Below are 43,861 nucleotides of genomic sequence, written 5' to 3' on the forward strand. Positions count from 1 at the left end.
CCAAAGTTCGCGCCCATCCCTGACAAGCATCGACAACGAGGCGGAGCGCATCGGCCGCCACGCCGCCCGTTTCTTGATGGACGCCATCGACGGCAACCCGCACCATGGCGCCGAGTTCATTCCCTGCAAACTCGTACAGCGCGAGTCCACGCTACCGCTCGACTAGGTGCGGCTGGTTGGCGGCCAACCGTATGCGGCCATGGCGATATTTCCCAAGGCGTACGTGCAAGTTCGCGCGGCGACTTACACTCGAGGGCGGAACCTGTTGGCCAATCGTCAAGGAGTACCTATGGCATACGAAGTACGCATCAAGCGCATTTATGAGGCGCCTTCACCGGATGACGGCTACCGCGTGCTGGTGGACCGCCTGTGGCCGCGCGGCGTGAGCAAAGTCCGTGCCGCGCTTGACGCGTGGGACAAGACGCAGGTGCCGCCCTCCACGCAGTTGCGCGAATGGTTCGGCCACGATCCCGCCAAGTTCGACGCGTTCCGCGCCCAATATCTCGACGAACTGGACGAGCGTCCCGAGGCGCACGAGTTCGTGCGGCAGGTGGCGGATCTGCTGCAGCATGAGAATGTGACGCTGCTGTACGCGGCCAAAGATCCGGCATGCAACCATGCTGTCATTCTCGAGTCGTGGATCAAGGAGCAACTGGCGAAGCAGCCCCGGTAAAGCCCGGGTTGCCGTCCGCCAACACTTCGACCAGCGCGTTGTTGTGCGACAGGTCAAGGCCGCGCAGTTCGTTGTGCCGCACGAACAGATACTCCAGATCCGCGTTATGGGAAAGATCCAGCGATCGCAGCTGGTTGCCGCTGACATTGAGCTCCACAAGCTTCCCGTTGTGTGACACGTCGCAAGCGCATAGCCGGTTGTCACGCAGGCTCAGGCTGATCAATTCCCCGTTGCGCGACACATCGCACGAGCCGATACGATTGCCACCTGCCCACAATTCGGTAAGTTTCGTGTTGCGCGACACATCGAGGGAATCCAGACGGTTGTTGTCCGCATGCATGTAGACGAGTTCGGGATTACAGGAAAGATCCAGTGATCCCAGGCAGTTACCGCTGACATCGAGTTCGGTCAGCTGCCTATTGCGCGACAGGTCCAGCGTGGACAGGCGATTGCCGCGCACATTCAGATCCGTCAGCTCGCAGTTTTCTGACAGGTCGCAGCGGACCAGGGCATTGTCGGGAACCTCCAATTTGACGAGTTGCGGATTACGGGAAGTGTCCAGCGACCGCAGCCTGTTGCCTCCCGCATACAGGTACGCAAGATCGGGATTGTCCGACGTGTCGAGTCGCGCCAAATCGTTGCCGTCCACATACAGTCCGACAATTCGCGGATTGTGCGATACGTCCAGCGAGCCGAGACCGCAGTCGGTTGCGCACAAATATTCCAGACGGGCGTTGTGCGAGACGTCGAGTGATTCGAGCGGAGTATGGCGGACCGTAAGTTCCCTAAGATATGGCGCATATTCAATCCCTTGAACAGAACGCAGCGGATCGTCATAATTGTCGCCGTCGAACAGGAATTGCGTGACGCGCCGGCGCTCGCCCTCCGACAATACGCCGTCGCGGTCCGTATCCCAGGATTCGCGCACGATTACGCGCATAAGAGGATCAGGGAAGGTGGATTCATCAATGGCAACGGTGCCGTACCTATCAATAGTCATCATCGACTCGCTTGAATATGAGTGAAGGCCGGTCTACGGCCGGCCTTCATGTTCGTATGACAGAATTGCTGTCCGCAATCCTTACTCGCGCACCAGGGCGATATGTTCGACGTCCTTGCGCAGGGAACGGCGGAACAGCACAAAACGGTTGCCGATCACCTGGATGACTTCGGCATGCAGCGCCTCGGCAAGCTTCTCGCTCGCTTCGCGGGCCGTAAGCATGGAGCCGTCCTGAACCGTGAACTTGACGAGCTCGCGCTTTTCGATCGTCTCGTCGGCCTGGTCGATCAGCGTTTCCGTAATGTCGTTCTTGCCGATGGCGATCAACGGATTGATGCGCTGGCCCATGCCGCGCAACTGCTTGACCTGCTTTTTGGTCAGTGCCATATGTGTAACTCCTCAATACAACAATATTCGTGCGTAACAGCGAAATGTTGTGAACAACGCAAGTTTACGCGCCGCCCCAGCCAAATACGGCGGAGGGGACTCCCATGGCCACCACAATCTGTATGCACACGATCGCCAGAAACATCCAGTCGCGCCCCCGCATGCGCAACGCCCGCCATTGCGTGCGCGGTATGCCATCTTCGTAACAGCGCGCGTCAAGCGCCAGGCTCAACGTGTCGGCGTGGCGCAGGGACGCGGTGAATACGGGGATCATGATGGCGCACAACGCGCGTACACGTTTGAACGGGGAACCGTGGGCGAAGGACGCGCCGCGGCAAATCTGCGCCTCGAGAATGTCGTGTGCCTCCTGCGTGAGCGTGGGGAGGAAACGCAACGCCAGACTGAACACGAGCGCGATATCCTGCGTATGTACGCCAAACACGCGCAACGGTTTGAGTATCGCGCCAAACGCGTCGGTCATGGCAGTGGGTGTGGTGGTGGCCAACAATATGGCGGCCAGCACCATGACCAGCGAGAACCGCACGGCATACAGCACGGCCGTGCCCACGCCGCCCGTGGTGACGATGAACGCGCCCCATTGAACAAGCGTACTTCCCGTATGCACCACGAATATGTTCAACGCTCCGATAATCGCGAACAACACGAGGAACCCGCGCATCTGGCGCAAGATGTGGCGCAATGGCACGCGGCTCAACGCGATAATGGCGCCCACCACCACGAGCGAGGCCGCCAACTGCGCCAAAGAGCGCAGCGCGAACGCGCTGAACATGAGCACAAGGAACCCGAGCATTTTGCAACGTGGATCCAAACGGCCGATCCATGAATCCAACGGCGCCTGCGCACGTTCGTGTTGCGGGCGCGGCGCGAATTCGACAATGCGGTCCGCCACGATTTCGGCCTCGTGCCGCTCGTGCGTCACCATCACGATCGTCATGCCCTGTTCGCGCAGCGCGCGAACAATGCGCAGCAGCCGCTCGCGGGCCGCTTCGTCAAGTCCGGCCGTCGGCTCGTCCATGACCAGTATGCGCGGTTCGCAAGCCAGCACTCCCGCGATGGCCACAAGCCGCTGCTGGCCCATGGACAGTTCCATCGGATTGCGGTCCAACAAATGCTCAATATGCAGCTGTTCGGCGGCATGGAGTACGAGGCGGTCCGTTTCTTGGGTATCGCGGCCCTGGGCGTGCGGCCCGTACGCGATGTCCTCTCGCACGGTGGGGGCGAACAGCTGGCGCTCGGCATGCTGCATCACAAATCCGAGCGTGCGGTGCAAGCGGTCCAATTGCGCTCCGGACGCCTCTTTCACGTGGCGGCCGTGCGGTGTGGCCACGGGAATGCCGGCCACTTCCACTCGTCCGGAAGTCGGCTGCTGCAATGCGCATATGAGCCGGGCGCACGTGGTTTTGCCCGACCCGTTGGGGCCCATAAGCGCCACGCATTCGCCATTGCGGACCGTCAGCGAAAAGTCGCGCAGCACATCATCGGGGGCGTCCGGGTAGCGGAATGAGACATTGCGCAACTCAATGGCGGCCGGTGTGGAACGGGAAGAGGGTACCGGGACGGCAATTCTTGTACCGTCCTGTGCGGATTGGCCAGGATGCGGTGGTATCGGCTGGGTCTGCGTCTCATGAGCCGTTTCCACCTCATGCAATGCGCCGTTTTCCAGACGCCAAACATGGTCCGCGCCCGCCAACTCGTCCTCATGGTGCGTAATCAGCACGACCGCCGTACCACGGCGCTGAATATGGCGCAACGTGTCCATCACCTCGGCGCGGGAACGTTCGTCAAGCATGGCCGTCGGCTCGTCGAGCACAAGCAGGCGGCTGTGCATGGCGAGCATGCCCGCAATGGCCACACGCTGCTGCTGACCGCCCGACATGCGCATGGGGTCGGCCTGGCGTTGGTCGAGCAGCCGCACCTGTTGCAAGGCGTGTGTGACGCGCTCGCCGATATGCTCGCGCGACACGTTGAGGTTTTCAGGGCCGAACGCCACGTCGTCTTCCACACGCGTGGTGACCATCTGGTCCGCCGGATTCTGGAACACGGCGCCCAATGAACGGCGCGCAGCACGGTAGGCCGCCGGATCCGCCCCGCGGCTGGAGTTGAATACATGCTGGCCCATGAGCGTGACGTCGCCTTCGTCGGGCGCCACGAGTCCGGCGATCACTCGTCCGAGCGTGGACTTTCCCGAGCCGTTGCCTCCCGTAAGGCAGATGCGTTCGCCGGCATGGATGCGCAAGGAAATGTTACGGAAAACCCATGCCGCGTCGCCGTAACGGAAGCCGACATCGTGCAAGTCGGCGAGTACGGCGCGCGATTCGTTCGTCCCGCCCATCAGTGGTGGCCGATCGCCGTGGAAATCGGCTTGTAAATAAGGAATGTCACCACGGCGTTGATGCACAGTTTGATGAGGTTGAACGGCAGCAGGATCGGCAGGATCATAAGTGCCACCTGTGGCATGCTCATATGCGCGTACAGCGGCGTGACCAGGAGGTTGCCGACCAGGGCCACGGCCAGTGCGGCCAGCGAGCCGACGACCAGCGCGAGCGCCGCGCGCGTGCGCGTGGGCTTCTTGCGGTAGATCAACGCGGCCGGAACGCTGCAGGCGAGCGCCACGGCCATCGCCATAAGCGAGCCCCACGGGTTGATGAACAGGTGGGGGAGGAAACCGAGAATGCTCACGATCACGGCCGCGGACGGTCCGAACGCGAATCCGGCGATCAGGCATACGATGCCCGACGGGTCGTATTTGAGCCAGGGTGCGGCGGGCATGAGCGGGATTTCGAGGAAGCTTGCGGCCATGGCCAGCGCCGTGCACAGCGCGTACAGCGCGATGCGGCGTGTGGACCAGCGTCCGTGGTCGCCGACTCCTGTGGAATGGTCGGTGTCGGGACGCGTGCGGTCGAGCGGCGAAACCGGGTTGGAACCGCCCTGCTGGCGCGGCGGACGTGACTGGTGTGTGGAATGTCCCATAGGAAATACTCGTTTCTTTCATCCGGACTATACCGTTGGCTCGCGGAATCTCACCGGATCGACCCTTCGGGCTCGCGGGCTAAGGCGACGTGTGTGCGCCCATTACCGCCAGTAAGGAATTGCACCTTCCCTGAAACTGATATGTGCGGTTCCATAGTACGGCATGGATGGGCGCCGTGGGGTCACTATGCCCATGAAATCGATTGCAAACGTATTTTGTGGACGAATTGTGAGATTATTTATGCCGACACCTATATTTTGGTCGAAAATGATGCATTCGCGTACAGGACGCGTTATGATTGGGCACAGTTGCAGGCGGCTGTCGCGAGGGCGACGGATCCAAGCCGCAGCTATGATGCAAACGTTTTCTTGTGAGACGAAAGGTCAACGATGATTGAAACTGCCCAGGCGTTCGGTGTAGATATTGGCGGATCCGGAATCAAGGCCGCTCCTGTCAATCTGGAAAAGGGTGAATTCGCTGAACCGCGTCTTAAGATTTTGACCCCGGAACACTCCACTCCGCAGGCTGTCGGCGACATTGTGCGCCAGCAGCTCGACCACTTCGAAGTGCCCGAGGACGTGCCCGTCGGCATCGCGTTCCCGGCGCCGATCAAGCCGGGCAAGAAGCTCGACTTCATGGCGAACCTCGACCAGTCGTGGATTGGCGTGGACGTGACCGAAGTGTTCTCCGAGGCGTGCGGACGCCCCGTGACCGTGGTCAACGACGCTGACGCCGCGGGTCTGGCCGAACAGCAGTTCGGCGCCGCGAAGGGCCAGGACGGTCTGGTGATCGCCACTACGCTCGGCACGGGCATCGGCACGGCCCTGATTTACAACGGCGTGCTTATCCCGAACACGGAGCTCGGCCACATCGAGCTGAAGAAGGGCAAGGGCGACGCTGAAAAGTATGCCGCCTCGTCCGTGCGTGAGAAGCTCGACATGGGCTACAAGAAGTGGGCCAAGCGCCTGACGAAGTACTACAGCCTCATGGAGCTGTACTTCAACCCGGACCTGTTCGTGGTCGGTGGCGGCGTTTCCCGCGTTTCGCAGAAGTTCCTGCCGTACATCGAAATCAATACGCCGATCGTGGCCGCGACGCTCAAGAACGAGGCCGGCATCATCGGTGCCGCCGCATATGCCGCTTCCAAGTTTGACCGCTGATTCGGCAATGCGCTAGATACGTGCTGCACGCCATAAGCGCGCGGCCTTGACGGTCCCCGGCTCGTACGCCAACTGGGGACCGTTTTTTCGTTGCGCCGGCGTAGTATGTTGGCGTGCATTTTTCAACGCGAGTAGACATTTCCCAGCCCAATCCGATCGCCGCGGCCGAAGCCGAATACGTTCACGCCGGCCATGCGTTCCGCAAGCTCAACGATTCCAACCCCACGCGCCACCATCTGGCGCCCGCGTCGTTGCCAGACGAGTATGCGGCCCAACCGCGTGGCCAACGCTATGCGCGCGAAGCCTTGGCGCAATATTTGGGACGCGGCTCGGCGGATTCTTTCTATGTGCTGAGTTCCACTTCCCAGGCCTACTCGTGGCTTATGAAACTGCTGTGCGATGCGGGGGACGCGGTGCTCGCGCCCAAACCCGGCTATCCGCTTATCGAATCGATTGCACGCCTTGAATGCGTGGATTCCATTGAATACCAGCTGCGCTATGACGGATCCTGGTATATCGACGTGGCGCAAATCGAGCAACTGTTGCAAGGACCCGACGGACCGCGCATCCGCGCGCTGATCGTGATCAATCCGAACAATCCGTCCGGCTCGTATGTCAAGCCCGAAGAGCGCGAGCGCCTCGTCGAAATGTGCAAGCGGCATGGCATCGCCATTATCGCCGACGAAGTCTTTTACGATTACGATCTCGAACCGTTCGACGGCAACCGGCGTTTTGCGGGGGAGTCGCGCGTGCTCACGTTCGCGCTGGACGGTTTTTCGAAAATGCTGGCCGCCCCCCACGCCAAGGTCGGTTGGATCGAAGTGTCGGGGCCGGAGGCCGACGTGCGCGAGGCGCAGCGCCGCCTTGACGTAATCGCTGACGATTTCCTTCCCATGAGCGAACTCGTCGCGCATGCCATCCCCGGCATGCTTGATGAGGCGCCCGCGCAAACGGCGCGCGTGCGCGAACGGGTGCGCGGCAATCTTGCCACGCTGCACACCATGCTGCGCGAAGATGAACTGGGCGTGGTGGACGTGCTGCGCGCCGAAGGCGGCTGGAACGTGCTGCTGCGCGTGCCCGCGATCTTCGACGAAAACGAGCTCGTATTGCACATGTTGCGCGAATATGACACCAGCGGACAGCCCGGCTACTTCTTCGACATGACCTCAAACGGGTATCTGGCCATCTCGCTGTTGCCCGAACCCGACGATTTCGCCGCGAATGTCAATGTCGTGTTGCGTGCGGTGCGCGACCTTATGGAAGCGTGACGGGAGCCGCGCCCATCGTCATACGCTTGTATTTGCCGCGGATCAGGTCGCTGTAGAATTGGGCGGCCTCGCGCGGCGTACCGTCAAATACGACCGACTGGTCGTCCATGACCAGCGTTCGCGTAACGTGATAGTCGGGGCAGGTGACCATGTCGACATCGTGCGTCGCGAACATGATGGGCTTGTCGTAGCTCAGCAAGGCGCGCGCCACATGGCCGGAGCTGATTTCATCGAGCCCGCGCGTGGGCTCGTCGGCGATAAGCGCCGCGGGATTGTGTGCGCACGCTATCGCGATCGACAGCATGTGCAACTGTTCGGTGTCCAGCGCCGTGACGGGCATGTGAGCGACCTGCGTCAGGTCGAAGTGCGCGAACAGGTGCTCGCGCGTGGCCTCCCGTTCCGGATTGTGCATATGGTGGTGGCGCAACAGCGCGTCGAACGCCTCACGGATGGACAGTTCCTCATTGAATATGGCAGGGATTTCGTCGCGTTCGATATAGCCGCAAATATTGTTGAGCCGCTTGCGTCCCGACGCCGACCGGCTGGTCCATTCGTCGCCGTCCGCGTCCGTATAGCGCACCATTCCTTGCGTCGGTTCCATCAGTCCCGCCAACAATTGCAGCAGCGTGGATTTGCCCGCGCCGTTCAATCCGATGATGGCCACATGACCGTCGCTTGCGGAAAAGTCGACCGTGGTAGGTTTCAGGCCGACCGACCCGTCCGGAAAAGCGTACGACAAGCCGTCCGTGTGGATGTCCACCGCGGAAACGGTATTCAAACGGGCGCCGAAATGGAACCATTGCGCAAAACTCATGAGGCTTATTGTAGCCGCGCGATCGACCGCCACATGTCTAGAGCAGCGTGAACCACGCCTGCACCGTGTGGAACAGCCCGGGCATATTGTTGATCAGCGAATCGTCGCGGCCGACGACAAAACAGCTGAGCGCCGCAAGCACTACCATCCACCACGCGACCAAGGTGATGAGGACGCGCGCCGGCTTCCATACGCGCATCCAATAGGCGAGCACGGGAACGGCGGCCAGCATGAACAACCATCCGAAATCGGCCATGTAACGCCATGCGAAACCGCCCACATAGCTGTCGAACGCGGCCAACAGCACGCCCAGCACGAGTGCGGACGCCAGCATGCCCGTGCAGTGCGCTCGCCGGATGCCGCGGCGGACCGCCGGCAGCGCGAACGTGGCCAATGCGGCCGGCGCCAAAATGAACAGTCCGCACACGCACGGCTCGGTGAACGCCCATTGGCTAAGCGGCGTGGGACTGATCGCGAGCCACGGGAATTGGGGCTGGAACCGTAGCGGCAGGGCGAAATAGTAGCCCATGATGGGCGCGATATTGGCAAGCGGCGTATGGAAGCTCGTCATGTCCGTGACAGTCAACTGGTACGCGTTGCCAAAATCGAACGGGGAACCGAAACGCGCCGCATTGTAGAGGCATACTGGCCCCACTACGAACGCCGCGGGAAGAATCATGGCGGCCACGGCGCGAGCCACCGCGCCATAATGGGTCCGGTCGCGCGAGGCGATCACACGGCCGCACGCGCGGATCTGGCGCCAGAACAGCGCGAATGCCAGCAGCGCCGTCAGCGCGAAAGTGGGGCGGCATCCGAACGTGAGCGCGATACAGCATGCGCCGCCCGCCAGATGCGGCAGCGACAGTGCGGGAACGCCGGGCAATGCGCACCGTCCGCGGCGCATGACCGCCTGATCGGCCCCCAACCACAGCCACAATCCGGCCATCGTGAACATGAGCGCCGTCGCGAACGGTACGGAATAGAAATTGAGACGGTACCACAAGTACACGCTGTTGGCGCCGATCAGAAACATGACGCATAGCAGGCAGACTCCCGCAAGAGGGGTGCGCGGCACGCAACGTTTGACGAGGCGCACGACGAGCAGGCAGGCGAACAGCGTGAAAACGAACATCGCAAGCAGTTCGGCGCACGCCGACGGCAGCATAAGGCCGCCGGGCACGAACCACGAGGTGGCAAGCTGGTAGGGGAGGAAGAACGATACGGCGGGCACCACGCCGAAATAGGAATACCAGTGCCCGTGGTAGAACGCGTAATCCCAGTACAGCGGGGAAACGCCGGCACTGTTCAACGCGTTGCGCGTGGCAACACTATAGGGGTTTCCGGCCTGGGCCAAAGCGTCGGGAACGGGCAAATCCAGCCAGGTTCGGCCGTGCAACAGGGCGTCGGCCACATGGCCGTACTGGTCAAAATCGTAGGTGTATTCGCCCGCGCGATGGAACGTGAGCGGTGCCGTGTGCGTGGAAGCGATGGCGGCCGCCTGCACAAGCACGGCGACGCCAAGCGCCGTCATGACGAGCGCGAACACGAGCCGCTGGCGCAAGCTTGTGGTATTCAGCGGTATGGCCCACCAGCGCGAGGACGGGCGCAACAGTGCGACCAGCAGCGCCACCGCAGCCATGATGCCCACCTGCGCCCACGACCAGGAAAACGGAACATGCACGTTGGCGCGCACATGCGCTATGGGAACCATCGCGCCGACCGGCTCCTCGATCCACACGCGCAACGCGCCATGCGGCGAAGCGCCATGTGCCGCGGCCTTGACATACAGGGATCGCGGCGCGTACGGGGTGAGCGACACGCTGGGGGCGGAGCCGTCCCCGGATTGCACGCGCACATACACGGTGGACGCCACATCGCTGGCATGCGGGCCGGCCAATGCGCCGGACAGCTTTGCAGAAGAGACGGGTTCCACATATATATAGGGAGAGGACCCGTCGGCGTCGACTTCGACATAGGCGTGCGCGGGATCAGTCACCTCAAGCAGCCCCTGCCGCGTTTCGTGCACGCCCGGTCCCAACACGTTCGCATAGCTCGCGCTGTCCGTGCTCGCGGCGAGGGAACGCCAATGGGCCATATTGCATACGCCGCATTCCAGCACCACGATCAGTAGCGCCACCAGCGCGACGGCCAGCGACCACCGGCGGGCGCGACGTGACCGGACGCGGGCAAGCGCTAGGCGAAAACGTGGAGCAAACACGGGCACCATTGTAAGCCAAGGTATTGCGTTCGGCTGTATTTGCTGGCGAAACGTTGTACATTAGAGGGCATGGTGACTTTTTTCAAGAAACACGCGCGCAACAAGGACGCCTCGTCGAAAAGCATGCAAAAATTCATGGACGCGCTCGGCGCGGACAAACAAGTCACCCTGCATCCGCTCGTCAAACGCCATGAGCTCGACCTGATGCCCGCAGGCTCGGACATCCGTTTCGGATGGGCCCAACTGCCCTCCGCCCAGCAACAGGGATTCTCGCTGGGCGTGTTCCTCGACACGAACCATTTCGTGCCCATCGCGTTCGCCGACGGCAACGGCCGCGTGTTCGTGGGCAATAGCGAAACCGTGGACCCGTACACCAGCGAAGCGCGCCTCATTTTCACGATGGACGGCAAACTCGAACTTCCCGACGGGCCGCGCTTCGGCCACGCGCCCCAGAACTCCGGACGCAAGCTGCGCGTCATCCGCGGCAGCATCAGCGTACGCGGAGCAGACGGCACGATGATGTGGATCGCCTCTTGGCTCAAGGCCAAGAACAAATACACGCTTGAACAGATGCGCATGCCGTTGCCCGAACACTTGCGCATCGGACTCGAATACCGCGACGCGATGGCCATGGCCTTCTTCGCCGGATACATCATGCCCCAAGCCCAAGGGCTGCTCACGGGATTCGGATCGGGCAACATCTTCCGCCGCCTCAACCGGGAAGCGCCGCTCGGCGCCATCCGCCGCAGCGTGCAGGACACGCTGGAAGCGCGGTCGCACGGCCTGCGCACGTCGGGGCTGGAAGACTACTTCGCCGACCTCATGGGCCAGTGCGGAGCCCTCACCACCGTGGACGGCCTCGAAGCCGAACACGGCGCCGAACCCTCGCACCTGTGGGCGTCCAGCTACTCGCACACCTACTTCCTGTCCATCGACCGGCCCATGCCCGTGGACGCGGCGCTTGCCGTACTCAAAATCGAAAACGCCATCAACCGCTTCGCCAACGTGAGCGCATGGCTCGAACACAACGCGCTCGCCGGCAAACAGCCCATCGAGGACACCGTCACGCGCGCGCAGGCCGCCCAAATCGACCGCATGCTGCTCGACAATCCCGCGCTGCTCGCGTTCGACGACGGTTCCCAAACATTCAACGCTTTGGAAAACCTGCTGGACGGCGACGGGTACAAGGCCGTCAACGACCTCGTGTCCGTGGCGGGAGACGTGACGCGCGAACTGGCCAAGCGCGAACACATGGACGCGCATAAGCCCGGCGAATGGCTCTACCGCTATTCGCTGAGCACGCTGATTCGGCGCCTGCGCCTCCCATACCGCTTCGAAGCGGATTTCCGCTGCAACGTGGAAGCCGGCAACGCGGCGCTCGAATTCATGACCGCCGGCATGGACATGATGCCGCAAACGCAATACAGCGACGCAACGCACGGCTGGGAAACCCTGAGCGACCATGAACGCGCCACGCTCAGCGTGCGTTACAACCTGCGCGTGGCCATCATCCTGGCGGCGCTCGCGTTCGGCGCCGACCCGAACATGCGCACATTGTCGATCGACATGGGCTCGATCGGATTGGAAGAGGCCGTCGCCGAACAGGACGACGCGATCAAGCGCATGGCCAATGAGATGATCCGCGACGTGGACCAGCTGCGCTTCGACGCGGACGCGATCAGCATGGCCGATTCGAAGGACGGCGACTACCACGGCGACCCGTCCGACGCGCACGCGCTTCCCGTGCCGGGCGACGATCTGGCGGCCGGCGACCGCGACGTGAACCAGGACCATGTGGACAGCGAGTTCGAGGCGCTTATGGACGGCGTAGATATCGACGAAACCGTCCTGAGCACCGACAATCTGGACGACACGTTCGCGGGCGGCCCGCAAGACGCGCTGCCCGACATGATCCACCCGCGCAGCATGATGACCGTGCGTCTCGAACGCGACTCGTTCCTGCGCCGCCTTCGCGAGGACGGACTGGCCCATCCGCTGGAAACGATGGTCAAGTTCGGTGCCGTCATGAACATCGACGCGGACCAGGGATTCCTGCCGATCACCGCGTCCTTCGACATCAACGACGGCCAGTTCTCCCCGGCGAACGCGCAACGCAAACCGGAAATGGACAACCGTCCGCTGGAAGGGGAGGCCGCCGCGGTGTTCGGCGCGCGCAACGTGCTCAACCTGAGTATCCAGCGTGACGACCTGCTGACAGGCGCCGTACGCGAATTCCACAGCCTCGCACTGCGCGACGACATGTCTTCGGCGGACAAGGCCCATCGCGCGATGGCGCTGATCGACCTGATCAACGACCCCGAACTCAACATGATGGCCTCCGAAGTGACCAGCGCGTTGATCGACGGCGACGACACTCCGGACCTGTCGTTCACGTTGGGCTCGCATTTGGACGACGAACGCGTCAAGGCGCGCGAACTGCTGTTCTCGGGCCAGGTCGACCAGGCGATCCAAACCGCGCAGGACGCCATCCAGTCGCTGGACGACACCTACCGGGCCGCGGGAGTGCCGCGCTATTTCAACTCGTATGCCGAGCGCGTGGTGTACAACCGCGTGTTCGCCACGCCCGACGAGCGCATCACGCTGATTCCCGACAACCTGTTCCACGCCCATTTCGAACTCGCCGACCTGTTGGCGCAAACCAAGGGACCGCAGGCGGCGCTCGCGCACTTGAACACCATGGTCTCCTACGCGCCCGCGTATCCGCTCTCGCATCTGAAGCTGGCCGTGCAATTCGCGCGCACGGAGGATTGGGATTCGGCGCGCGCAGCCTGCCTCAACGCGCTGCGCGTCTCGCTTGACGGCAAGGACGCGTCCTTCGCCTACTACCGACTGGCGCAAGCCCTGTGGATGCGCGACGAATTCGATGTGGCCATCGCTTCCTACATGATGGCCGCCGACATTTCCCCGGCGCCCATCCCGTCATTGCAAAACGAGCTGCAGGAGCTTATCGGGCGAGCCCAGTCGCAATGCGTGCCCTATCCGCGCACGATGGACGAGGCCGTGCAGGTGCTGGCGCGCCATGACATTCCGATCTGGCCCGTACCCGAAATTTCGCATATCGTGCATGAGGCCGCGCGCATGTCCGTCAACGAGGGACTGTTCGTGCCGGCTCGCACGCTTGTGGTGGCGTCCGCCCGCTTGGGCAACACGTCGGGCAATGGCGTGGATTTCGTGCACGACCAGTTGTTGCGTTCCCTGATGGGACCCGAGGGCGCGAACCAGCAGTAACAGGCCGGCGCCGCATTACAAGCCGCATTACAAGCAGTGGCGCAACCGGCCGCAAGGAAGGGGATTGACATGAGTGAACAACAGATGGCGTTCGACTTCGCCGCGCAGGAGCCCGTGGGCAGCGACGCGTGGATCGCCGCGCTCGAGCCCACGGACCACGACGCCATGGAACTGGACGAGGTGGATGTGGCGGCCCTTGACGCACAGGCCGCCATGAAACTGTGGACCAAGGTGGCCGCCTGGGTCGAATCCGACCAGATCGCCTACTATCTGGAAGACGCGCCCGTGTCTTCGGACGCCGCCTATGATGCGCGCATGCGGTTCCTGCAGGCTTTGGAAGCGGCGTTCCCGCAACTCGACACGCCACAGTCTCCCACCCACCGCGTGGGCGGTACCTTCTCGAACGAGTTCGCTTCCGTGCGCCACCCCTCGCGCATGATGAGCCTCGACGACGTGTTCTCGATTGAGGAACTGCGCGCATGGTACGAGGGAGTGCGCAAGGATCTGCACTGGCCGGACGGCAAAGGCCTGCCGATGACTTGCGAAGTGAAAATCGACGGTCTGGCGTTGAACCTCATCTATCGCGACGGCGTGCTCGAGCAGGGCCTGACGCGTGGCGACGGCGTCACGGGCGAGGACATTACGCTCAACGTGCGCACGATCGGTTCGATTCCTTCGCGGCTGGCCGGCCCCGAAGGAGACATTCCGCACCTCGTGGAAATCCGTGGCGAAGTGTTCATGCGCTGGGACGATTTCAAGGCGCTCAACGAACGCAACGAGGCCGAGGGCAAGGCGCCGTTCGCCAACCCGCGCAACGCCGCCGCGGGCTCGCTGCGCCAGAAAGATCCGCGCGTGACGGCCTCGCGCCCGCTAAGCTTCTACGCGCACGGCATCGGCATGCTGGAATGGGGGGACGGCAAACCCGTGGACGCCGTCGACGTGGTGGACGACCAGTCGCAAGCCTACGACCTGTATAAGCGCTGGGGCATCCCCGTTTCCCCGCACAACCGCAAGGTGTCGGATTTCAGCGAAATCCTCGACATGATCGACTACTACGGTCAGCATCGCGGCGACATCGAGCACGCGCTGGACGGCATTGTGGTCAAAGTGGACGATCTGGCGCTCCAGCGCGCGCTCGGCGCCACGTCAAGGGCTCCTCGCTGGGCCATCGCCTACAAGTATCCGCCAGAGGAAGTCAACACGCTGTTGCGCAACATTGTGGTCCAGGTCGGCCGCACGGGACGCATCACGCCAGTGGCCGTGCTCCAGCCCGTCTACGTGGCCGGGTCCACCGTGGCGCGCACCACCTTGCACAACGGATACGAGGTACAGCGCAAAGGCATCCTGATCGGCGACACCGTGGTGGTGCGCAAAGCCGGCGACGTGATCCCCGAACTGGTGGGGCCCGTGCTGGAGCGCCGCAAGGGACGCGAAGACCAGTTGCGCGAGTTCGTCATGCCCACGCATTGCCCATCCTGCGGCGCGCTGCTCAAGCCCGCCAAGGAAGGCGACAAGGACCTGCGCTGCCCGAATTCGGAATATTGCCCCGCGCAGTTGAGCGAACGCATTATCAATTTGGCGTCGCGCAAGGCGTTCGACATTGAACATTTGGGAGAGCAAAGCGCCATCGCGCTCACGAACCCCGAGGACAACCGTCCCGACGACACGGACTCCTACGCTCCCGACATCCGTGAAATCGTGGTGGGACCGGGGGAGGAGCCCGCTCCCTACAAGCCCGCGGCCGGCCTCGAACTGCCCGAGCCGCAGCGCCCCGTGCTCACCAGCGAAGCGGACGTGTTCGCCCTGACCGCGCCCAAGCTCAAGGACGTGCAAGTATGGCGCGAGGCGCCCATCATTGAACTCCAGACGGTCACCGACGCGAACGGCAAGAAAAAGCCCGTGCGCAAGCGTCTTGGCGGCTCGGGCCTGTGGCACCAGGTGCCGGCGTTCTGGACCAATCCCGTGGAGGCCAAAAAGAAAAGCAAGAAGGAACTTGAGGCGCTCGCGGCGCAAAATGCCACGGAGCGACGCCTTGACGAGGCTTACGAGCAGGTGACGGCCGCCCAAATCGGCGAGGAGAACGCCATGGGGCGCGCCCGCGACTATGCGCGCGAGTATCCGCAGTACACGGTGCCGGCCGACGCGCTTGTCATCCGCGAGGAGGTCAAAACCGCGCGTGACGGTTCCCGTACGGTGCGGCCCGTGTACGTGGCGCCCACGGAAACCACACGTTCCCTGATCGAAGAGCTCGACAAGGCGCGCACCGCGCCGCTGGAGCGCGTGCTCGTGGCGCTCTCGATCCGCCATCTGGGGCTGCCGACGGCGCGGCTTATCGCCAAGCGGTTCCCGTCGTTGGACGCGATCGCGCATGCGAGCGTGGAAGACCTTACGCAGATTGACGGCATTGGCGAGGAAATCGCGCAAGCGGTGGTGGACTGGTTCGCCTCCGCCGACGATCTCGAGAGCTGGCATGGCGGCATTCTTGCCGCGTGGAAGGCCGCCGGAGTAGGGCGTCACGCCGAACCCGTGCACGAGCTCGAACAGACGCTGGCCGGCAAAACGGTGGTGGTGACGGGTTCTCTGGAGAACTACAGCCGCGATTCGGCCAAGGAAGCCATTGTGGAACGTGGCGGCAAGGCAGCCGGATCCGTCAGCAAGAAGACGGATTGGGTGGTTGTGGGCGCGAACGCCGGTTCCAAGGCCGCCAAGGCCGAGGAACTCGGCATTCCGATGCTCAACGAGGACCAGTTCAAGGAACTGCTGGAAACGGGTGCCGTTACGGGCCCGGTCACGGGCGACGTATCAGCTCCTGGGCAAGACGAGTAAAGGACTGGCCGAATTCGTCGATCCTCAACTGTCCCGCCGCGTCAAGCACGGCGGGACGTCCCGCTTCGCCCGTTTCGCGAATTTCCGGGTCGAGCGGCAGCTGGGCGAGCAGCGGTACATCGTAGTGCAGGTCGCGCGTCAACTGTTCGGACACGCGTTCGCCGCCGCCGGCGCCGAAAATTTCCAACCGTTCGCCGTTGTGCTCGTACCAGCTCATGTTTTCCACCACGCCGCGCACTGTCATGGGCATCTGCAATGCGACCAGTCCCGATCGCACGGCGATATCCGAGGCGGAAATCTGCGGCGTGGTCACCACTACGAGCTCCGTGTTGGGCAGCGCCTGCGCCACGGAAATGGCCATGTCTCCCGTACCGGGGGCCAAGTCGAGCAGCAGCACGTCCGGCTCTCCCCACCACACGTCCGCGAGGAACTGTTCAAGCGAGCGCTGCAAGCGCGGGCCGCGCCACAAGATCGCACGGTCGGAACCCGCGAACATGCCGATCGACATGAGTTTGACGCCCCAGTTCATGGCGGGCATAAGCATGCCGTTGAGGTTGACGGGCTGCTCGTGCACGCCGAACAGGCGCGGCAGCGAGAACCCGTAAATGTCGGCGTCAATGGCCGCCGTGTCGTAGCCCAAGGCCGCGAACGTGGCCGCGAGGTTCGCCGTGATCGAGGATTTGCCGACACCGCCCTTGCCCGAGGCGATCGCGAAAATGCGCGTTTTGACGCCCGGCTTGTTGAACGGGTTCTGGTGGCGTTCCGCCTTGAGCTGGGCGACGAGGTTGTCGAGTTTCTCCTTGCCCATCGAGCCCACGGTGATGTGGGGGATAAGTGTGGCGTCCGCATAGGATTCCACGGCCGCGTCGATCTGGCGCGTGATCGTTTCCGACAGCGGGCAGCCGGGAACGGTCAGCTCCACGGTGATGTCCACGTCGAAAGTGTTCGGTTCACCGTCGCGCGGGGACGTGTGGATGCCCGTGATCATGCCGAGGTCGGTAATCGATTTGCCGAGTTCGGGATCGATGACTTTCGTAAGGCGGTAGAAGAGCTGTTCTTCAATATGGTTCATGCGGTAATCTCATCCAATGTTGCGGCCGGTCCGGAAGTGATGCCGGAATAGTAGTGTTTGCGGCACAGCGAAATATAGGTGCCTGTGCCGCCAAAAAGAATTTTGTCGCCCTTGTGCACAATATGTCCCTGTTCATCGAGGCGTGCGTTGAAACAGGCGGCGCGTCCGCACCAGCAGACCGTTTTGATGTTTTCGATTTTGTCCGCGGTGAGCAGCAGGCGCGTGGCGCCCTCGAACCCTTCTCCCTGGAAGTCGGTGCGCAGTCCGTAACAGATGACCGAAATGTCGTAATCGTCCACGATTTTGGCCAGCGCGTCGATCTGGTCCGCGGACAGGAACTGCGCCTCGTCCACAATCACCACGTCGAAATCGATGGTGTCGGGCGTGCGATGTTCCATGTCGGCGAGGAAATCCTCAACAAAATCGCATTCCGCTTCAAGTCCGATGCGCGAACGGATCGTATGCTCGCCGTCGCGGCTTTCCATGCGTGGTTTGAGCATGACGGGGCGCTTGCCGCGTTCAATATAGTTGTAGCGCACCATAAGCGCATTGGCGGTTTTTGAGGCGCCTACCGCACCATATTTGAAGTAGAGCTTGGCCATGAACTGCGTGTTCCTCTCTCCGGGCGAGCTTCAACGGGCTTGTTCTTCCGCAGGACATTGTAGTGGCAGGCGCGAATTGGGCCAAGCGGCGCGGGAAGCGCCGGTGCCGCGGCGCACGGGCGTCGGTCGTGTCTGGCTGGCGCCTAGACGATGCGCCGTACCGCGGCCCAGCGCGTCAGCTCCGACCGGTTCGACAATTGCAGTTTGCGCAATACGGCGCTCATGTGCGTTTCGACGGTTTTGACGGATATGAACAGTTCCGCCGCCACCTCGCGGTACGTGTATCCGCGCGCGATCAGCCGCATGACTTCCTGCTCGCGCGCCGAAAGCCGGTTGAGTTCCTCGTCGGCGCGCGCTTGCGTACCGCTGTCTTCCAGCGGCACTCCCTGGAATGCGGAAAGCACGAATCCGGCCAGTTTCGGCGAAAATACGGCGTATCCCTCGCTTACCTGATGGATGGCCGCCGTCAAATCCGCCGCGTTGATCGTTTTCGTCACATATCCGCGCGCGCCGGCCCGGATAACGGCGCCCACATCCTGCGCCGAATCGGACACAGACAGGGCCAGGAACGCCGTGTCCGGCGCGTAGGGCGCCGATTTGGCGAGGATTTCCGTACCGCCACCTCCCTCGCCGCCCGGAACATGCACGTCGAGCAGCACCACGTCCGGTTTGGTTTGCACGATCATGGCGACCGACGAATCCACGTCGCCCGCCTGTCCCACGATCGTGAACGCGGGCTGCAAAGTGGCGATCACGCCCGCCCGGAACATCTCATGATCGTCCACAATCGCCACACGAATGGCGCGCGTATCTGGCTTATCCTGTGCGTTCGTCATGTCGTCCTCCTGTCACGCTCGTCCTGTTCCCGATTAGTGGCGTCCCCATTGCCGGTCGGCATCGTCATGCGCACTTCCGTGCCCCAACCGGGGCGCGACACGATCTCCACGTCGCCGCCACGGCGCCGCACCCGCCCCATGATCGACTCGCGGATACCGAGCCGGCCCTCGGGAATACGGTCCGGATCGAAACCGTCGCCATGGTCGCGCACGTCGATCTCGACCAGGCGCTCGCCGGCCTCGCAATATACGGTGACGGGCGGCCTGCCGTGTGTTACGGCGTTGACGATGGCCTGCATGGCCGCATCCAGTAGCGCGTCGGTCTGTTCGCTGGGGCGCGCGTCGCCAACAGTGACCACGTCCACGGCCACACCGTGGGCGTCTTCCACTTGGCCGGCCACCACGCGGATGCCTGCGCTGACCGACCGGTCGGAGGCCACATGTTCCTGGTACAGCCAGTTGCGCAGCTCGCGCTCCTGCGAACGCGCCAGGGATGCCACGTATCCCGCGTCCTGCGGATGCGTCTGGATCAGCGCCAGCGTCTGGAGCACACCATCATGCAGATGCGCCGTCATGTCGGCGCGTTCCTCCTCGCGTTCCTTGAGCGCGCGTTCCTCGCCCACGTCGCGCACGAGGGAGGAGACCCACGGAATGACGGCCGCCCCCACACAGAGTACGAGCGCCAAGCCGGTGACTACGCTGCGCGGCAAGGAAACGGTTCCCGTGGTGAGCGCCGACTCGACCATGACAAGCGCGTAGGCCGCAAATACCAGCGCCATGCCTATGGCCGTGGCCGCGAACTGGCCGCCCGTCTGGCGGAACCGTATCCACGGGATCGCGACCCCGGCCAGCGCAAGCGCTACGCATAACATGGGAACCACATTGTTTCCGGCCGACTGGAGCAGTGCCGCCACCATGAGGCATATGATGCCGATGGCGGCGATAATGCCCGGTTTGGACGCATGGCGCAACATGTCCGCAGGAGTGTTCGAAGAACGGGACTCGTGGCCGGCGTCCCCGGAATCGGCTAGCCCCGTATAGTCGGGAATGGAGCCGGGTTTCGCCGTGGCCTGCGCAGCCGCAATGGGATCGCCTACGGGAACCAGCACCCATAACAGCACATAGCCGAGCGCGCCGGCCCCATAGCATGCGCACAATGCAACCGCAATCAGGCGCACCCACGCCACATGCACGCCAAGATGCAGGGAGACGCCGCGGCATACGCCCGCGATAAGGCGCCGTTTGCGCGGGCGCAACAACGGCAGGCGCGCGGCGGTACGCGGGTCGGGGCGCCAAGTGGTGGGCTGGCTGGAAGTCATGGTCATATTCTTGCAGGTTTGCCGAGCATTGAATAGCATGGCGTTCACGGATCCGCCATTATGGTCAGGGATGTTGGATCCGGCGCCGCTACGGACAGTTGGGATTCCACGTAGGGGACTGGCTTGGGGACGGACAGGAAAATCAGGGAGAAAACAGGGTGTTCCCCGACCCCCGAAACGCGAACGGCATGGTGCAATGGGAACATGAACAATACAACAATCCCGCCGCAAGGCAATGCGGACGAACCTTCAAAATTCTTTTCCTGGATCCGCTCGAGCGGATTGGCACGACCGCGCGACCGCTGGGTGGCGGGCGTGTGCGGCGCGGTGGCGCGCGAACTGGGGTGGAGCGTCACGCTGGTACGCGTTCTTATGGTCATAACGGCTATAATCGGAGGCCTCGGACTCGTGTTCTACGCATTGGGATGGCTATTGTTGCCCGACGAAAGCGACAACGCGATCCTGCTTGAGGAAATGACCAGCGGCCACTGGGACTGGCAGTTCATTGGCGTGGGCATCTGCGTGCTGCTGGCGTTGTTCCCCGGGTCGTTCTTCTTTTTCGGCGCGACATGGCGTATCAATGTGGGCGGCCTGCTGGTGGCAATGCTGCTGTTCTACCTGTTGGTGCAGCGCGGCGTGAACCTTATGGAGCCCGCGGAACCCCCAAAGACGGCGGGAGCGCCTTCCGTGCAGGCGTATGCGCAGCAGCCGGTGGCCCAACCGGATGGCGCGGCATATGCGCAGCAGAACCAGGACGATCCCGCTCCGTCGTTCCCGGAGCAAGCGCAGTCGCAAGTGCGGGCTCAATCCCAACCACAACCGCAGGCGCCGTCCCCAGCACCGCAAGGCTATATGCGCCCACGCCAGCCGCAAACCGTTCGTGAACGCCGCAAGCCGGCCGGCCCGATTGTGGTACTGCTCGCCGTGGGTCTCATGTGCGTGGCCGGCGCCGCGGCCACCATTATTGGCGAGCAGTGGAGCGACATGGGCGTCTTGCGCGGATGGACACTCGCGTTGGCACTGTGCTGCTGCGTGCTGGGCGTCATATTGCTCGTCCTCGGGTGTATGGGACGGCGCGCCGGCGGTCTCCATCCGTTCATATGGGTCGTCATGGTCTCTTCTCTTGTGGTGACCATCACTTGCTGGGGCATCGGCTATGCGCGTGTGGACATGGACGTGCGCGTGGCGAACTACACGGAACGTCCTGTGAGGGGAGACGAACATTGGATAGTAAACCGCGCCGGCATGCGTCAGCTGGAACACGGCGTCACGTTTACGGGAGACGGATATGACCGGAGCTCCATCAATGTGGACTTGACCAAACTGGACACGCTGAAACACGAAGTGGTGGCGCGTGACGGTTCGCGCATCCAGTCAACCTGCCCCGCGGGCACCGTCAATATGGCGGCCGTCAATACGCAAGTGGTGGTCACATTGCCTGAAGGATGCTCGGCGGAATTCTCGAAGCTGGGTGGCATCAACGAGGACATTGTCGTCGACTCGGTCGGCTCGCGCGGCATTGACGCGGCGTATTCGGCCGACGGCCAGACCTCGGTGGTGTCCAATGGCGACTCGGGCAGCATGGCGCTGAGCCTGCCGGGACTGAGCCTGCATTGGGGTTCGGACGGGTCAACCGCATGGAATGTGGGATCTGACTCCTACACGCGGGCATTGTGCAAGGGAATACGCGTGGATGACGACGGGGCCGTGCATATGGACGGCGGCGCCAACAATAGCGCCATGGGCAAGGCGGTAAAGGACGGGAAACTCTGGCCTTGTGCGGCGCAGTCCTCCAAGGCCACCGAACATGGCGAGCTGACGATCGCGGTACCCGCGCTGTCACGCGCCTCGGTCGCCATACAGATTGAAGGATTCCCGAGATCCGATGTTCCCGGCGCGGGCGCGCTTGGCGTCCTGGGCCCCGACAACGGATACATGGAGTATGACGAAGAATACAACGATACGGATGAAGGCGAGTAATGACCATGAACGACATGAACGCTAACACTATGAATCGCATGAACCATAACGATTCCGACAACCATTCCGGCCACGACCATGAGGAGACCGAGACGATAAGGATTGTCGAAGAGCATATCGAGACGGAACGGATGCCGCCCGTCCAGACCGTGCCCGTCTACCAGGTGCCGCCGCAACCGCACCAGCCACACATGATCCGTCCGACAGGCGCGAGCGCGGGAACGATCGTGCTGGCCGTCTTCATGCTCGTGGTAGGGGCCGTGGGCATATGGGTGGCGGTGCAGTATCCGTTCGGCTGGATGTGGAGCGTCAATGTCGACCATCTGGGCGTATGGATATTGGGCGGCCTCGGCGTTGTACTGATAGCCGGCGCCATCGCCGTGGCGGCCACAGGAGGACGGAAGTCGAGTAAAAACGAGCAAGAGAGTATGGCGGGAATGTATCCGCAACGGCATAATGAGAGTAGCGGTACAGATTCACTATGACCGATTGCGGAAGGCGGAAGCGATGTTCATCACCTTGCGGGACGTGTCCGTAACATATGACGGCGCCGCGCAACCCGTATTCCGCAACATTTCCGCCACTTTCCCGCAAGGCTGGACGGCGCTGCTCGGCGACAACGGCATCGGGAAGACCACGTTGGCGGCGCTCGCCGCGCATACGCTGGAACCTGATGCCGGAACGGCGAGCGGCTCCCGGTTGCGCGCTCGCCCTTGAACCGGACATACTCGTGGCGGACGAACCCACCAACCATCTCGACATGCCCACACGGGACGCCTGATTGACGTATTGCGGGAGTTTCCCGGAATCGGCATCGTGATCACGCACGACATTGCCGTAATCGACCGGCTCGCGTCACGCAGCTACCTGCTGCACCGTGTCCATGACGATACGGGCAACCATACGGTCATGGATTTGCATGAAGGATCGTGGGAAGACATAGAACGGCAAGTCGATGAACGGGACATGACGGCGCAACGCCAACTCGCCCAAGCCAAATCGGAAACGAAACGGCTGGTTGCCGAACGCGTTCAACGCAGGGAAAAGACCAGGCGGGCGGCGGCCGCCAGCATGCGCGTGCCCGACCGGCACGACCATGACGCCTCCAAACGCAAGAAACTCGCCAAAGGTGGTCTCGACGCGGGAGTCAGCCGCAATGTCGCCAGGCTCGAGGGACGTATCGCCGCCGCACGGCAAGCGCAGGAAGGCTTCGTCACGGAAACCAAACGGCGCGGCGGCGTCGTGAACTTCACCGTCGAACCCAGCAAACGCCATGAACTCATGCATCTCGAACCAGGCACAATTTCCTTCGAGAACGGTGCATATTCCGGGGATACCGACGATAGGGAAGCCGCATATGGCGCAAAGATGGAAGGGGAGCACATCCGCATAGGCGAGAATGGCGGCAAATCGGCGATGCTCGCCATCCCGGGCATCAGTGTCGGACCACGCGACCGTATACTCGTCACAGGACCCAACGGATCGGGCAAAACGACGCTCGTAAACGCGCTCATGAATACGCTGGACCCGGACATTCCACGCCTTGTCATTGAGCAGAACGCGGACGACCCGCAACACCTGCTCGATCAACTGGCACAATTGGACGGAACGGACCGGCAGGAAGCGCTAGGATATTTCGTCGCGCAAAACGGCAACGTGCACGCGGTACTCGAAGGAGGGGAACTGTCCCCGGGCGAATGCCGCAAACTCATGCTCGCCCTCGGCCTGGTACAAAAACCGCAAATCCTTATACTCGACGAGCCGACCAACCATCTCGACCTGTCCTCGAAACGGGCGCTCGCCGCCATGTTGTACGCGTATCCGGGCGCGCTCGTGCTGGTCACGCATGACGAGCTTATGATTGAAGCAATGCGGTGAGTGGCAGATCGGGAGGCGACATGAACGTGGAAGGACTGCAAGTCCATTATCATGCGACTTTGAGCAATTTCTTGAGGAAGGCCGCCATGAAGGTCCTATGCAGCGTAAGCTCAACAGTTTAGCCCAGTGTTTCCACGCGATGTTCCATCGCCCGTCTTATTTCCTCAACGAGCATGATCAGATTATTAACGAGTATGATCCGATCATTCCAGACGAGGACTTGTACCGGTGGCTCGGCTGGTGCATCTACTACGGGCGTCCCAAGGAGGAATATCCGGACGCTCAAAGGTTGAGGGATACCTACGGGCATTGAACTACGGCGAGAGAACATTACATGCGGCGTATCAAAGATATCCTCAGGCATCCTTTGTGGCGGCTGTTCCGTAGCCACCACTATAAGAACTTATAAATTTAGTTCCGGGATATGGGAGTCGCTCGCCCTCTTATTTTTTGCAATTCCCACGTACTTTGCGATAGGGAAGATGATTATGGCGAAATCGAGGGTTTTAGTTCCTCTGTGACATCCTGGACTAATGGAACGTGGTTTGACCGGAAATTTGGTAGGTATCGTACCGTGGGCGGTACGGAAACGCCAGAAGCCGTGAGTTAGACGAACAGATTTATGGCGCGACTGTACCTCAGATGGTACAGCATTCCATGGTTTTTAAGGAATCCCAAGGGTTTAGCACAACTGCTTGTTAGACATGGAAAGGTGAATGCCATGAAACCGCGAAAAGACCTGGACCGGGCAGCGAAGGATTTTGCGGAGCGCCACGGTGATCGCATTGGTAAGCCCGAAGGTATCCATAACGGATTGCTGGTGTACAACTTTCTTCCCGAAGGTTGCATAGAAGGTGGTTGCGTGGGTGTCCTTCGGTTCATCGTGGTGGATGTCAATACGGGAATGGCGCGATACCAAACCGTCGAAGAGATTCGTCAGGTGAATGTGGCGCCCGTTTTAGACCATCTTGATCCGATTCCTGATTGATCGGAGATCGAGGCCATCGCGCCGCTTTACTCATGATTTTTGGACACATTTTGGACACATTTTGCCCACATGCTGCCCACATTTTTTCAAAAAACAGGCTGTTTTACGTTAAAACCAGTTAATCTCAGAAATGCGAAAACCCTTGGAATTCCAACGTTTTTGAGGAATTCCAAGGGTTTAGCGAAGCCGGAGCTTAAATGTGGAAGTAGAGCTCGTACTCAAGCGGCGTCGGCTGCAGGCGAGCCATGTCGATCTCGCCGCGCTTCATGTCGATCCACGTCTCGATGAGGTCCGGGGTGAACACGTCGCCGGCGGTCAGGAAGTCGTTGTCCTGCTCGAGGGCGTCGAGCGCTTCGGCCAGCGAGCTCGGAACCTGCTTGATTCCTGCGTGCTCCTCCGGAGGAAGCTCGTACAGATCCTTGTCGATCGGTGCCGGCGGCTCAATGTGGTTCATGATGCCGTCGAGGCCTGCCATGAGCTGTGCCGAGAACGCGAGGAACGGGTTGCAGCTCGGATCCGGGGCGCGGAACTCGATGCGCTTGGCGGCAGGGGAGGTTCCGGCCAGCGGAATACGGATGGCGGCGGAACGGTTGCGTGCCGAGTACACGAGGTTGACCGGAGCTTCGAAGCCCGGGACCAGGCGGTGATAGGAGTTCAGCGACGGGTTCGTGAAGGCGAGCACCGAAGAGGAGTGCTTGATCAGGCCACCGATGTACCAGCGGGCCATGTCGGACAGACCGCCGTAGTTCTTCTCGTCGTAGAACAGCGGCTTGCCGTCCTTCCACAGGGACTGGTGGCAGTGCATGCCCGTGCCGTTGTCGCCTGCGATCGGCTTCGGCATGAAGGTCGCGGCCTTGCCGGCCATGGCGGCCGTCTCGTGGACCACGTACTTGTACTTCATCAGATCGTCGCCAGCGTGCTGCAGCGAGTTGAAGCGGTAGTTGATTTCCTGCTGGCCTGCGCCGCCGACTTCGTGGTGGGCGCGCTCGAGGATGAGGCCGACCTTCTGCAGGTTGGCGACCATGTCGTCACGCAGATCCTGCGTGTGGTCAGCCGGCGGAACCGGGAAGTAGCCGCGCTTGACGCGGTTCTTGAAACCGATGTTCAGGGTGCCGTCCTCTTCCACGTCGAGGCCGGAGTTCCATGGGGCTTCGATGGAGTCCACCTCGTAGAAGGAGCGCTGCATGCTGTTTTCGAAGCGCACCTTGTCGAAGATGAAGAATTCCGCCTCAGGAGCGAAGGAAGCCGTGTCGGCGATGCCCGTGGACTTCAGGTAGGCTTCGGCCTTGGCCGCCACCTGGCGCGGATCGCGCGAATAAGGCTCGTCGGTGAGCGGGTCGACGATGGAGAACGCGACATTGAGCGTCTTGTGCTTGCGGAACGGGTCGACGTATGCGGTTTCGATATCCGGAACCAGCTTCATGTCGGACTCGTTGATCGCCTGGAAGCCTTCGATGGAAGAACCGTCGAACGGCATGCCTTCATCGAATGCGTCCTTGAGGAATTCGCTAGCCGGGACAGTGAAATGCTGCTGCACGCCAATCAAATCGGTAAAGCGTACGGAAACATACTCGATACCTTCGGCGTTAATGAGGGCCTGCGCGTCTTCTTTGGTCTTGAGTTCTGCCACGGGTCCGCTCCTTTCAAAAGTTGCTTACGGGATAACAGCATAGGAGGCAGGATTTCATTTACTTGTTATCAGAGTTACGACTATGTTTCGTCTGGGGTGGTTGCATCCCGTAAAAACCGCGGATTTTCAGCGTTTTGATGATTTTGGCCGCTTGGGGAAGCGCGTAATGTTCGGTTCAAAAATTGGACAATGGTCACCTGATATGACAAAAGCGGGGCAAGTACCTGCCGGTACCGGTCCCGCTTTAAGAGGTTTGCAGTGTCAGTTGCGATATCAGCGCATCAGCGGCCGCGCATGGCGCGACGCGATACGCGTGGCGCGTGGTTCGGATCCATGCCCTTCGGCGCGCTCATGGCGCTCTTGAGCTGCAGCGTGCGCAGACGATCGTTGAGCGTGGTCAGCTGCGGGCGCGTCATCATGAAGCGGCGGCGCGGATGGATCTTCTTGGCCAGGCCGTTCTTGTGCTCGGTAGGCGTGTAGGCCTTCATGCCCAGCACCTTGCGGCGCAGGTCGCGCAGACGCACCTGCTTGGGGCCGTCGCCCACGAGGATACGGAAAACCGGAATGTGGGAGCCGGCGGTGATATTCTTGATGCGCTTCTCGAGGCGGTTCATGGCGTTGTTGACGCGGCTGTAGTCGCCTTCGCCCACCAGGTAGATGCCGTTGTAGCTCGTGCCGTACCAGATCACGTCCTGCGTGCGCGGATCCACCCACAGCGGTTCCTGCGGGAAGCTGAAGCCGCTGCCCTTGAGGTTCGAGAGCACGCTGCCCGCGGCGCCCGGACGGCCTTCAAGCTGGCGGTAGCCGACGTTGTCGGCGCGGCGCGTAAGGGAGAACGTGAACAGCAGCAGGCCCAGCATGATCGCCACAAGCATCCAGCAGATCCATGCGAACACGCCCCAGTGCAGGCAAATGCCGAGAATGATGCCGACAATGATCGGCAGTACGAACAGGCCGCCGCAAATCCATGGCAACGCCTTGTCTTCACGGTACGTGAACTTGAACACTTGAATGATCTGCTTGATCATTCCGGTCTTCTTCGGCTTTTTTGGCTTATCCTGCTTCGTTGCCATGAATTTCCTTTGCTTACCAATAGACTTAACGCCCATTACTTTACCAAGAACGCGGACTTACGCGCCACTCGCCGTTGCGAAGGAATGTCAAAGATTCTCAATCCTTGATAAAACGCTTGACAAAAGTTCGGCGCGGCTCTTCCTCCAGGTCGCTCAGCGCGTGTTGAACGGTCGTCCGTCCGCCTTGAGCAGCGCCTCGCCGACCATCTCGCTCAACGTGGGGTGGGCGTGGATGTTGCTTGCCGCGTCGTGCAAAGGAATGCGGTTGGCGATCAACTGTTGTCCCTCGGCGATCAGGTCGCTTGCGTCGGGCGAAACGATATGCATGCCGATCACGCATGCGGTTCCCGGCTGGTCCGCGTATTCGCCCGTGACCACGCACATCGATCCGGCCGATCCCGTCATAAGCATGCGCGCGTTGGCCATCACGGGGAACAGCGTTTCCTTGACGTTCAGGAAACGGGAGTCCGTTTTGGCCTGCTGGGCGGTGACACCGACCGACGCGAATTCCGGATTCGAGAAGATGACGCTTGGCACGGTCATTTCGTTGACGGGGCGCGGGTTGAGTCCCGCAATGGTTTCCGCGATCACATAGCCCTGCTCGAAAGCGTGGTGGGCAAGCATCGGTCCGGCCGTAATGTCGCCAAGCGCCCACACGTGGTCCATGGATGTGCGTCCGTACGGATCGGTCTGCACCACACCGTGGTCGTCAATGGTGATGGGCAGCCCCTTGAGCCATTCCTGATCGGTGTTCGGCATGCGTCCGATGGCGGCGAGCACGATCTCCCCGCGCACGGTGGCGTCCTGTTCATTCGCCGTCGAATAGTGCACGGTGGCTCCCAAATTCACACTCGTGTCGACTCCCGTGACCTGCGTGCCGGTGATGATGTTGACACCGTGGCGCTTGAGTTCGCGGTTGAGCACAATGGCGCTGCGCCGGTCCGAATAAGTGAGCACATGGTCGTGGCGGATCAGCAGCGTGGTTTCACATCCGGCCGTGCTCAACAGTGACGCGAATTCCAACGCGATCGAACCCGATCCGATGATTACGGCGTTGTGGGGCACCGTATTGAGCGCAAGTGCCTGCGTGGAGTCGATCAGGGCCCCGTTGAAGGGGATTCCGGGAAGCGGCGTGGGGTGCGATCCAAGCGCGAGCACCACGTCCGTGGCATGGATGGTGAGTGAAGAGTCCACGTCTTTCATATCTTCGCTCGTTTTGCCTTCCTGTACGGCGTCCCTTCCGTCGGAAGGCGTGACGAGTACGCTTCCGTCCGCCTGGAGCGCCGCGTTGCCGCGGAACACGCGGATGCCGCGGGAGGCGAGCAATCCTTCCAGGCCGTGCGTCATTTCGTCAACGATATGCGTACGGTGGTCGCGCAGTTTGCCGAAATCGATGGCGTCGAGATGGGCTTCAATGCCGACCTCGCGGCCGTAATTCATTTCGTCGATGGTTCGTACGGCGCTGATCAGCGTTTTGGTGGGGATGCATCCGCGCTGCAGGCAGGTGCCGCCCACCACGGCGTCGCGTTCGATAAGGGTGACGTGCGCGCCCAGTTCCGCGGCGCGCAATGCCGTGGAGTAGCCTCCTGGACCGGCTCCGATAATGGCGAGATCGACATTGAGTTCCATAATGGCCGTTTCCTTCCGATTTGGGTGAGGATTCGTAAATATTTCCTTATATCCACGCATATTTTATGACTGTGGGCCGTGGCGCGGCCCCTGTCGCCCGTTTGATCGCGTTTTCTTCGATATCGGCGAACAATATGCGGCCATTTTGATGGAATTCCCAGCCAACGGCGCAACAATCGGCCCCATGGCAACGGATAAAGATACCAAGCACGGCAAGCAGCCGAATATCAGCAAAAAATTGAAAAAAGTCGAGAAGCATATCGCGCGTATCGATTCGATGGACGACGTCGTCGACCGCATGACGGCCGCGGCCAGGGTCAGCGAGCATTTGAACGCCGTCTTCACGCAGCCGCCGGCCCAACGTCTGATCTTCCGCAAGAACGAGACGCACTTGACCGACATCGACGCGGGAACGACTCCCGGATTCCACGGCACGAAAGAGGAGTGCCAGCGGTTCCTCGACCTGAGCGCGCTGGAAATCGAGCGTTACCAGCAGCTGATGTACGCGAACGGAACGCGAGGGGCGATGCGCCGCGTGCTTATCATTTTGCAAGGCATGGACGCTTCGGGCAAGGGCGGCATCGTCAAGCACGTGTTCAGTCAGGTTAACCCTATGGGCATCCATTACCACGGTTTCGGCGCGCCTACGGAAGAGGACAAGCAGCACGACTACCTGTGGCGCGTGCGCAACGAGCTGCCCAAGCCGGGCTGGATCGCCATTTTCGACCGTTCCCAGTATGAGGACATCGTGATGCCGCACGTGTACGGAACGCTTCCCGAAGACGTGTGGATGAGGCGCTATGACGAAATCAACGACTTCGAGCAGAATCTGGTGGCGTCGGGATGCGCTGTGCTCAAGTTCTATCTGGTATCCAGCAAGCAGGCGCAAAAGGAGCATTTCCTGGGCCGCCTCGAGGACCCGCGCAAATTCTGGAAGTTCGATCCGAGCGACCTTGAGGCGCGCGCCCGCTGGGACGACTACATGACCGCGTGGCAGGACGTGTTTGAGAAGACGAGCACGAGCTGGGCGCCATGGTACCTGATCCCGAGCGACCACCGCTGGTACTCGCGCATGGTCGTGTCCGAGCTGTTGCGCAACACGATGATGAATTTCAACATGACGTGGCCGTCGCTGGACGTCAACCGCGAGGAAGTCATCAAGAAACTCGAGCAGTGACGTTGCGGCGCAGGAAGCGCGCAGTCGCCAATGCATGAATCCGGTCCGGTATGCAGAGCATGCCGGGCCGATTTTTTATGCTGATCCAAAACTCCACGGAGTGCAAAAATATGCAACGATATGACGATTGTCCAACCGAAAGTGCTACGTTTAATCGCTGTTGTGACGGGCTTTTCGCGCCCGCCAAGCCGTGCCTTGCCGGAATTCCGGAGGCCGTATTTCTGCAATCTATCAAGATTTCTTTAGGAAATGTCGCACACAATATCACAGGACGTTCGCGCCGACGAACGCCTGCAAGAAGAGGAAACGTATATTCAAGACGAATGGGGGAGTTCCCCGTCCGAACTGGCCGACGGACGCGTGCCGGGATACCTGATCGGATCCATCGGGGGCGATCGGCTCGCTCGTCATGCTCGTGAGCTTCCGGTTCTGGCTCGTGCTGGTGGCGCGCGTGCTGCAGGGCGTGGGATCGGGCATCGCCACGCCGCTGATGATGAACATCATTCTTGAACAGTCGCCGCGCGCCAAAATCGGCAAACTTATGGGCGTCGGCTCGCTGGTCATCACCGTGGCACCAGCCATTGGCCCCACCGTGGGCGGCGCCGTGGCCGCGGCGTTCCCGTGGCGCTGGGTGTTCGCCATTGTGGCCGTCATCATTCTCGCCATCTCGCTGCCGCTGGGACTCAAGAACATTCGCCAGACGCGCCCCGTGGAAGCCGCCGAGCTCAACGGACTGCAGTTCGTCATGGTTGTCGTGGCGCTTGCGGGCCTTCTGTTCGGCGTCAACCAGCTGGGCGTGGGCGTATGCAGCGTGGGCATCGCGCTGCTGTTCGTATTCTCGGCCCACCTGACGCCGTTCACGCTGGCCGCGTTCTTCTTCCTGTTCGGCGTGGGCTACGCGCTGTGCATCTCGAATATCATGACAAGCGGCATGGCCGGCATCCCGGGACCCTTCATTCCCGACGGCAACGCCGTGTTCAACACGGTGATGCCGTTCGGCGGCGCGGCGGGCATGACGCTGTTCTCCACGATCATGGCGGTCGCGCAGGCCGGCCACGGTTCCCTTGGCCAGCCCTCGTTCGTGGCGGCCAGTACGCGTGGCGGCACGTGGATTTTCGGCTGCATGCTCATCGTGTTCCTTATCGCGTTCGCCTGCCTGTGCGCGGCGTTCCGCATGCGTGCGGACCGTGCGGCCAAGCAAGCGGAATAACGGGATAGCTCCGTAAAACGGATGGAAAATCCGTAACCGGATATAAAAAATGTGGCGGACTGGATTGCTCCAGATCCGCTACATTTTATTGGCGTGAGATTCACCTCACTTGAATTCTTCCTTGTTGTACTGCGAGCGCTTCGCGTAACGCGGCTTGGGCAAACGCCAGCGGCGCAGCTGGATGGCGCGGCTCCACGCGTACGTGCCGGAACGCGATCCGCGGGCGACGGACGCCGGGCCGTACTTTTCGACAAGCTTCTTCTTGAGCTTCTGCCACATGATGACGACGTCGATGATAATGGCGAACAGGTAGATGTACATGATCACCATGAGCACGAGCGAAATCGTGGCGGCCGCCGCGTACTTGGCGCCCAGCACGGACACGACCACGCTGGCCAGAAGAATCACGATGGCGACGGGAATGAAGTACTCGCCGATGTTGAAGCGGGAGTCTACATAGTCGCGGATGTATACGCGCCAGGGGAGGCGTTCGGAACGTGGCATCTTGTTGATGTCGCCCGTGCGCATCGCCTCGTACTCCACGTTTTCGCGTTCGCGTTGGCGTGCGCGGTCGCGCTTGCGCTGTTCCTTGCTGTCTTGGGGAACGAGCGGGCGCAGGTTCTTCGATTGTGCTTCCTTGCGCTTGGGGGTCGGGCGTCCCTTGCCCTCGGTCTCAGCGTTGTCGTGCTGCGTATTCGTATTCTCTGCCATGCTTCGTTAGGGTACGTGGAACTCTCGACGCCCGTAAAAGATTGGTAATGCGTGGGTAAGCCTACAATTGCAACGTACTCGCGGCGGCGTGCGCGCGGCATGCTTCGCGCCCGGCGCCGCATGAAGAGATTGTTACGGAAGAATCACAGAAGAATAGGAGTGGTTGTGGCACTTTCAACGCAACAGATCCGCGAGCGCGTGGCCGAGGAGTGGAACGGGATTGTCGATCTTCTCAACAAGAAGATCGCGTTGCGTTCCATTTCCGCCGACGGCATTGCGGGGGACCAGATGAAGCGTTCCGCCGAGTTCGTGGCCGAAATGATGCGCGAGGTGGGCGTGGACGCCAAGGTCGCCCAGTCGCATAATCCCGATGGCTCGGCGGGAGCTTGGGAAGTGGTCGGCTCGCGTATCGTGGACGAGTCCGCGCCGACCGTCCTGCTGTACGCGCACCATGACGTGCAGCCCGTGCCGGATGCGTCCGAATGGGATACGGATCCGTTTACGGGCACGATTGTCGGCGACCGCCTGTTCGGCCGCGGCTCGTGCGACGATGGCGGCGGCATCGCCATCCACTACGGCACGCTCAAGGCGCTGGGCGACGACCTTCACGTGAACATCAAGCTGTTCATCGAGGGCGAGGAGGAAATGGGCTCGCCGAGCTTCATCCCGTTCATCACCGAGCACCGTGACGAATTCGACGCCGACGTGATTATCGTGGCCGATTCGGGCAACTGGGCTCCTGACATCCCGTCGCTGACGACGAGCCTGCGCGGCAACGCCACCTGCGACGTGACGGTGAAGGTGCTCAACCACGCCGTGCACTCGGGCCAGTACGGCGGCCCGATCCTCGACGCGAACACGCTCGCCGCCATGATCATCGCCTCCCTGTATGACGAGCACGGCGACGTGGCAGTCCCGGGCGTCCTCGCCCAGGAGCCTGTCGGCGGCCTGCAGCAGGACGTGGACGAAGCGGGCATGCGCAAGGACACGGGCCTTGTCGACTCCTACAAGCTGGCCGGCACGGGTTCGCTCGCGTCGCGCCTGTGGACCAAGCCGAGCATCACGGTGATCGGTTTCGACGCCACGCCCGTCAAGGATTCGTTCAACATCATGACGCCGCAGACCACGTTCCGCCTGAGCATGCGTACCGCTCCGGGACAGGACGCGCACGAGGCGTTGATGGCGCTTAAGGACTATATCGAGGCGAACGCGCCGTTCGGCGCCGAAGTCGTGGTCACGCCCTTGGAAGAAGGCATGGGCTGGGCCATGGATCCCAACAGCGCCGTGACGCGCGACGCGTTGGACGCCATGCGTGAGGCGTTCGGCGTGGATCCCGTCAACATGGGCCAGGGCGGCTCCATCCCGTTCATTCCGGAATTGCAAAAGCTGTTCCCGAACGCGCAGGTGCTCGTGACGGGACCGGAAGACCCGCAGTCCAACGCCCACAGCCCGAACGAATCCGTGTCCGTTTCCGGTCTGGAAGCGGATACGGTGGCCGAAGCGATCCTGCTCGACCGTCTTTCGGACTACTCGGCCGAATAGTCAACCACGGCCTTTATACTCGGAAAACGACACGGGGGCTGGTCCGCCAAGGCGGTTCGGCTGAGAGAAGGATTCCCTTTAACCGATAGAACGTGATTCCAGACAATGCTGGCGCACGGACGTCGATTTTCCCGTGCCTTATACAGTTACGCGAAATTGACTGCGCGATTAGAAAGGCACTGATTATGGCGTATTCTCGCACTGTTGTTCGTCCCACCATGAAATGGCGCGTGGCAGATATTGCCGTCGCTTCCGTCATTGGTGTGGCATCCGCGCTTATCTACTGGGCCGTGGCCATCGCCACCTACGCGCCCTGGAGCCTGCTCGAGGCGATTGTCCCCGGATTGGCCGGCATTTTCAACGGATTGTGGCTGTTTGCCGGCCCGCTGGCGGCCGTGATCGTGCGCAAGCCCGGCGCCGCCATCTACGCGGAAATCGTGGCCGCCGTGCTCGAATCCCTGCTCGGCAACACGTGGGGCGGCGCGGAAACGATTCTCATGGGCCTGACCCAAGGCGTGTTCGCCGAACTCGCTTTCGTGTTCGTGTTCTACCGCGTGTGGAACGTCGGCATCATGATGCTGTCGGGTGCCCTGAGCGGCGTGGCATGCTGGGGCTACTCCTTCTTCACGAACCTGCAGGCCATCAGCTTCACGGGCAGCTACGGCATCGTCTACTTCCTGACCACCGTGGTCTCCGGCGCGCTGATCGCAGGCCTCGCCATGTGGTATTTGTTCATCGCCATCGCGAAGACGGGCGCGCTCGACCATTTCGCTTCCGGCCGTGAAGTGCGCCGCATGCACTAAAGCGGTAGCGTAAACATCGCATTGTGAACCAAACCGTGGTGAGGGGAAAACAGACCGTGGACGACATGGATGAACGCAGCCGCAACGCCGTGCAATTTTGCCATTGGGGATACCGTCACGCTTCGCGCGACCAATTCGCCGTGCGCGGAGTGGACCTGACGATCCGGCAGGGCGAGCACGTCCTGCTGCTCGGCGCGTCGGGCGTAGGCAAATCCACCATGCTCGAAGGCGTCGCGGGACTGCTCGGCGACCAGACCCCCTCGCCGCGGCATGACACTGCGGCACAAGATGACGATACCCGTACCGACCATGAAGCGAACGCCGAGGATCCGCGAGCCGGCGACGAGCTCGTGGCCGACGCGGACGGCGGCATAACCGAAGGCGCCATCCTTGTCCACGGCGTCCCCGCCAACCAGGCCCACGGAGACGTGGGACTCGTTTTGCAAAGCCCCGAAGCGCAGGTCGTGTTCCAGCGCTTGGGGGACAACGTGGCGTTCGGACCTGAAAACATGGACGTGCCGCGCGAAGAGATATGGCCACGCGTCACCGAAGCGCTTGACGCGGTCGGCATGCCCGACGCCCAGCTCGACCGGTCCGTCCTGCACCTGTCGGGCGGACAGATGCAGCGCGTGGCGCTCGCAGGGGCGCTCGCCATGCGCCCCGGAATCGTGCTGCTCGACGAACCGACCGCCAACCTCGACCCCGACGGCGCGGACCAGGTCGTGCAAGCCGTCCGGCAGGCGCTGCGCGCCACACAAGCCACGATGATCCTTGTCGAACACCAGACCGCGCGCTGGATCGACATGGTCGACCGCGTCGTGGTGCTCGGCAGCGTGGAACAGGGAACCGACGACCAGCACACCGTAGTGATGGCCGACGGCACCCCCGAACAAATCTTTACCAACCCCGATCTCGACCTTGAATCATTGGGCGTCTGGATTCCCCCGCAATACCGCAAGAACGAAGGGACCGGCATACTGCACGTGGAAGGGGAGCCCGCCTATAGCGCCCGCACGGGCAACGGACGCACGCTGTTGCGCGCCGAAGACCTGAGCGTGGGCCATGGCGGCCGCCCCATAGCCGAACACATCAGCCTCGACTTGCACGCCGGACAGATCACCGCGCTTGTCGGCACGAACGGCGCCGGCAAATCCACGCTGTCGCTCACGCTCGCGGGACTGCTCGAACCGCTGGCGGGCCAAGTGGTGGCCGGCGACGAGCTCGCCGCGGGAGCCCGCGGACGCTGGCCCATCGACTGGACCAGCCAACAGCTCGCCTCGCGCGTCTCCTACGTGTTCCAAAACCCCGAACACCAGTTCGCGTGCGGCAGCGTCATGGAAGAAATGATGCTCGGCCCCGTCCGCTGCGGCGTGGACGAGGACGAAGCGCGTCAACGCGCCACCACGCTGCTGCGCAGGTTCCATCTCGAACGCTACGCGGACGCGAACCCCTACACGCTTTCGGGCGGCGAGAAGCGGCGCCTTACCGTGGCGGCGGCACTCGCCGCGGCCCCGCGCGTGCTGATCTTGGACGAACCGACTTTCGGACAGGACCGCAACACCTGGATGCAAATCGCACTGCTGATCCGCTCGCTGCGCGCCGACGACATCGCCATCGTGGTCGTCACGCACGACCGTGCGCTCGTACGCGCGCTGGACGCGAACGTGGTGGAACTCGTACCTCAGGACGGCGTCAAGGAATGGGAACGCGCCGAAGAGGATCCCGCCCATGAAATCGCCGTCAGCTCCATCCGCGAACGCTACGAGGAGCCCAAACCTTCGAGCCATTCGCCCGTGCTCGCGTCCATGAACCCCGTGTTCCGCCTCATCGCCGCCTTCGTGGTCTCGCTGCCGTTGCTGCTGTCGCTTGACTGGGTGTCGGCAAGCGTGGCCGTGCTGCTGGAATTCGCCGTGCTCTGGGCCGCCGGCATCAATCCGCTACGCGCCATACGCAGCACATGGCCCATATTCATCGGCGCGCCATGCTCGGCGCTCGCCGTGCTGCTGTACGGAAAATCGGGTGGCGCCACATGGTGGCAGTGGGGATGGATCCATGTCACCGACTATTCGGCGCTGCTGGCGCTGGCGACCATGTTGCGCATTGTGGCCATCGGCATGCCGGCTATCATCGCCGTGCTCGGCATTGACGCGACCGATCTGGCCGACGGGTTCAGCCAGATCCTGCATTTGCCCGACCGCTTCGTATATGGAGGATTGGCGGGCATCCGCCTGTTCTCCGTACTGCAGGACGACTGGGCGTCGCTGACGGCTTCGCGCCGTTCGCGCGGCCTTGGCGACGACAACAAGTTCAAGGCGTTCTTCCCGCAGGCGTTCGCGCTGCTCGTCCTGTCCATCCGCCGTTCCACGATGCTCGCCACCGCCATGCAAGCCAGGGGATTCGGCGGCAGCGGGCCGCGCAGCCACGCCCGCGTCAGCCGCGTCCACGCACGCGACTGGATGCTGCTCGTCGTGGCGCTGGCCGTGCCCGTCATCGCGTTGTGCGCGGCGTGGGGCGCCGGCACGTTCGCGTTCATGGGCAACATTCAGGGCTAGTCGCGCGGCCAAAGGCCGAGGCGCTGCTAGAGTGGGCGTCATGCCAATTCATGAACAGGTCAATGCCAATCCCAAGGCAGAACGATTCCGCAGGATCCGCGAACTGCTGACACGCCACGGCCGCACAAAAGCCGAACGCTTCCTCGTGGAAGGCCCCCAGGCCGTGCGCGAGCTCGTACGCTACGCGCCCGAAGCCGTAAGCGACGTGTACGTAACGGTCAACTCCGCCGAACCCGATGCGGCGTTCATCTCGCCCGTGGTCGGCTCCCTGGCCGGACAGGCCATGCAGGCGCGCCTGTACGTGCACAAGGTCACGCGCGAAGTGGCCGACCATATCAGCACGGACTGCCAGGGCGTGTTCGCTGTCGCCTACACGGACGCGTTCGAACGCTGGCAGCGCGGGCAGGAAATCGGCGACAAGCCGTTCGTGGCCGCGTTCTGGCAAGTGCGCGATCCGGGTAACGCGGGCACCGTGATCCGCAGCGCCGACGCCGCCGGATGCGACGCCGTGATCTTCGTGGACGATTGCGTGGACATGCTCAACCCCAAGGTCATCCGCTCCACCACGGGCTCGCTGTTCCACATTCCGGTACTCACGATGAGCGAGGGGGACATGCTCGCATGGGCCGACGCCCACGGCTGCCGCACCGCCGCGGCCGACGTGTACGGAACGCCGGACCACCAGCCTATGCCGTTGCCGCAATACATGCGCGTCCACAATACGGACGGATCTGTGGTGCTGTTTGGCAACGAGGCGAGGGGACTGACCATTCCCGTGCTGGAACGCATGGACGATATCGTTTCCATCCCCATGTACGGCAAGGCGGAATCGCTCAACCTCGCCATGAGCGCCTCGATCGCGCTGATGAGCATGGCCATGTCGAGCCATGTTGAAACAATGTGAAGTCGGTAAAACGTTGATATTGCGCGATTTTGCACAGTGTCACCATAGGTTCACCACAAACGAGGAAGGGTACTCGTGGCAGAAGGATTAACTTTCGATGCCGAAGCCGTCTCCAACGCGGTCGCAGAAGGTATTGAAAAGATCGAACACGCCTCCACAATGGAGGAGCTCAAGGCCATCAAAACGCAGTATGCCGGAGCTCAGTCGGCCATGACCATGGCCAGCAAGGCCATCGGTTCGCTCGACAAGAGCCAGAAGAAGGACGCGGGCAAGCTCATGGGCAAGCTGCGCGCCGACTTCGGCCGGGCATACGGCGCCAAGGAAGCGCAAGTCAAGGCCGAGGAAGAGGCCCGCCAGCTCGCCGCGGAAACCGTGGACATGACGCTGCCCGTGCGCCGCAAGCCGCTGGGGGCGCGCCACCCGTTGCCGCGCCTCATGGAGGACGTCCAGGACTTCTTCATCAACATGGGATGGCAAATCTCCGACGGCCCCGAAGTGGAAACCGAATGGTACGACTTCGACGCGTTGAACTTCGGCCCCGACCATCCGGCTCGCCAGATGCAGGACACCTTCTACGTCAAGGGCAACCAAGCCAAGGACGCCGCGGGCTTCGTGGGCAGCAACATGGTGCTGCGCACGCAGACCTCCTCCGACCAGGTGCGCGCGCTGATCACGCGTGGCCTGCCGCTGTACATCGCGTGCCCGGGCCGCGTGTTCCGCACCGACGAGCTCGACGCCACGCACACGCCCGTCTTCCACCAGGTGGAGGCGCTCGCCATCGACAAGAACCTGACGATGGCCGACCTTAAGGGCGTGCTCGACAAGCTGGCCGTGGCCATGTTCGGCCCCGAAGCCAAGACGCGCCTGCGCCCGAGCTACTTCCCGTTCACCGAGCCGAGCGCCGAGCTGGATCTGTGGTTCCCCGACAAGAAGGGTGGCGCCGGCTGGCTTGAATGGGGCGGCTGCGGCATGGTCAACCCGAACGTGTTGAAGTCCGCAGGCCTCGATCCGGAAGAGTATTCGGGCTTCGCCTTCGGCGTGGGCGTGGAGCGCACGCTGCTGCTGCGTTCCGACATTAACGACATGCATGACCTTGTTGAAGGCGACGTGCGATTCAGCGAACAGTTTGTGATGGGGGAGTGATACTCAATGCCAATGGTAGATATTGATTGGCTCAGCGACCATGTGGAAGTCCCGAAGGACCTCACCTATGAGCAGCTCGCCAAGGATCTGGTGCGCGTAGGCCTCGAAGAGGAAGAAATTCACCGTTCCCAGCTGACGGGTCCGATCGTGGTGGGCTACGTGGTGGACGCCACTCCGGAACCGCAGAAGAACGGCAAGACGATCAACTGGTGCCATATCGACGTCGGCGACGAATACAACGACGTGGACGAGGACGGCAACAAGGTGCCGCGCGGCATCATCTGCGGCGCGCCGAACATGGCCGCCGGCGAGAAGGTCGTCGTGACGCTTCCGGGCGCCGTGCTGCCGGGCGATTTCCGCATCGAACCGCGCAAGACTTACGGCCACATCTCCGAAGGCATGTGCGCTTCCGAGCGTGAGCTGGGCCTGGGCGACAGCCATGACGGCATCATCCTGCTCAAGGACTATGGCTTCACCGAGGAAGAATACGAAAACCTCAAGCCGGGCGACGACCTCATGCACCTGCTGCATCTGGACGAGCCGATTCTAGAGATCAACGTGACGCCGGACCGCGGCTACGCGTTCTCCTACCGCGGCGTGGCCCGCGAGTACCACAACTCCACGGGCGCCAAGTTCGTCGATCCCGTGCTCGCGCTCCAGGAGAAGGCTCCCCAGCTTGACGCCGCCCAGCCCGCAGGCGACGGCGTAAGCGTCCTTATTGAAGACCACAACCCGATCCACGGCGTCCCGGGCTGCGACCGCTTCTATGCGCGCGTGGTACGCGACTACGACGCGGCCAGCAGCACGCCGAACTGGATGCGCCGCCGCCTGACGCGCGCCGGCATGCGTTCCATTTCGTTACCCGTGGACGTGACGAACTACGTCATGCTCGACCTGGGCCAGCCAATGCACGCCTACGACCTCGACAAGATCGCCATGCCGATCGTGGTGCGCCGCGCCCATGAGGGTGAAACCTTGAAGACGCTGGACGGCAAGGACCACGATCTGAGCGTCGAAGACCTGCTCATCACCGATTCCCCGAACGGCGAGCGCGGCTCGCGCGTGCTGGGCATCGCCGGCGTGATGGGCGGCATGTACGGCGAAGTGACGGCCGAAACGAAGAACATCCTGCTGGAGGCCGCGCACTTCGACCAGGTGACGGTCGCGCGTTCCGCACGCCGCCACAAGATCCCGTCGGAAGCCTCGCGCCGTTTCGAACGCGGCGTGGACGACGCCATGCAGCCGGCCGCCGCACAGATGGCCGCGGAGCTGCTGGCGAAGTACGGTTCCGCGACGCCGTCCGACGAGCCGCTTGACGTGAACAACGTGGCCGCGCGCCAGCCGATCCTGTTCAAGGCGAGCGAAGTCAAGCGCATCGCCGGACTCGATCTCGACATCAACATCATTTCCGACATCCTTACCGACATCGGCTGCAACGTGGCCGGCGGCGGCAACGGTGAATTCTCCGTAATGGCCCCGACTTGGCGCCCGGACCTCAACGAGCCGTGCGACCTTGTGGAGGAAGTGGCCCGCATCGTGGGCTATGACAAGATCCCCGTCACGGTTCCGGCCGTCCCCGTCGAAGGCCATGTGGGCCTGACCGAGGACCAGCTGCACCAGCGCCAGGTGGCCGACGAGCTCGCGCAATACGGCATGGTGGAAGTGCTGAGCTACCCGTTCGTGGGTGCCCAGGACTACAAGAACTTCCTGGCCGACCCTGAGGAGATTGAACGCGTTAGCGTGGAAATCGTGAACCCGCTGGCCGGCGACCGTCCGTTCCTGCGCCGCGAGATTTTGCACACGCTGGCGCAAACGGTGCTGCGCAACATCCACCGCGGTCTGGAAAACATTCAGCTGTACGAGCTCGGACACGTGTACCTCTGGGATCCGGCCGCTCCGGCCATCCCGGCTCTTCCGGGCGGAGTCAAGCCCACCGACGAGCAGCTTGCCGCGCTTGACGCGGGCCTGCCGCAGCAGCCGCTGCACGTCGCGGGCATGCTGACGGGCAACGCGATTGACGACGGCTGGCTGGGCGACCGCCGCGCCGTGGACTGGAGCGACGCCGTTGAAGCCGTGCACCGCATCGCCGCCCGACTGGGCGCCACCATCGCGCTCGAGCAGCCGAAGGCCGAGGACGCCCCGGCCGCCTGGCATCCGGGCCGTGTCGCCTATGTGACGGCCGGCGGCAAGCAGGTGGGCGTGGTCGGCGAACTGCACCCGAAGGTGAACGAGAACCTGGGCCTGCCGGCCCACAGCGCCGCCTTCGAACTGGACCTGACGGCCCTGTTCTCCACGTTGAGCAACAAGCCCGTGCAGGCCAAGCCGATCGCCACGTTCCCGCCCGTCAAGCAGGACCTCGCGTTCGTGGTGCCCGTATCCGTGACGGCGGCCCAGCTCAAGGAAGCTATTGAGGCTGGCGCCGGCGACGATCTCGAGTCCATCGAGCTGTTCGACGTGTACACGGGCGACCAGGTCGAGGAGGGCATGAAGTCGCTTGCATACGCCGTGATTTTCCGCTCGCCGGTTAAAACTCTGGATTCAGCAGATTCCGAGGAAATTCGCAGGCGTATTGTCGAACAGGCAGCTAAGCTTAATGCACAGTTACGCGCATGAGTGAAGTATTTACGGAGGAATGACTATGACAGAGCCGGAACAGCACCAGACGCCCGTTAGCGAGGCGTCGTCCAACCACGATCAGTCATCGGATCGCCAGGCCGTTCCGGCACCTGTCTCGGCTCAGGGCGAAAACACGGCTTCTGCACAGCCGGCCGCCGCACCTGCAGCTTCGTCCACTTCCGCGCCGAAGGACCAGTACGCGGATATCTCCGCGGACGACGACCTTGAATACGCGAGCCAGAAAAAGCTCGAGTACGGCGCGATGGACAGCGATTTTGGTCCCAACTACAACCCGTACCTGTTCGGCAAGCCGGAAAAGCCGGCTTCCCAGCAGCCTCAGGCGCCCCAGCAGAACGGCGTGAACCCGTTCATGGCGCAGCAGAATCCGGCGCAGTCCCAGCAGGGCCAGCAAGGACAGCCTTGGACCGCGAACCAGCAGGGACAGCAGCCCCAGCAAGGTCAGCCCGGCCCGTACCCGTTCGGTTTCGGATTCAATCCGTATGCCGGCCAGGCCGGCCAGACGCACGGCAACGTGTCGTATGACCAGTACGGCATTCCGCACACCAACGACGGACACACGCCGCGCTACATCAACGGCATGGACGTCAACGACCGCATGCAGAACCCGTGGTACGGCCGCTGGGATTCGTACTCGATCATCGCGTTCGTGTTCTCCATCCTGTTCGCCGTTCCCGTGCTGCCCGCGCTGATGGGCGCGCTCGGCATTTGGCGTACGCGCACGTTCCATATGAAGGGCAAGGGACTGGCCATCGCGGCGATCGTCATCAACGTGATCTATACGATCGCGTTCGTATGGATGATGATCAACGGCGTGAGCACCACGGACTTCATCAATTCCATGATGAGCAAGTATTCGCAGTTCCTCGACTCTTCGTCGTCGAACGCCTGATCCGACCGGTCCGTTCACCGACTTACACAAAGTCCCGCACATCTTGTGGTGTGCGGGACTTTTGCATATCCGTGGGCGGCGCGCATATATGGAACGCATATATGGAACGTTGACGGACGCCCATTTGGAATCCCGTATTGCGCATGTTGGAATACATATTCCGCGCGCGGCCGTCATTCTCTACACTCGCTGACAAGAACGGAGCCGAATTCGACTCCACATAGTGAAATGAATAATTATACACTGTAATGAATAATTATATACTCTCTACAAAATGTTCCGTCGTCGAGTAAGGAGTGTCCATGGGGAAATGGTCTGTGGCGGTTGCCGGCGCCACCGGATATGCGGGAGGCGAGATCGTACGCATTCTCGCGTCACATCCGGAATGCGAAGTGACATGCGTGGCGGGGCATTCGTCCGCCGGAAGCCGCTTCGGCGACCTCATGCCGCACATTCCCACGCTCGCGGACATGGTGGTGCAGGACACGACGCCCGAAACGCTCAACGGTCATGATGTCGTTGTATTGGCGTTGCCTCACGGGGCGTCGGGCGCGATCGCGGCCGAACTGGACCCGGACGCATATGTCATCGACCTGGGCGCGGACCACCGTCTCGAATCGCAGGAAGACTGGGACGCGTTCTACGGCGGCGACTTCTACGGATCCTGGGAATACGGGCTTCCCGAACTCATTCTCGGGC

33 protein-coding genes, 3 pseudogenes and 1 riboswitch (1 of these 37 only partly in view) are annotated in these 43,861 nt (G+C 62.1%); of the genes and pseudogenes, 22 read left to right on the forward strand and 14 right to left on the reverse strand.

The genetic code is table 11. From position 1 onward, the window contains the following. Together BMAGN_RS08515 and BMAGN_RS03435 are read left to right on the forward strand one after the other, a co-directional pair. Positions 1-166, forward strand: a pseudogene (locus BMAGN_RS08515) (substrate-binding domain-containing protein); its annotated part reaches 359 nt to the left of the window's first position; the annotation flags it as partial. Positions 167-289: 123 nt separating this feature from the next. Next, positions 290-673 carry a DUF488 domain-containing protein gene (locus BMAGN_RS03435; protein ID WP_022859310.1) on the forward strand — a complete coding sequence of 128 codons (384 nt, stop codon included), beginning with the start codon at positions 290-292 and terminating at the stop codon, positions 671-673. Here BMAGN_RS03435 and BMAGN_RS03440 read toward each other — a convergent pair. From BMAGN_RS03440 to BMAGN_RS03455, 4 genes are all read right to left on the reverse strand, one after another. Continuing rightward, positions 642-1,676: a leucine-rich repeat domain-containing protein gene (locus BMAGN_RS03440; RefSeq protein ID WP_152593213.1), complete on the reverse strand. Its 1,035-nt coding sequence runs from the start codon at positions 1,674-1,676 to the stop codon at positions 642-644. The two genes, BMAGN_RS03435 and BMAGN_RS03440, sit on opposite strands and share 32 nt — an antisense overlap. A 78-nt stretch (positions 1,677-1,754) precedes the next feature. Continuing rightward, positions 1,755-2,060, reverse strand: a complete 306-nt coding sequence (locus tag BMAGN_RS03445; RefSeq protein ID WP_022859312.1) for a YhbY family RNA-binding protein — start codon at positions 2,058-2,060, stop codon at positions 1,755-1,757. 64 nt (positions 2,061-2,124) lie between these two features. Continuing rightward, positions 2,125-4,413 (reverse strand): energy-coupling factor transporter ATPase, encoded by a 2,289-nt coding sequence (locus BMAGN_RS03450; RefSeq protein ID WP_022859313.1) that lies wholly within the window; start codon positions 4,411-4,413, stop codon positions 2,125-2,127. Further along, on the reverse strand, positions 4,413-5,051 hold the full coding sequence (locus tag BMAGN_RS03455) for an ECF transporter S component (protein WP_022859314.1): 639 nt from the start codon (positions 5,049-5,051) through the stop codon (positions 4,413-4,415). Before BMAGN_RS03455 ends, BMAGN_RS03450 begins: the two co-directional genes overlap by 1 nt. 6 nt (positions 5,052-5,057) lie before the next feature. Beyond that, a riboswitch (FMN riboswitch) is annotated at positions 5,058-5,193 on the reverse strand. 248 nt (positions 5,194-5,441) lie between these two features. Here BMAGN_RS03455 and ppgK point away from each other — a divergent pair. Both ppgK and BMAGN_RS03470 read left to right on the forward strand, forming a co-directional pair. Beyond that, positions 5,442-6,212, forward strand: a complete 771-nt coding sequence (gene ppgK, locus BMAGN_RS03465; RefSeq protein ID WP_022859316.1) for a polyphosphate--glucose phosphotransferase — start codon at positions 5,442-5,444, stop codon at positions 6,210-6,212. 113 nt (positions 6,213-6,325) lie between these two features. Further along, positions 6,326-7,480, forward strand: coding sequence for a pyridoxal phosphate-dependent aminotransferase (locus BMAGN_RS03470; protein WP_022859317.1), 1,155 nt, complete (start codon positions 6,326-6,328; stop codon positions 7,478-7,480). On the opposite strand, the gene BMAGN_RS03475 is transcribed toward BMAGN_RS03470, so the two are convergent. Together BMAGN_RS03475 and BMAGN_RS03480 are read right to left on the reverse strand one after the other, a co-directional pair. Next, complete coding sequence (locus tag BMAGN_RS03475; protein WP_022859318.1) at positions 7,467-8,294, reverse strand: ATP-binding cassette domain-containing protein; 828 nt, start codon at positions 8,292-8,294, stop codon at positions 7,467-7,469. The two genes, BMAGN_RS03470 and BMAGN_RS03475, sit on opposite strands and share 14 nt — an antisense overlap. Positions 8,295-8,331: 37 nt before the next feature. Then, complete coding sequence (locus tag BMAGN_RS03480) at positions 8,332-10,512, reverse strand: hypothetical protein (RefSeq protein WP_238548752.1); 2,181 nt, start codon at positions 10,510-10,512, stop codon at positions 8,332-8,334. Between the two features lie 69 nt (positions 10,513-10,581). Here BMAGN_RS03480 and BMAGN_RS03485 point away from each other — a divergent pair, with 69 nt between their 5' ends. After that, the gene (locus BMAGN_RS03485) at positions 10,582-13,761 is read left to right on the forward strand and encodes a tetratricopeptide repeat protein (RefSeq protein ID WP_051126593.1); all 3,180 of its coding nucleotides are present in this window, start codon (positions 10,582-10,584) and stop codon (positions 13,759-13,761) included. A gap of 69 nt (positions 13,762-13,830) precedes the next feature. Beyond that, entirely contained in the window at positions 13,831-16,587 is a 2,757-nt protein-coding gene (ligA, locus tag BMAGN_RS03490) for an NAD-dependent DNA ligase LigA (RefSeq protein ID WP_022859321.1), read from the forward strand. Here ligA and BMAGN_RS03495 read toward each other — a convergent pair. From BMAGN_RS03495 to BMAGN_RS03510, 4 genes are all read right to left on the reverse strand, one after another. Beyond that, entirely contained in the window at positions 16,550-17,659 is a 1,110-nt protein-coding gene (locus tag BMAGN_RS03495) for an Mrp/NBP35 family ATP-binding protein (protein WP_022859322.1), read from the reverse strand. The two genes, ligA and BMAGN_RS03495, sit on opposite strands and share 38 nt — an antisense overlap. Beyond that, the gene (locus BMAGN_RS03500) at positions 17,656-18,261 is read right to left on the reverse strand and encodes a thymidine kinase (protein WP_022859323.1); all 606 of its coding nucleotides are present in this window, start codon (positions 18,259-18,261) and stop codon (positions 17,656-17,658) included. Before BMAGN_RS03500 ends, BMAGN_RS03495 begins: the two co-directional genes overlap by 4 nt. A 143-nt stretch (positions 18,262-18,404) precedes the next feature. After that, positions 18,405-19,097 carry a LuxR C-terminal-related transcriptional regulator gene (locus tag BMAGN_RS03505; protein WP_022859324.1) on the reverse strand — a complete coding sequence of 231 codons (693 nt, stop codon included), beginning with the start codon at positions 19,095-19,097 and terminating at the stop codon, positions 18,405-18,407. Beyond that, positions 19,094-20,416: an ATP-binding protein gene (locus tag BMAGN_RS03510; protein ID WP_051126607.1), complete on the reverse strand. Its 1,323-nt coding sequence runs from the start codon at positions 20,414-20,416 to the stop codon at positions 19,094-19,096. Before BMAGN_RS03510 ends, BMAGN_RS03505 begins: the two co-directional genes overlap by 4 nt. A 204-nt stretch (positions 20,417-20,620) precedes the next feature. On the opposite strand from BMAGN_RS03510, the gene BMAGN_RS03515 reads away from it, so the two are divergent. The 6 genes from BMAGN_RS03515 (at position 20,621) to BMAGN_RS03540 (ending at position 25,262) form a co-directional block, all read left to right on the forward strand. After that, positions 20,621-22,396 carry a PspC domain-containing protein gene (locus BMAGN_RS03515; protein WP_022859326.1) on the forward strand — a complete coding sequence of 592 codons (1,776 nt, stop codon included), beginning with the start codon at positions 20,621-20,623 and terminating at the stop codon, positions 22,394-22,396. 14 nt (positions 22,397-22,410) lie between these two features. Next, the gene (locus BMAGN_RS03520; protein ID WP_155802525.1) at positions 22,411-22,881 is read left to right on the forward strand and encodes a hypothetical protein; all 471 of its coding nucleotides are present in this window, start codon (positions 22,411-22,413) and stop codon (positions 22,879-22,881) included. A 22-nt stretch (positions 22,882-22,903) separates the two neighbouring features. After that, positions 22,904-23,113 carry an ATP-binding cassette domain-containing protein gene (locus tag BMAGN_RS03525; protein WP_022859328.1) on the forward strand — a complete coding sequence of 70 codons (210 nt, stop codon included), beginning with the start codon at positions 22,904-22,906 and terminating at the stop codon, positions 23,111-23,113. A gap of 99 nt (positions 23,114-23,212) precedes the next feature. Further along, on the forward strand, positions 23,213-24,274 hold the full coding sequence (locus tag BMAGN_RS03530) for an ATP-binding cassette domain-containing protein (protein WP_156095723.1): 1,062 nt from the start codon (positions 23,213-23,215) through the stop codon (positions 24,272-24,274). A 97-nt stretch (positions 24,275-24,371) separates the two neighbouring features. After that, complete coding sequence (locus BMAGN_RS03535; protein ID WP_034250312.1) at positions 24,372-24,587, forward strand: hypothetical protein; 216 nt, start codon at positions 24,372-24,374, stop codon at positions 24,585-24,587. A gap of 408 nt (positions 24,588-24,995) precedes the next feature. Further along, complete coding sequence (locus tag BMAGN_RS03540; RefSeq protein WP_022859331.1) at positions 24,996-25,262, forward strand: hypothetical protein; 267 nt, start codon at positions 24,996-24,998, stop codon at positions 25,260-25,262. A 193-nt stretch (positions 25,263-25,455) separates the two neighbouring features. Here the strand turns inward: BMAGN_RS03540 and glnA are convergent, their stop codons facing one another. From glnA to BMAGN_RS03555, 3 genes are all read right to left on the reverse strand, one after another. Then, complete coding sequence (gene glnA / locus BMAGN_RS03545; protein WP_022859332.1) at positions 25,456-26,892, reverse strand: type I glutamate--ammonia ligase; 1,437 nt, start codon at positions 26,890-26,892, stop codon at positions 25,456-25,458. Positions 26,893-27,173: 281 nt separating this feature from the next. Further along, positions 27,174-27,965: a DUF4191 domain-containing protein gene (locus BMAGN_RS03550; protein ID WP_022859333.1), complete on the reverse strand. Its 792-nt coding sequence runs from the start codon at positions 27,963-27,965 to the stop codon at positions 27,174-27,176. Between the two features lie 153 nt (positions 27,966-28,118). Next, positions 28,119-29,594: a dihydrolipoyl dehydrogenase family protein gene (locus BMAGN_RS03555; RefSeq protein ID WP_022859334.1), complete on the reverse strand. Its 1,476-nt coding sequence runs from the start codon at positions 29,592-29,594 to the stop codon at positions 28,119-28,121. A gap of 184 nt (positions 29,595-29,778) precedes the next feature. On the opposite strand from BMAGN_RS03555, the gene BMAGN_RS03560 reads away from it, so the two are divergent. Both BMAGN_RS03560 and BMAGN_RS03565 read left to right on the forward strand, forming a co-directional pair. After that, positions 29,779-30,771, forward strand: coding sequence for a PPK2 family polyphosphate kinase (locus BMAGN_RS03560; RefSeq protein WP_022859335.1), 993 nt, complete (start codon positions 29,779-29,781; stop codon positions 30,769-30,771). Positions 30,772-31,165: 394 nt separating this feature from the next. Continuing rightward, a pseudogene (locus tag BMAGN_RS03565) lies at positions 31,166-31,879 on the forward strand (MFS transporter); the annotation flags it as partial. A gap of 207 nt (positions 31,880-32,086) precedes the next feature. On the opposite strand, the gene BMAGN_RS03570 reads toward BMAGN_RS03565, so the two are convergent. Further along, positions 32,087-32,692, reverse strand: a complete 606-nt coding sequence (locus BMAGN_RS03570; protein ID WP_022859337.1) for a DUF3043 domain-containing protein — start codon at positions 32,690-32,692, stop codon at positions 32,087-32,089. A 120-nt stretch (positions 32,693-32,812) separates the two neighbouring features. On the opposite strand from BMAGN_RS03570, the gene BMAGN_RS03575 reads away from it, so the two are divergent. The 8 genes and pseudogenes from BMAGN_RS03575 to BMAGN_RS03610 form a co-directional block, all read left to right on the forward strand. Further along, positions 32,813-34,234: a dipeptidase gene (locus BMAGN_RS03575; protein WP_081640845.1), complete on the forward strand. Its 1,422-nt coding sequence runs from the start codon at positions 32,813-32,815 to the stop codon at positions 34,232-34,234. 185 nt (positions 34,235-34,419) lie between these two features. Next, complete coding sequence (locus tag BMAGN_RS03580) at positions 34,420-35,037, forward strand: ECF transporter S component (RefSeq protein ID WP_022859339.1); 618 nt, start codon at positions 34,420-34,422, stop codon at positions 35,035-35,037. A gap of 65 nt (positions 35,038-35,102) precedes the next feature. Continuing rightward, positions 35,103-37,589, forward strand: a complete 2,487-nt coding sequence (locus BMAGN_RS03585; RefSeq protein WP_033510519.1) for an ATP-binding cassette domain-containing protein — start codon at positions 35,103-35,105, stop codon at positions 37,587-37,589. A gap of 40 nt (positions 37,590-37,629) precedes the next feature. Continuing rightward, on the forward strand, positions 37,630-38,493 hold the full coding sequence (locus BMAGN_RS03590; RefSeq protein WP_026501909.1) for a TrmH family RNA methyltransferase: 864 nt from the start codon (positions 37,630-37,632) through the stop codon (positions 38,491-38,493). 75 nt (positions 38,494-38,568) lie between these two features. Further along, entirely contained in the window at positions 38,569-39,636 is a 1,068-nt protein-coding gene (gene pheS, locus BMAGN_RS03595) for a phenylalanine--tRNA ligase subunit alpha (protein ID WP_022859342.1), read from the forward strand. Positions 39,637-39,642: 6 nt separating this feature from the next. Further along, positions 39,643-42,249: a phenylalanine--tRNA ligase subunit beta gene (pheT, locus tag BMAGN_RS03600; protein WP_152593218.1), complete on the forward strand. Its 2,607-nt coding sequence runs from the start codon at positions 39,643-39,645 to the stop codon at positions 42,247-42,249. 25 nt (positions 42,250-42,274) lie between these two features. Then, positions 42,275-43,162 (forward strand): DUF4190 domain-containing protein, encoded by an 888-nt coding sequence (locus tag BMAGN_RS03605; RefSeq protein WP_022859344.1) that lies wholly within the window; start codon positions 42,275-42,277, stop codon positions 43,160-43,162. Between the two features lie 302 nt (positions 43,163-43,464). Continuing rightward, positions 43,465-43,861 (forward strand): annotated as a pseudogene (locus tag BMAGN_RS03610) (N-acetyl-gamma-glutamyl-phosphate reductase); the annotation flags it as partial.

The sequence above is a fragment of the Bifidobacterium magnum genome, from assembly GCF_000741255.1.
GTDB lineage: Bacteria > Actinomycetota > Actinomycetes > Actinomycetales > Bifidobacteriaceae > Bifidobacterium > Bifidobacterium magnum.

What these genes read in the sequence shown, in the direction of transcription:
- BMAGN_RS03435 (WP_022859310.1), top strand. Translation starts at nt 290, where the DNA reads ATGGCATACGAAGTACGCATCAAGCGCATTTATGAGGCGCCTTCACCG.
- BMAGN_RS03440 (WP_152593213.1), bottom strand. Translation starts at nt 1,676, where the DNA reads ATGATGACTATTGATAGGTACGGCACCGTTGCCATTGATGAATCCACC.
- BMAGN_RS03445 (WP_022859312.1), bottom strand. Translation starts at nt 2,060, where the DNA reads ATGGCACTGACCAAAAAGCAGGTCAAGCAGTTGCGCGGCATGGGCCAG.
- BMAGN_RS03450 (WP_022859313.1), bottom strand. Translation starts at nt 4,413, where the DNA reads ATGGGCGGGACGAACGAATCGCGCGCCGTACTCGCCGACTTGCACGAT.
- BMAGN_RS03455 (WP_022859314.1), bottom strand. Translation starts at nt 5,051, where the DNA reads ATGGGACATTCCACACACCAGTCACGTCCGCCGCGCCAGCAGGGCGGT.
- ppgK (WP_022859316.1), top strand. Translation starts at nt 5,442, where the DNA reads ATGATTGAAACTGCCCAGGCGTTCGGTGTAGATATTGGCGGATCCGGA.
- BMAGN_RS03475 (WP_022859318.1), bottom strand. Translation starts at nt 8,294, where the DNA reads ATGAGTTTTGCGCAATGGTTCCATTTCGGCGCCCGTTTGAATACCGTT.
- BMAGN_RS03485 (WP_051126593.1), top strand. Translation starts at nt 10,582, where the DNA reads ATGGTGACTTTTTTCAAGAAACACGCGCGCAACAAGGACGCCTCGTCG.
- ligA (WP_022859321.1), top strand. Translation starts at nt 13,831, where the DNA reads ATGAGTGAACAACAGATGGCGTTCGACTTCGCCGCGCAGGAGCCCGTG.
- BMAGN_RS03495 (WP_022859322.1), bottom strand. Translation starts at nt 17,659, where the DNA reads ATGAACCATATTGAAGAACAGCTCTTCTACCGCCTTACGAAAGTCATC.
- BMAGN_RS03500 (WP_022859323.1), bottom strand. Translation starts at nt 18,261, where the DNA reads ATGGCCAAGCTCTACTTCAAATATGGTGCGGTAGGCGCCTCAAAAACC.
- BMAGN_RS03505 (WP_022859324.1), bottom strand. Translation starts at nt 19,097, where the DNA reads ATGACGAACGCACAGGATAAGCCAGATACGCGCGCCATTCGTGTGGCG.
- BMAGN_RS03510 (WP_051126607.1), bottom strand. Translation starts at nt 20,416, where the DNA reads ATGACTTCCAGCCAGCCCACCACTTGGCGCCCCGACCCGCGTACCGCC.
- BMAGN_RS03515 (WP_022859326.1), top strand. Translation starts at nt 20,621, where the DNA reads ATGAACAATACAACAATCCCGCCGCAAGGCAATGCGGACGAACCTTCA.
- BMAGN_RS03520 (WP_155802525.1), top strand. Translation starts at nt 22,411, where the DNA reads ATGAACGCTAACACTATGAATCGCATGAACCATAACGATTCCGACAAC.
- BMAGN_RS03525 (WP_022859328.1), top strand. Translation starts at nt 22,904, where the DNA reads ATGTTCATCACCTTGCGGGACGTGTCCGTAACATATGACGGCGCCGCG.
- BMAGN_RS03535 (WP_034250312.1), top strand. Translation starts at nt 24,372, where the DNA reads ATGCAGCGTAAGCTCAACAGTTTAGCCCAGTGTTTCCACGCGATGTTC.
- BMAGN_RS03540 (WP_022859331.1), top strand. Translation starts at nt 24,996, where the DNA reads ATGAAACCGCGAAAAGACCTGGACCGGGCAGCGAAGGATTTTGCGGAG.
- BMAGN_RS03550 (WP_022859333.1), bottom strand. Translation starts at nt 27,965, where the DNA reads ATGGCAACGAAGCAGGATAAGCCAAAAAAGCCGAAGAAGACCGGAATG.
- BMAGN_RS03555 (WP_022859334.1), bottom strand. Translation starts at nt 29,594, where the DNA reads ATGGAACTCAATGTCGATCTCGCCATTATCGGAGCCGGTCCAGGAGGC.
- BMAGN_RS03560 (WP_022859335.1), top strand. Translation starts at nt 29,779, where the DNA reads ATGGCAACGGATAAAGATACCAAGCACGGCAAGCAGCCGAATATCAGC.
- BMAGN_RS03570 (WP_022859337.1), bottom strand. Translation starts at nt 32,692, where the DNA reads ATGGCAGAGAATACGAATACGCAGCACGACAACGCTGAGACCGAGGGC.
- BMAGN_RS03575 (WP_081640845.1), top strand. Translation starts at nt 32,813, where the DNA reads ATGAAGAGATTGTTACGGAAGAATCACAGAAGAATAGGAGTGGTTGTG.
- BMAGN_RS03580 (WP_022859339.1), top strand. Translation starts at nt 34,420, where the DNA reads ATGGCGTATTCTCGCACTGTTGTTCGTCCCACCATGAAATGGCGCGTG.
- BMAGN_RS03585 (WP_033510519.1), top strand. Translation starts at nt 35,103, where the DNA reads ATGGATGAACGCAGCCGCAACGCCGTGCAATTTTGCCATTGGGGATAC.
- BMAGN_RS03590 (WP_026501909.1), top strand. Translation starts at nt 37,630, where the DNA reads ATGCCAATTCATGAACAGGTCAATGCCAATCCCAAGGCAGAACGATTC.
- pheT (WP_152593218.1), top strand. Translation starts at nt 39,643, where the DNA reads ATGCCAATGGTAGATATTGATTGGCTCAGCGACCATGTGGAAGTCCCG.
- BMAGN_RS03605 (WP_022859344.1), top strand. Translation starts at nt 42,275, where the DNA reads ATGACAGAGCCGGAACAGCACCAGACGCCCGTTAGCGAGGCGTCGTCC.